Below are 57,671 nucleotides of genomic sequence, written 5' to 3'. Positions count from 1 at the left end.
CGCCGATGTATTCCGGCTCGAATGCCAGCTGGCAGCTCCAATCCGGATGCGGGCCCACCGGCCGCTCATGCACACGGCCCATGCGCAACGGGAACAGCCGGGCGGCGTCCTCACACAGCGTGCGCGCCTGGTCGATGGTGCTGGCGTCGAAGTAGATATGGGCGTGATAGCCCTTGATACGTTGCATGACGGACTCCGGATCCACGATGTGCCGATCCTAGACCGCAATCGAAGGCAGGGCCAGCCCGCTCAACGACTGCGCACTGCTGGCTTGTTCCGCCATCAGCCATTGGACAAAACGCTCAACCAACTGCCCGCGGCGTTTGCGCTGGGGTTGCACCACGTAATAACCGAAACGCGAGGTCACCGTGGGGCTGATCGGTCGGCACAGCCAGTTCTGTTCCAGCAGGTTATCCACCAGGTGGCGCCAGCCGATGGCAACCCCCTGGCCGGCAATCGCAGCCTGAATCAGCAAGGTGTAGTTGTCGAAGCGCAATTGCCCGGGAGTTGGCGCAGCGGTTATACCCAATTCGCGAAACACCCCGCTCCAGTCGAACCATTGGCTGTTGTTTTCCTGGCGCAGGTGCAGCAACGGGTACTCGGGCAAGGATTGCACCGTCATCGGCGCGGCCTGAGCCTTGAGCCACTGCGGGCTGCATACCGGGAACACTTCTTCATTGAACAACCACAGGCTGTCGCCCTGCTTGAAACGGCCATCGCCGAACAGCACCGCCACATCGATATCGCTGCGCAGGCTGGCATGGTTGCGCTCACTGGTAACCAGGCTCACATCCACCTGCGGGTTGGCCTGGTGAAAGCGATGCAGGCGCGGCATCAGCCAATAGGCGGCGAAGGCGAAGTCGGTAGCCACTTGCAGTACTTCGTGCTGGTCCTGTTGGGTGATGGTGCTGAGCCCTTGATTGATGCTTTGCAGGCCGCCCTGTACGTGCTCGAACAACAGCACGCCGGCGTCGGTCAGTTCGATACCGCGATAGATTCGGTCAAACAGGCGGATTGCCAGCTGTTCTTCAAGCCGCTTGATCTGCTGGCTGACCGCCGGCTGGGTGGTGCCAAGCTCCATCGCCGCGGCAGTAAAACTGCGGTGGCGCGCCGCCGCTTCAAAGGCTCGCAGCAGATCGAGAGAGAGGTTACCCAGCGCTTCATACATAAGCTGTCGTTATCCTAGGCATTGCTTGTCATGGGCTTTACCCCGCTTTCCGTGGGCCGCATTCTCATTGGCATAAACACCGACTATGGAATGCCGAGAAACCATGAAGCGCAAGAACATTCTTTTCATCATGGCCGATCAAATGGCCGCGCCCATGCTGCCGTTCTACGGGCCTTCCTCGATCAAGCTGCCCAACCTCAGCCGCCTCGCCGCCCAAGGCGTGGTATTCGAGGCCGCCTATTGCAACAGCCCATTATGCGCACCGTCGCGCTTCACTCTGGTCAGCGGCCAGCTGCCGAGCAAGATCGGCGCCTACGACAACGCAGCCGATTTCCCCGCCGATGTGCCGACCTATGCCCACTACCTGCGTCGCCTCGGCTACCGCACCGCGTTGTCGGGCAAGATGCATTTCTGTGGCCCCGACCAGTTGCACGGCTATGAAGAACGCCTGACCAGCGATATCTACCCCGCGGACTATGGCTGGGCGGTGAATTGGGATGAGCCCGACGTACGCCCCACCTGGTACCACAACATGTCTTCGGTGCTGCAAGCGGGCCCGTGCGTGCGCACCAACCAGCTGGACTTCGACGAGGAGGTGGTGTTCAAGGCGCAGCAATACCTGTTCGACCATATCCGCGAGGACGGCGACCGACCGTTCTGCCTGACCGTATCGATGACCCATCCCCACGACCCTTACACCATTCCCAAGCCGTTCTGGGACCTGTACGACGACGCCGACATCCCTTTGCCTGCAACGCCGGCGCAAGCAGAGCTGGACCCACACTCCCAGCGTCTGCTCAAGGTTTATGACTTGTGGGATAAACCGCTGCCTGTGGATAAGATCCGCGATGCTCGCCGCGCCTACTTCGGTGCGTGCAGTTACATCGACAGCAATGTCGGCAAACTCCTGCAAACTCTGGAAGACACCGGCCTGGCTGACGACACTCTGATCATCTTCTCCGGCGACCACGGTGACATGCTCGGCGAGCGCGGCCTCTGGTACAAAATGCACTGGTTTGAAATGGCCGCCCGCGTGCCGCTGCTGATCAGTGCGCCGGGCCAATTCGCGGCTGGGCGGGTCACTCAGGCCGTGTCCACCGCCGACCTGCTGCCGACCCTGGTGGAGCTGGCCGGCGGCGAGCTGGACCCACACTTGCCGCTGGACGGTCGCTCTCTGGTCCCGCACTTGCAAGGGCAGGGCGGGCATGACGAAGTGTTTGGCGAATACATGGCCGAAGGCACCATCAGCCCATTGATGATGATTCGCCGGGGCGCCTACAAATTTATCTACAGCGAAGACGACCCTTGCCTACTGTTTGATGTGCGCAACGACCCGCACGAGCGGGAGAACCTCAGCCTGTCAGCAGAGCATCGCTCGCTGTTCGAGGCCTTTTTGCATGAGGCGCGGGCCAAATGGGACATCCCGGCGATCCATCAACAAGTGCTTGCCAGCCAGCGTCGCCGCCGCCTGGTGTTTGAGGCACTGACTCAAGGCACGCTCAAGAGCTGGGACCACCAGCCACAGGTGGATGCCAGTCAGCAGTACATGCGCAACCATATCGACCTCGACGACCTGGAGCGCAAGGCACGTTATCCACAACCCTGCCAAAACCAATAAACAGACAGAGGGAAGGCCATGCAAAAGTTGACCGTGGTACTGAGCATATTGGCGCTGGGCAGCGCCAACGTGTACGCAGACGCTCGCTGTGAAACGGTAAAGATGGCCGATCCAGGCTGGAGCGACATTGCCGCCACCAATGCCATCACCGGCTTTTTGCTGACGGGCATGGGCTACAAAGCCAAGGTCGATACCCTGGCGGTGCCGATCACTTTTGGCGGGCTCAAGGACGGTCAGGTGGATGTGTTTCTCGGCAACTGGATGCCGGCGCAACAAGGTTTTTATGACAAGTTCGTGGCCAACGGCGATGTGGTGCAGCTGGCGAAGAACCTCGACGGCACCGAGTTCACCCTCGCAGTGCCGGACTACGTGTGGGACGCCGGGGTACATGACTTTGCCGACCTGAACAAGTTTGCCGACAAGTTCGACAAGAAAATCTACGGCATCGGCTCCGGCGCGCCGGCGAATATCTCGTTGCAGGAGATCATCAAGAAGAATGACTTCAACCTGGGCCAGTGGAAGCTGATTGAATCCAGCGAGCAGGCGATGCTCGCCGAGGTGTCGCGAGCGGTGAAGAAACAGCGCTTCGTCACCTTCCTCGGCTGGACGCCGCACCCGATGAACGTGCAGTTGAAGATGCATTACCTCAAGGGCGGCGAGCAGTATTTTGGCGCCACCGGCAGCGTGTATACCCTGACCCGCAAGGGTTACGCCCAAGCCTGCCCGAATGTGGCCAAACTGCTCACCAACCTGAGTTTCACCCAGGAGATGGAGAACAGCATCATGGCGCAAGTGGCCAACAACAAGGTCAGCAATGCCGAGGCGGCCAAGGCGTGGATCAAGGCGAATCCAGCGGTGCTGGATAAATGGCTGGACGGCGTGAAAACCCTGGATGGCCAGGATGCGTTGCCGGCGGTAAAAGCCCAACTCTAAGATGCGCCTCGATCCAAATGTGGGAGGTGGCTTGCCCCCGATGACGGCCTATCAGCTATGAATGTATTGGCTGAAACACCGCTATCGGGAGCAAGCCCCCTCCCACAGGGAGCCGGTGTGTACTGATACTCTAAGCCAAACCTTCTACCCGAGCCTGCGATGCCCCGGCCCAACCGCCACACACTCTTCCCCTTCCTCAGCTGGCTCCCGCGCCAAACCCGCGCCAGCGTCGGCCGGGATGCCATCGTCGGCCTCAGTGGCGCCGTACTGGCCCTGCCACAGTCGATTGCCTACGCACTGATCGCCGGCCTGCCACCGGAATACGGGCTCTACGCGGCGATCATCCCGGTCTTGATCGCATGCCTGTGGGGCTCATCCTGGCACCTGATCTGCGGCCCCACAGCAGCGATCTCCATCGTGCTTTACGCCAGCATCAGCCCATTGGCCGTGCCAGGCTCCCAGGACTACATCACCCTCATCCTGTTGCTGACCTTCCTCGCCGGGGTGTTCCAGTGGTTGCTCGGCCTGCTGCGCTTTGGCGCGCTGGTGAATTTTGTCTCCCATTCGGTGGTGCTGGGTTTCACCCTGGGCGCAGCGGTGGTGATTGCCCTGGGGCAGTTGCCGAACCTGCTGGGGCTGGATTTGCCGAGCCAGGCCACCGCCCTCAACAGCCTGCTGGCGCTGGTCGACCATGGCGGTGAGTGGGATCGTGCGTCCCTTATCCTGGGGCTTGGCACTTTGCTGGTGGGCGCGCTGCTCAAGTCTCTGGTGCCACGCTGGCCGACGCTGTTGATCGCTTTAGTCTTGGGTAGCCTGGCGGCATGGCTGTGGCCGACGATGTTCGGGCATGTGGCGTTGGTGAGTGCATTTATCGGCCAGTTGCCGCCGTTCAGCCCATTGCCGATGGACCTGGACCTGGTACTGCGCCTGTTGCCCAGCGCGGTGGCGGTGGGGATGCTGGGGTTGGTGACCAGTCTGTCGATTGCGCGTTCGCTGTCGGCTCGCTCGCAACAATTACTCGACGCCAATCAGGAAGTACGCGCCCAGGGTTTATCCAACATCGTTGGCGGATTTTTCTCCGGCTACCTGTCAGCCGGTTCGTTTACCCGCTCGGGCCTGAGTTACGAGGCGGGTGCTTGTTCGCCCCTGGCTGGGGTATTTTCCGCGCTGTGGGTGGCGCTATTTGCGTTGTTCGGCGCGGCGTTGATCGCGCACATTCCCATCCCGAGCATGGCCGCCAGCATCCTGCTGATTTGCTGGGGTTTGGTGGATCATCGAGGGATTCGTGCTTTGTTTCGTGTCAGCCGCGCCGAATTCGTGGTGATGGGCCTGACGTGTGTGGCCACCTTGTTGCTGGAGCTGCAAACGGCGATTTATGCCGGGGTGCTGGCGTCGCTGTTTTTCTACCTCAAGCGCACTTCGCAACCACGGGTTCAGCAATGGCGCGATGGGGACGAGGATGTATTACGCGTGGGTGGCTCGATCTTTTTTGGCGCCAGCCATTACCTGCAAGTACGCCTGCAACGTCTGCAGGGCACGCGGGTGGTGATCGAAGCGCAGCAGATCAATTTTATCGACTACTCCGGGGTGGAGATGCTGCATCAGGAGGCGCGACGGTTGGCGGGGTTGGGGCGTAGCCTGACGTTGCGTGGGGCCAGGCCACAAGTAATCGAAGAGTTAAGAAAACTGGAAGGGGCCAAGAGTTGCCCCCTCCATTTCCAGGATTGAACACGATCAGGCCAATTGCCGGCGTAGTTCGGCTAACACCGGCGCTGAATCAGGGCGCACACCACGCCACAGGAAGAAGGCTTCCGCTGCCTGCTCCACCAGCATCCCCAAACCATCCATCGCCACCACAGCACCGTGTTCCGCAGCCCAGCGGCAGAACGCGGTGGGTTCCTTGGCGTACATCATGTCGTAGCAGAACGTCTTGCCCGGCTCGATCAGGCTGCCGGCAATCGGCGGTACATCGCCTGACAGGCTGGCGGACGTGGCATTGATGATCACGTCCACCGGCTCACGTAGCCAGTCGAAACCACTGGCAGACACCGGGCCCAGGTCGTCGAACAACTCAGCCAGCAGCTCGGCCTTTTCCACGGTACGGTTGGCGATGATCAACGAAGAGGGTTGCTGTGCCAGCAACGGCTCAAGTGCACCGCGCACCGCGCCACCGGCTCCCAACAACAGGATGCGTTTGCCTTGCAGGTTAAGCCCGGCGTTGACCGTCAGGTCGCGCACCAGGCCGGCGCCGTCGGTGTTGTCGCCCAACAACGTATCGTCCGCCAGTTTGCTCAGGGTGTTCACGGCTCCAGCGCGCTGGGCACGTTCAGTCAAGGTATCGGCCAAACGATAGGCGTCCTCCTTGAACGGCACGGTCACGTTGGCGCCACGGCCCTGGCGAAAAAACTCACGGGCGCAGTGGGTGAAATCCTCCAACGGCGCGAGCAACGTGCTGTAGTCCAGTTGTTCGCCGGTCTGCTCGGCGAACATGCGGTGGATCAGCGGCGATTTGCTGTGGCCGATGGGGTTGCCGAACACGACATAACGGTCCATCACACCGCCGCCTTGGGTGCAACGACGCCGAGCCAGTCGCGGTCTTGCAGGAAATAATCGGTGAGGCGCGCCTCTTCGCTACCGGCCTCGGCCTTGCAGTCGTAGCTCCAACGGACCTGGGGCGGCAGCGACATCAGGATCGACTCTGTACGCCCGCCCGACTGCAAACCGAACAGGGTGCCACGGTCATAGACCAGGTTGAATTCGACGTAGCGGCCCCGGCGGAACTCCTGGAACTGACGCTGCTGCTCGGTATACGCCATGGCCTTGCGGCGTTGCACAATCGGCAGGTAGGCATCGATATAGGCATCGCCGATGGCACGGATAAAGGCGAAACAGGTGTCGAAGCCCCATTCGTTCAAGTCATCGAAGAACAGGCCACCGATACCGCGAGGTTCATTGCGATGCTTGATGTGGAAATAGGCGTCGCACCAGGCTTTATAGCGTGCGTACACGTCCGGGCCAAAGGGCGCACAAGCTTGCTCGGCCACACGGTGCCAGTGGACGCAGTCTTCTTCGTTGCCGTAATACGGGGTCAAGTCAAAGCCGCCACCGAACCACCACACCGGTTCTTCGCCTTCTTTTTCAGCGATGAAAAAGCGCACATTGGCGTGGGATGTCGGCACATGCGGGTTATGCGGATGAATCACCAGCGACACGCCCAAGGCTTCAAACCCCCGACCAGCCAGCTCAGGCCGATGGGCACTGGCGGACGGTGGCAAACCGCTGCCAAACACGTGGGAAAAGTTAACGCCGCCTTTTTCGATCACCGAACCGTTCTCGATCACACGGGTGCGACCGCCACCACCGGCAGGCCGGGTCCAGGCGTCTTCGATAAAGCGAGTATCCGTCTCGAAGGTTTCCAGGGCGTTGCAAATGCGATCTTGCAGGTCAAGCAGGTAGGCTTTAACGGCCTCGGTGCGGGTAGTCATGGCATCACCTTGAATCGGGCAAAGCTACGCGAGGCCATTGGGCGTCGGCGGCAAATGGGCGCACAGGATACCACTGCGCCCACATGCCACTGCACTTAGGTGCGCGGCAGTTGACGAAGATCAAGCTCAGGAGTCCGATAGGGGGCTACGCAGATTCGAACCCAAGGAGAAGTGCAGATGGCCAAACGTATCCAGTTCAGCGCCCACGGCGGCCCCGAAGTACTTGAGTATGTGGACTACACGCCAGCGGAGCCTGGCCCACAACAGGTCCGGGTGCGTAACGAGGCCATCGGTCTGAACTTCATCGATACCTATTTTCGCAGTGGCCTCTACGCACCGCCCGCGCTGCCATCGGGCCTGGGCGCTGAAGGCGCTGGTGTCGTCGATGCCGTGGGCAGTGAAGTCACCCAGTTCAAAGTCGGCGACCGTGTGGCCTACGGCAGCGGCCCGCTGGGTGCCTACAGCGAGTTGCATGTGTTGCCCGCCGCCAACCTGGTGCACCTGCCGGATGACATCAGTTTCGAGCAGGCCGCCGGGGCCATGCTCAAGGGCCTGACCGTGCAATACCTGCTGCGCCAGACCTACGAATTGAAAGGCGGCGAAACCATCCTGTTCCACGCTGCTGCCGGTGGCGTGGGCTCCCTGGCCTGCCAATGGGCCAAGGCCCTGGGCGTGAAGCTGATCGGCACCGTGAGTTCGCCGGAAAAGGCCGCCCTGGCCAAATCCCTGGGTGCCTGGGAAACCATCGACTACAGCAAGGAGAATGTCGCACAACGTGTGCTGGAATTGACTGACGGTAAAAAGGTGCCGGTGGTGTACGACGGCGTCGGCAAGGACACCTGGCTGACCTCTCTGGACAGCGTGGCGCCACGGGGTTTGGTCGTAAGCTTTGGCAATGCGTCGGGCGCGGTGGACGGGGTGAACCTGGGCATTCTGTCGGCCAAGGGCTCGCTGTACGTGACCCGCCCGACGCTGGCGACCTACGCCAACAATCCGGCGAACTTGCAGGCGATGGCGGACGATCTGTTTTCGATGATCAAGAGTGGCAAGGTGCGCATTGATATCAAACAGCGCTACCCGCTGGCGGATGCGGCCAAAGCGCAGACGGAGTTGTCGGCGCGACGCACGACTGGCTCAACCATTCTGTTGCCTTGAGTGCGTCATCGCAGGCAAGCCAGCTCCCACATTTGACCGCGGTGACTGATCAAATATGGGAGCCGGGCTTGCCCGCGATGGCCGCGCCTCGGTCTCAGGAGGGGCGCACGACCTCACCTGTCGCCAGGTCCCGAATCAGGCTTGGGTTCTTGCGCCCACCCAGCGCGCCACCCAACACCAAGTCCACTTGCCCGCGGAAATACTGCTCCACGCGAATACGCGTGCGTGCCGCCGGGCGCCCCTGAGGGTTGGCCGACGTGGAGATCAACGGCCCGACCTGGGCGCACAAATCTCTCACCAATGGGTGATCAGTAACCCGCAACGCCACGGTGTCATGCATACCCGTGACCCATTCGGGCAACAAGTCCTGGTGGGGCACCAGCCAGGTATTCGGCCCGGGCCAGGTGCTGGCCATGCGATCGATCCAGGTGTCCGGGAAGTCTTCGAACAGGAAGTCGAATTGACGAATGTTGTCCGCTACCAGAATCAGGCCCTTGTCCACCGAGCGGTTCTTGATCGCCAATAGCCGATCCACCGCTTCTTCATTCCACGGGTCGCAACCCAGGCCCCAGACCGCCTCGGTCGGATAGGCAATCACCGCGCCTGCGCGAATTTCCCGTGCGGCTTGCAGCACACGCCACCTGTTGACCATTATTTAATCTCCGGACTAAAGCTCTGGGCAGTTTACCGATCTTCGTTACAAAACCCAGCGCCAAAAACCGGCAGCCCCTAAACCTGGCAACGCGCCAGCCAGCACCCGCTTTCGCAGATGACCTGGCCTTCCAGCTCCAGCTCCGTAAGAGTCGCCAGCACCTGGGACAACGGCCGACCACTGGCAATCGCCAGGGCTTCACTGGTATGCGGCGCAGCATGCAGCAGTGCCACCAGTGGGTGGGTGATCGGCACCGGCGCAGGGCGCGATAACGCCTGCCAACCGCGCAGCGCCTCAAGGATGTGTTCGATGGTTTCCACCAGCACCGCGCCATCACGGATCAGTTGATGGCAACCCTTGGCACCGGGATGGTGAATGGAGCCCGGGATCGCATACACCTCGCGCCCTTGCTCTGCGGCCAGCCGTGCGGTGATCAGCGAACCGCTGGCCATGCTGGCTTCCACCACCAGAACCCCCAGCGAGAGCCCGCTGATAATCCGATTGCGCCGTGGAAAATTACCGGCCTGGGGCCCCGCGTCCAACGGAAACTCAGAAATCACCGCGCTGCCTTGGGCAATCATCGCGGCAGCGAGCTTGCGGTGGCGCTGTGGATAAAAATTTTCCAGCCCGGTGCCAAGCACCCCGACTGTACGACCGCCCACCTCCAGCGCTGCCTGGTGTGCTGCGCCGTCAATGCCCAGCGCCAAACCACTGGTGATGACAAAACCGGCGCTCGCCAGGCTGCGGGAAAAGGCGGCGGCCGTGTCCATGCCGGGGCGGGAAGCACGCCGGCTACCGACCATGGCCAACTGTGGTTTTTCCAGAATGTCCGGGTCGCCCGCAACGAATAACAGCGGCGGTGCGTCGTCGATCTGAGCGAGCAAGGCCGGGTACTCAGGTTGGTCCCACATCAGCAAATGCTGGGCCGGACGCTCTAACCAGGCCAATGCCGCACTGGCGCCATCACGGATTTGCGGGCTACGCCGAGCATCTGCGCTGATGGCGGGCACCCCGAGGGAACGCCAGGCACTGGCAGGGGCACTGAGGGCCTTGGAGGCGCAGCCGAACGCTTGGATCAATACGTGAAAACGCTTGGGACCCAGTTCTGGCAGCCTGTGCAAGCGTAGTCGGGCTTCCAGCTCTGCCGGAGAAATTTCGCTACTGTTTATCGGATTCATTTGATCATCCTTGACCGGAACAAGCTGTGGATAACTCTGTTGGTAACTTATTTAGCAGGCTATTTATTGCGCTTGTTGACGGGTCTCGAACCGATCCTTTACAGCCAGCGCGCGTGAAGCACTGAGCACCAAGGCGTAACTGAGTTTTTCATAGGTGCGAAACACCAGAAGGGTGCCGGCCGGTTCTTCCGGGAGCTGTGTTGGCGTGCCGGTAAGGACGTCTCGCACCGTGGCACCCGCCTTGATCACCGTCAGTAACTGGCCTTCGATCAATCCATCGCGGCGGCCCTTGTTCAGGGTCACGGCGTCCAGCACACCAATCTGAGTGACGCCCCTGGGGATGTCGATGATGTGCCCTGCGATAAAAGCCGTTGATTTGGCTGACTCCAGGGTGTTCAGCGCGACTGGACGTTGGGCACCAAGCAAGCGGTCACCTGGGCGGATTTCCTGGGTAACCCGCTGCACCACCAGGGTGGTGAGGTCGTCGGCGAGCACAAAGCGTGCGGTGCCGATATCGTCGGCATTGATGCCCAGTAGCTCCTGGGTGCCTGGGTCGGTGTAGACCTTGCCTCGACGAAAGATTCCGTAGCTTGGCTGGGCCGGGTCCAGATGACCGCGAGCATGCACGCGCTCACCATTGGCCCCCAGTACACGACCGCCTTGCGCTGCGACGATATAAGGCGCGTTGTCCAGGTCCTGGGGCGTATCGACAATCCGGTTATGCAGTAAAAAATGCTGGATGGCCTGTTGCGTCGCGTGATCCAGGCGTTCAGCGGGCTTGGGAATCAACGCCATGGTGACGGGGGCCCACAGCAGCAAGACGAGTAGCGATTTCCTCATGGGGTGAATCTCCTTTATTATGTGCGTTCGCGTGAAATGCCTTGGCCCTCGTGGCTTCTGAGCGTTTCACACCGGCCGTGTGGGTCCATCCCACCGCCGATTGGTCTTTACCTCACATGTGCAGCAATTACGCTTATGGCTATTTTGAACATCCTCGAATTTCCCGACTCGCGCCTGCGCACGATCGCCAAGCCGGTGGCCGTAGTGGACGACAAGGTTCGTCAGTTGGTCGATGACATGTTTGAAACAATGTATGAAGCTCCGGGCATCGGCCTCGCCGCTACCCAGGTCAACGTGCATCTGCGTGTCGTGGTCATGGACCTGTCGGAAGATCGCAGCGAACCCCGGGTGTACATCAACCCCGAGTTCGAACCGCTGACCGATGAGATGGGCGAATACCAGGAAGGCTGCCTGTCGGTGCCGGAGTTCTACGAGAACGTCGAACGCCCGTTGCGCGTGAAGATCAAGGCCCTGGACCGTGATGGCAAACCGTTTGAGCTGATTGCCGAAGGTCTGTTGGCAGTGTGCATCCAACATGAATGCGACCACCTTAACGGCAAGCTGTTTGTCGATTACCTGTCCACGCTCAAGCGGGACCGGATCAAGAAGAAGCTGGAAAAAAAGCATCGCCAGCAAGCTTGATGCCCTTCTTCCAAAGGCTTGCTGCGGCAAGCCTTTTTCTTTTGTGACTGTTTTTAACCGAGAACTCCCATGACCGAGCCATTGCGCATTGTTTTTGCCGGCACCCCTGAATTCGCCGCCGAACACCTCAAGGCGCTGCTTGCCAGCCCTTATGACATCGTCGCGGTGTACACCCAGCCGGATCGCCCGGCCGGTCGCGGGCAAAAACTGATGCCGAGCCCGGTCAAGCTATTGGCGCTTGAACACAACATAGCGGTGCTGCAACCGCCGACCCTGCGTAACGCCGAAGCCCAGGCCGAACTGGCCGCGCTGAAACCGGACCTGCTGGTGGTGGTGGCCTACGGTTTGATCCTGCCCCAGGCGGTGCTGGATATCCCGCGCCTGGGTTGCATCAACAGCCATGCTTCGCTGCTGCCTCGCTGGCGTGGTGCGGCGCCGATCCAGCGCGCTGTGGAGGCTGGCGACAGCGAAAGCGGCGTGACCGTGATGCGCATGGAGGCGGGCCTGGACACCGGGCCGATGCTGCTCAAGGTCACCACCCCGATCACCGCGCAAGACACCGGCGGCAGCCTGCACGACCGCCTTGCCGAAATGGGCCCACCTGCCGTGATCCAGGCCATCGCCGGCCTCGCAGCAGGCACCCTGGAAGGCGAGGTACAGGACGACAGCCTGGCCACCTACGCGCACAAATTGAACAAAGACGAAGCGCGCATCGACTGGAGCCGCCCGGCCGTGGAGCTGGAGCGCCTGGTACGTGCCTTCAACCCATGGCCAATCTGCCATAGCACCCTGAACGGCGAAGCCTTGAAGGTGTTGGCCGCGACCCTGGCCAATGGCAAAGGCGCCCCCGGCGAGATTATCGGCGCCAGCAAAGACGGGCTGTTGGTCGCTTGCGGTGAACAGGCGCTGTGCCTGACACGTCTGCAATTGCCCGGCGGCAAAGCGCTGAACTTCAGCGATTTGTTCAATAGCCGCCGTGAGAAATTTGCCTTGGGCACGATCCTCGGGGTGGCCGCTCAATGAACCCACGTCTGGCCGCCGCCAAGGCTCTCGCTGCCGTGCTCAACGGCAAGGCTTCGCTGAACAGTTCATTGCCCACGCAATTGGACAAGGTCGAAGACCGGGATCGCGGTTTCACCCAGGACCTGGCATTTGGCACCGCCCGCTGGCAGCCAAGGTTGTCGGCACTGGCAGCCAAGCTGCTGCAAAAACCGTTCAAGGCGGCAGACGCTGATGTCGAGGCGCTGTTGCTGGTGGGCCTCTATCAATTGCTCTACACCCGCGTACCGGCCCACGCCGCCATCGGTGAAACCGTCGGTTGCGCCGACAAGCTGAAAAAGCCTTGGGCCAAGGCCCTGCTCAATGCCGTACTGCGCCGGGCCCAGCGTGAAAGCGAAGCGCTGCTGGCCGAGTTGGAACATGATCCGGTGGTGCGCACCGCCCACCCGCGCTGGCTGCAAAAATCCCTGAAAGCGTTCTGGCCCGAGCAATGGGAAGCTATCTGCGCGGCCAACAATGCGCACCCGCCGATGATCCTGCGGGTCAACCGTCGCCACCATAGCCGTGATGCGTATCTGCAATTACTGGCCGACGCGGCCATCAACGCCACCCCGTGCGTGTACAGCACCGACGGCATCGTGCTGGAAGCCGCCACCGATGTGCGCAGCCTGCCGGGCTTTGCCGAAGGCTGGATCAGCGTGCAGGACGAGGCCGCGCAATTGGCGGCCGACCTGCTCGATTTGGCCCCCGGCCAGCGCGTACTCGACGCCTGCTGCGCGCCAGGTGGTAAGACCTGTCACATCCTTGAAGTTGAAAAAGACCTGGCCGGTGTAGTGGCTGTGGATCTTGAAGCCAAACGCCTGGTGCGCGTGCGGGAAAACCTTGCACGCCTGGGCCTCAGCGCCGACCTGATCGCCGCCGACGGCCGCAACACCGCGACCTGGTGGGACGGCAAGCCATTCCAGCGCATCCTGCTGGACGCACCTTGCTCTGCCACCGGCGTAATCCGTCGGCACCCGGACATCAAGCTGACCCGCCAGCCCGACGACATCGCCGCCCTCGCGGTGCTGCAAGGCGAATTGCTTGACGCCCTGTGGCCAACCCTGGAAGTCGGCGGCATCCTGCTGTACGCCACCTGCTCCACGCTACCCACCGAAAATACTGAGGTCATCCAAGCCTTCCTCGCCCGCACCAGCGGCGCGCGCGAACTGGACCTCGCTACCAGCGCCGGCATCAAGCAGCCCCACGGCCGCCAACTGCTCGCGCAGGAAGGCGGGCACGATGGCTTCTACTACGCCAAACTGATCAAGATCGCCGCCGCGCGCGGCTGAATGGTTTTAAGGGAGTGACCGGATGAAAATCATCATCCTTGGGGCAGGGCAGGTTGGTGGCACACTGGCCGAACATCTGGCCGGCGAAGCCAACGACATTACCGTGGTCGACACTGATGCCGAGCGCCTGCGTAACCTGGGCGACCGCCTGGATATCCGTACGGTGCAAGGCCGCGCATCGTTTCCGACGGTGCTGCGTCAGGCGGGTGCCGACGATGCCGACATGCTGGTCGCGGTGACCAACAGCGACGAAACCAACATGGTCGCCTGCCAGGTGGCCCATACCTTGTTCCATACCCCGACCAAGATCGCCCGTGTGCGCGAGGCGGCCTACCTGACCCGCGCCGGCTTGTTCGATAACGATGCCATTCCCGTCGACGTACTGATCAGCCCGGAACAGGTAGTGACCCACTACATCAAGCGCCTGATCGAGATTCCGGGCGCCTTGCAGGTGATCGACTTCGCCGAAGGCAAGGCGCAATTGGTGGCGGTGAAGGCTTACTACGGTGGGCCGTTGGTGGGCCAGCAACTGCGCCAGCTGCGCGAACACATGCCAAATGTAGAAACCCGCGTAGCAGCAATTTTCCGTCGTGACCGGCCGATCCTGCCCCAGGGCGATACGGTGATTGAAGCCGACGACGAAGTGTTTTTCATCGCCGCCAAAGCGAATATTCGCGCCGTCATGAGCGAGATGCGCAGGCTCGATGAAAGCTACAAACGCATTGTCATCGCTGGCGGTGGGCAGATTGGCGAACGTCTGGCCGAAGCCATCGAAAGCCGCTACCAGGTGAAGATCATCGAGATGAGTCCGGCGCGTTGCCGGCATTTGTCCGACACCCTCGACAGCACCGTCGTGCTGCAAGGCAGCGCCTCGGACCGCGACCTGCTGATGGAAGAGAACATCGCCGACGCCGACATCTTCCTGGCCCTGACCAACGATGACGAAGCCAACATCATGTCGTCGCTGCTGGCCAAGCGGCTGGGGGCGAAAAAGGTGATGACCATCATCAACAACCCGGCCTACGTCGACCTGATCCAGGGCGGCGATATCGATATCGCCATCAGCCCGCAGCTGGCCACCATCGGCACCTTGCTCGCCCACGTACGCCGTGGCGATATCGTCAGCGTGCACTCATTGCGCCGGGGCGCGGCGGAAGCCATCGAGGCGATCGCCCACGGTGACTCGAAGTCGAGCAAAGTCATCGGCAAGGCCATCCGCGATATTGGCCTGCCGCCGGGCACCACTATTGGCGCAATTATTCGTGATGAAGAAGTGATCATTGCCCACGACGACACGGTGATCGCCACCGGTGATCATGTGATTCTGTTCCTTGTGGATAAGAAACATATCCGCGACGTGGAGAAACTGTTCCACGTGGGCCTGAGCTTTTTCTGATCAAACGGAGTGACCGACATGCTCGAATCCCTGGAAAAAATGCTCGCCAAGGGTGTGGATAATTCGCTGCTGCGCTTCGGCTTGGGCAAGGGTTATATGGACTTGAAGGACAACGCCAAAGCCGCCGAGCATCTGGGCAAGTGTGTCGAGTTCGATCCGAAGTATTCGGCGGCGTGGAAGTTGTTGGGCAAGGCACACCAGGCCCAAGGTGACAGTGCCGCAGCACGACAGGCGTGGGAAAAAGGCATTGAAGCGGCCCAGGCCCACGGCGACAAGCAGGCCGAAAAAGAGATGACCGTGTTCCTGAAGAAACTCGATCGCCAGGCTTGATACAGGACTAAATGTGGGAGGGGGCTTGCTCCCGATGGCAGTGTGTCAGCCAATGCATATTTGACTGAACCACCGCTATCGGGAGCAAGCCCCCTCCCACATTGTTTCTATATCGGTCTTGAGTCAGGTGTGAATCAGTACCACCGCGCCTCACCCGGCGGGCGCTTCTTGAAGCGCTTCATGCTCCACATGTACTGGCTCGGGTAGGCGCCGACATAGCGCTCCACCACTTTGCTCATCGCCGCGCAGGAGGTGGCGGTGTCGGTGCTGTACATGTCTTCCGGCGCCGCTTCCAGGATCACTTTGTAGCCTGAGCCGTCCGGCAGGCGCAACGCGTGCAGGAATACGCCAACAGCCTTGTGGCCCGCGAGCATGTTCGGCACGAATTTGCTGGTGAGGGCCTGGGTGGCGAAAAACGGTACGAAGATGCCGGCGGACTCGGCTGGTTCCGGGTCGGCAGGAATGCCTACCTGGCCGCCTTTGCGCACCTCCTTGATCACGCTGAGAATGCCTTCCTTGGTCGACGCCGCCACGCGGTTGCCCAATTGCACGCGTTGTTTGCGCAGCAGTTCGTCCACCGCCTTGAGCTTGGGCGGGCGATAGAAAATGATCGGTTTGCACTGGCTGCAATAGAAGTGGTTCAGCACTTCCCAGTTGCCCAGGTGACTGGTGATACCCACCACGCCTTTGCCCGAGGCCAGGGCTTGGTGCAGCACTTCCAGGCCCTCGACTTCCCGCACCAGGTCGATGGAACGCTGGGCTGGCCAGATCCACGCGCAGGCGCTTTCGGTGAGAGACTTGCCGATGTCCATCAGGCTGCGGCCCACCAGGCGCTCGCGCTCGGCCGGGTCCATGTCCGGGAAGCACTTGGAGAGGTTGATCCGCACGGTGTCGCGGGAGCGGTTGGGGGTTTTCCACATGATCCAGCCGATGCCCGTGCCGACGGCTTGTACAGCGCGCCAGGGCAGCAGGGCAAACAACCGGAGAGCGCCTACCAGCAAGGCGCCTTTAAACTTTTCCACAGGTCACTCCTGATCGTGTGTGGTGCGCAAAACCGGCATTCTAACCGGCGTTGACCAAGTCCGCGTAACGGTCACAGTCCTGGGTGTGGTCCATGACCATGCCCGAGGCCTGCATGAAGGCGTAGCAGATGGTCGGCCCGACGAAGGTGAAACCGGCTTTTTTCAAGGCGCGGCTCATGGCTTCAGCCTCGGGTGTAATGGCCGGGACGTCGCTGCGATCCTTGAAGTGATTGACCTTGGGTTTGCCGCCGACAAATGACCACAGCAACCCCACCGGGTCTTCCAGCGCCAGCCAGGCCGCCGCGTTGCGCCGTGTAGCATTGAGCTTCAAGCGATTGCGCACGATGCCCGGATCCTGCATCAGCGCCTCGATTTCTTCATCGCTTAACCGCGCCAGGCGCTGCGCATCAAAGCCGAACAAGACCTTTCGATAATGCTCGCGTTTGCGTAAAACAGTGATCCAGGACAGACCCGCCTGGAACCCTTCGAGCAAAAGCAACTCGAACAAACCCTGCGCATCGCGCAGCGGCGTTCCCCACTCTTGATCGTGATAAGCCATGTACAGCGGATCTTCAGAACACCAAAAGCAGCGTGGCATAAGGCTCCAGGGAGTGGTGGCGGGGCCGAATCGGGTATACTCCCGCTCTTTAAATCGCAGCCCAAGTAACAGGTGAATTTCGTGAGCCAGCCTACGCCAGCCGTGCGTACCTTCCAAGACTTGATCCTCGCCCTCCAGCAATACTGGGCCGAGCAAGGTTGTGTGGTACTTCAGCCCTACGATATGGAAGTAGGCGCCGGCACTTTCCACACCGCTACATTCCTGCGGGCCATCGGCCCGGAAACCTGGAACGCCGCTTATGTGCAGCCCAGTCGCCGCCCGACTGACGGCCGCTACGGCGAAAACCCGAACCGTCTGCAGCACTACTACCAGTTCCAGGTGGTATTGAAGCCCAACCCGGACAACTTCCAGGAACTCTACCTGGGCTCGCTCAAGCATGTGGGCCTGGACCCACTGGTGCACGACATCCGTTTCGTCGAAGACAACTGGGAATCGCCAACCCTGGGCGCCTGGGGCCTGGGCTGGGAAGTCTGGCTCAATGGCATGGAAGTGACGCAGTTCACTTACTTCCAGCAAGCGGGCGGCATCGAATGCTACCCGGTCACCGGCGAGATCACCTATGGCCTGGAGCGTCTGGCCATGTACCTGCAAGGCGTGGATTCGGTCTACGACCTGGTATGGGCTGATGGCCCATTCGGCAAGGTGACCTACGGCGATGTGTTCCACCAGAACGAAGTGGAGCAGTCCACCTACAACTTCGAACACGCCAACGTCGACAAGCTGTTCGAACTGTTCGACTTCTATGAAAGCGAAGCCAAGCGGCTGATCGAACTCGACCAGCCGCTGCCGTTGCCAAGCTATGAAATGGTGTTGAAGGCGTCCCATACCTTCAACCTGCTGGACGCCCGCCGTGCCATCTCGGTAACTGCGCGCCAGCAATACATCCTGCGTGTGCGCACGCTGGCACGTTCCGTCGCCCAAGCCTATTTGCTGGCTCGCGCCAAGCTGGGCTTCCCGATGGCAACCCCTGACCTGCGTGATGAAGTGTTGGCTAAGCTGGAGGCTGCACAATGAGTGCTCAAGATTTCCTGGTTGAACTGGGCACCGAAGAGCTGCCACCCAAGGCACTCAATACCCTGGCCGATGCATTCCTGGCCGGTATCGAAAAAGGCCTGCAGACTGCCGGCTTGAAGTTTGAAGCCAAAAAAGTCTACGCCGCGCCGCGCCGCCTGGCTGTGCTGCTGACCGCGCTGGAAACCCAGCAGCCGGACCGCAACATCAACCTGGACGGCCCACCGCGCCAGGCAGCTTTCGATGCCGACGGCAACCCGACACAAGCCGCCCTTGGCTTTGCCAAGAAATGTGGCGTAGAGCTGAGCGAGATCGACCAGAGCGGTCCGAAACTGCGTTTCAGCCAGGTCATCACCGGCAAGCCGACCGCCAGCCTGCTGCCGACCATCGTTGAAGACTCCCTGAACGACCTGCCTATCCCCAAGCGCATGCGCTGGGGTGCGCGCAAGGAAGAGTTCGTACGTCCGACCCAATGGCTGGTAATGCTGCTCGGTGACCAGGTCATTGATTGCACCATCCTCGCCCAGAAGGCTGGTCGTGATTCCCGTGGTCACCGCTTCCATCATCCCGAAAGCGTGCGCATCACTTCGCCGGCCAACTACCTCAACGACCTGCGCGCCGCTTACGTATTGGCCGATGCCAATGAGCGGCGCGAGCTGATCAGCAAGCGCACCGAAGAATTGGCCCGCCTGCAGGAAGGCACCGCCATCGTGCCGCCAAGCCTGCTGGACGAAGTTACCGCTCTGGTGGAATGGCCGGTGCCGCTGGTGTGCTCGTTCGAAGAGCGTTTCCTCGACGTGCCACAAGAAGCCTTGATCACCACCATGCAGGACAACCAGAAGTATTTCTGCCTGCTGGACGCAGAGGGTAAGTTGCTGCCGCGTTTTATCACTGTGGCCAACATCGAGAGCAAGGACCCGCAGCAGATCATCGCCGGTAACGAGAAAGTCGTTCGCCCGCGCCTGACCGATGCCGAGTTCTTCTTCAAGCAAGATAAGAAGCAGAAGCTCGAAGACTTCAACCTGCGCCTGCAAAACGTGGTGTTCCAGGAAAAACTCGGCAGTGTCTACGACAAGGCCGTACGGGTTTCCAAGCTGGCGGCCTACATTGCGCCACGCATCGGCGGCGACGCAGCCTGGGCCGCCCGTGCCGGCTTGCTGTCCAAGTGCGACCTGGCCACCGAGATGGTCGGCGAGTTCCCTGAGATGCAAGGTGTCGCCGGTTACTACTACGCCCTCAACGACGGCGAGCCGGACGATGTCGCCCTGGCCCTGAACGAGCAGTACATGCCACGCGGTGCCGGTGCAGAACTGCCGACCACCCTGACGGGTGCGGCCGTGGCCATCGCCGACAAGCTCGATACGCTGGTGGGTATCTTCGGTATCGGTATGTTGCCCACCGGTAGCAAAGACCCGTATGCCCTGCGCCGTGCGGCATTGGGCGTGCTGCGGATCCTGATCGACAAGAAGCTGGATCTCGACCTGACCCAGGCCGTGGTGTTCGCCGTCGGCCAGTTCGGGGCCAAGGTCAAGCAAGCCGGACTGGCCGAGCAAGTGCTGGAGTTCGTGTTCGACCGCCTGCGTGCGCGTTACGAAGACGAAGGCGTGGACGTTTCCGTCTACCTGTCGGTACGTGCCCTGCAACCGGGTTCGGCACTGGACTTCGACCAGCGCGTACAAGCCGTACAAGCGTTCCGCAAGCTGCCGGAAGCCGATGCCCTGGCGGCCGTGAACAAGCGTGTGTCGAACCTGCTGAGCAAGGCCGACAACCTCGGCAATGCCGACGTTGACCCAAGCCTGTTTGCCGATGCCAAGGAGTTCTCTCTGAACTCGGCCATCGCCAAGGCCGAGAACGCCGTGAAACCGCTGATCGCCGAGCGTAACTACGCTGAAGCGTTGGCGCGCCTGGCGTCTCTGCGTGAACCGGTAGACGCCTTCTTCGAAGCGGTGATGATCAATGCCGACGATGCCGGCGTGCGGAAAAACCGTTACGCCATGCTCGCGCGTCTGCGTGGCCTGTTCATCAATATCGCTGACATTTCCGTATTGGGCTGATCATGTTGAAACTGCTGATTCTCGATCGGGACGGGGTGATCAACTACGACTCCGACGCTTACATCAAGTCGGTACAGGAGTGGATCCCCTTGCCCGGCTCGATCGAGGCCATCGCGCAGTTGAGCAAAGCCGGCTGGACGGTGGCGATCGCCACCAACCAGTCCGGCATCGCCCGCGGTTACTACGACATCGCCACCCTGGACGCCATGCACGCGCGCTTGCGTACGTTGGTAGCCGAACAGGGCGGTGAGGTGGGGCTGGTGGTTTACTGCCCTCACGGGCCGGATGAGGGCTGCGATTGCCGCAAGCCCAAGCCTGGCATGTTGAAAATCATTGCAGAACATTACAAGGTGCCCTTGGCTGGGATATGGTTCGTCGGGGACAGCCTCGGTGACCTGGAGGCGGCCAAAGCCGTCGACTCTCAGCCAGTTTTGGTAAAGACCGGAAAAGGCGAAAAGACCCAGGCGAAAAACCTGCCGGTAGGCACTTTGATTTTTGACGATCTGGCGGCGGTTGCCGCAGAACTTATTAACAACTAGCCGCCCTCGACTTCCTGACCAAGGATTGTTCGGGAGTGCGCTTTTAACAGGCGGGCCGTGTCCCGCAACGGTAAATGCCGCCATGTCGATCTTGCAGGCCATCAGAACCTTTTTCTTTTACCTGCTGCTGGGCACCAGTTCGTTTCTCTGGTGCACCCTGAGCTTTTTTATTGCCCCCTTCCTGCCGTTCAAGGCGCGTTATCGCTTCATCAACGTTTATTGGTGCCGTTGCGCGTTGTGGCTGAGCAAGGTGTTCCTGAACATCCGTTTCGAGGTCAAGGGCGCAGAAAACGTCCCGGACCAACCCTGCGTGATTTTGTCGAACCACCAAAGCACTTGGGAAACCTTCTTTCTTTCCGCGTACTTCTCGCCCCTGAGCCAGGTGCTTAAGCGTGAACTGTTGTACGTTCCGTTCTTTGGCTGGGCCATGGCCATGTTGCGCCCGATCGCCATTGACCGTGACAACCCCAAGGCGGCGCTCAAGCACGTGGCCAAGAAGGGCGACGAGTTGCTCAAGGACGGCGTCTGGGTGCTGATCTTCCCCGAAGGTACGCGTGTGCCCTACGGCACCGTAGGCAAGTTCTCGCGGGGCGGTACCGCATTGGCGGTCAACGCCAACCTGCCGGTGCTGCCCATTGCCCACAATGCCGGCAAGTTCTGGCCGAAGACCGGCTGGGCCAAACGCGCGGGCACCATCACCGTGGTTATAGGCGAGCCGATGTACGCAGAAGGCGAGGGGCCGCGTGCGATTGCTGCACTGAACGACCGCGCAGCAGCGTGGAATGAAGCGCAGCAGCGAGCCATGGGTTCCCTGCCTCCTGAGCCCTTGGTAGTCGAGACCCCGGCGATTTGAGAATCTGTGGATAACCTGTGTACGCTTTGTTGGCGAATTGGCTTTTTTGATTCATAACATGCTGATTTAGCTGCATATTTCTGAAGGTCATAAAATCTCGAAAAACGTGCATAAGTTTTTTCTTCATAAAAAAACCGGTCCTTGTGACCGGTTTTTTATGCACAGCAGAAAAGTCGGTTTTTTAGTCTTCCAACTGCGGCAATAACAGGATGAATGTCGAGCCCTTGCCCAGCTCACTTTCACAAACGATGCGTCCGCCGTGCCGTTCCACCACAGCCTTAACCATCGTCAGCCCCAGTCCAAGACCGTCACTGCCCTGGGCCGAATCGAAACGCCGGTATTGGCTGAACAGTTCCGGTAAATCATCGGGGGCAATCCCCGGCCCCTGATCGCTGATGCGGCATTCCAACCACCCCTGTGCACTGCCGTGTCTTAACCTGACGGTAGTGCCGGATGGGGAGTATTTGATCGCATTCTCCAGCACGTTGAACAACGCACGGGTGAGCAGTGATTGATCGGCATGGATCATGGCTTCATCCGCTTCATCCAGGTCGTGGACCAGGTGGATGCCCTTGAGTTGCGCAATCACCGCCACTTGATCAAAGGCGTCCATCACCAGCATGGCGAACAAGGTAGGCTGGAACTGGTAACCGTCAGCCTCGGCCTTGGCCAATTGCACAAAGGATTCGGTAAGGCTCAAGGCCCGTCTGACCTGTTGCTCGACCTGGGCAAAGACTGGCGATTCGCCGTTATGCACATCCAGCAGGGCGAGGATCGCCGAATGGGGTGCGCGTAGGTCGTGGGAGAGGAAGCGCAGCATGGTCTCGCGATGCTGCTGGGCTTCTCGCTCCTTGCTCAGGTCCGTCAGGCTCAACAGCCATCCGAGGGCGAAGTCACCTTCGGCCGGAAGCAACGGCGCAAGCTCCATCCGCAGACTGCGTTGGTGGATATCGCGGAACTCGACCAATTCCAGTGCTGACAGGGCAGGGCGTACGCCGTTATGCAGCGGGGGATAACCCAAATCGGCGAGTTGTTCGATGAGGTTTGAATTGACCAGGTCGTTACCGAACACATCACGGGCTACACGGTTGGCCAACAGAATATTGCCCTGTGGGTCGGTTATCAGCGTAGCCACCGGCAGGCATTCCAACCCGTCAGCCATAAAGCGCCGCGTATCACGCGTACGACTGACTGCCTGCTCAAGGGCAAAGATCCGCCCCTGCAACACATCACCCTTGCTGGCGGGCGCACGACGACGCTCCGGCAGCACCTTGGGCTCGTTATCCAGCCGCGCCAGTTCCCAACCAAAGTAGGCCAGGATGACGCTCAGGCGCCGCCAGTTCCAGATGAGATAGCTGAGTAACAGCCCGATCAAACATGCGGCGGGAGACCACCAATGCCCAAGGCGCAGCAATGCCCATGAGCCCACGAGCGCCGCGGTCATGCCACCCAGGGTCATCCACAGGGCGTAGCGAGGGCGATACAGCAGAAGGCCCAGCAGCAAGGTCACCAAGGATGTCGCCAACAGGGCAGCAAGCCATCCGGGCAGGTCGACAATGCTGCGTCCCTGCAACAGACCATTGAGGATATCGGCCTGGATCTCCACTCCTGCGGTCGTGCCGACGGTGGAGGAGAGCGGTGTCACAAAACGATCGGCCATTCCATACGCCGTGGCACCTATCAGAATCAGCCGGCCGCGCAGTGTCTCGGGAGGTACCTCGCCGCGTAATACGCTGAGGTAGGACACGCTGGGAAAGTGGTCATCTTCCGAGGTGAAAGGCACGCGGATTTCATGCTCCTGATGCCACTGCTGGCTGCTGGGCTCCTGGGCAAGGCCCGGCATTACCGGTGCTTGCTCACTCAGCGCGAACGCCAGCCATGCCAATTGAGGGAGCGTGCTTCCCGGTGGGCCTTCACGCAGATACACGCTGCGTACGATGCCGTCGCTATCCGCTTCGACGTTGATATGCCCCACGCCCTTGGCGCACTTGAGCAACGGTGACAGCGGCTCTCCTGGCAGGCTGGGACTTACACTGCTATCACCGACGATGGGCAGCAGTACATTGCCAGCATTGCAGACCGCATCAGCCAACCGTCGTCCATCGGCCCCCTTGCTAGGTTCGCTGAAGACTACGTCAAACAGAATGCCTGCCGGCTGGGCGGCGCTAAGGCGTTCAATCAGATCTGCATGCACGCTGCGCGGCCACGGCCATGGGCCGAGTACTTCCAGGCTGGGCGCATCAATGGTGACCAGCAGAATCCGTGGATCCACCGGTAAAGGTGTCAGTCGGCGCAGGCTGTCGTAGAGAGGGTTATTCAGTGCCAGGCCCGGGCTCAAGGACAGGTAAACGGTAAAGGGAAGTAACACCAGCCCGATCAACAACCATTCACGGACCAACCCGTGGAACAACAGCTGTGCCTGGGTGGGTTGGCGTTTCTCGGCTTTACGCCATAGTTTCACAGGGCTACCGCCGAAAGTATGCGAAGGCATTGATGGTCATCGGGTAAAGGTGTCATAGGCCCACTCCCTCTCCATGTGGTGACGTTCAACAGTGTTCTGAAACAAGTGAAGCTTATTTCGGTCTCAGTTGAGGACTTTACCCAGAACCGTGCAACAAACCATACCTCACCTTGTTGCAGGGCAGGGGTATGAGCGAGTCCTTTTCCTCACAGACAGGAGCCGGTATCTTTGCTTTGAGCATCACGGGATCTTATCAGCGTATCGAGAGATACAAGGATCGTAGAATCCGCCCATAATTGTTCAGATTCAGAGGCTGGCTTTGCACAGTCGCCTCTCATTAAAGCAGTCGTATTTTTTGTAGGAAGGACCCCCATGCGAGTCGCAATACTGGATGACGAGCCCGCCGAGTTGCGACGGGTGGAACAGACACTGCGACAGATTCCCAGCACTGCAGAACAGCCATGGTCGCTGCATTTCTTTGAGCGCGGCGAAGACCTGCTGCGCCAACTGCGGCGGGAAACCTTTGACCTGCTGATCCTGGATTGGCAACTGCCGGATATCTCGGGCATTGCCTTGTTGCGCTGGACCCGCGAACACATGGAATCGCCCCCCGCGGTAATCATGCTCACCAGTCGCGATGCCGAAAGCGATATCGTCACCGCACTGAACAGCGGCGCAGATGATTACGTCAGCAAACCCTTTCGCCCCAACGAGCTCAAAGCACGCGTCAGCGCCGTCCTGCGACGTCACGGCCTGCAGAAGTCGGCTACCCAGGAAGTGCAGAGCTTTAATGACCTAACGTTCGACGATGCCGAACTGACCGTCACCCGCGCCGGCAAACCCATTAACCTGACAGAACGGGAATACCGCCTGGCCAGTTGCCTATTTGCCAACCTGGCCCGGCCGCTGTCTCGCGAGTACCTGTATGAGCGGTTTTGGAGCCATGAGGAAATGGTCTCGTCACGGCCTTTGGATACTCATATCTACCGTCTGCGTAACAAGCTCGGGCTGACGGCGGATCGCGGCTGGCAGCTGTTGACGATCTATGGATATGGGTATCGTTTGGAGAGTGTGGCTACTACGGCGCAAAGTTGAAATCTTGATGTTCCACGTGGAGCATTTTAAAACGCTTAACCATCACCCAATAAAAAAGGCCAACGCTAAGCGCTGGCCTTTTTGTTCAAGCAGGTTTACCTGATGTCGATGGGCGGATTAAGTGTCGCCTAGAGCCGCCTGGATTAAGGGGACATTGCTACATACTGGGCAGGAGAAATGTCATGTATGTGCCGTATTTGCTGTCGTTTGCTAAGCCTTAGCCAGGAATAAATGTCGTTTTCCTGAGAGTCGTCTATCAACCGTGAATGTCCACCGGTCTGAAAGGCACACTATGATCTTGGCTCTGATCTTTTCGGGCTGGCGCATCTCCGCAACCACCGTACCCACACTGCCTATCAGCGAAGTCGGAAAGATAGAGTGAATCTGTGGGATAGCAGGTCTCTAAAAATTGCTGACGAATAGGGGGATTGAAGAAAAGCTGAACAGTGTTGTGCAAATCACCTTTCTTCACGGAGACAAAAAAGCCCCTGTAAAGAGGGGCTCGAAAAAGTAGCAGTGTAGATTAGGTCAAATCTACAGTTGGAGCAGTTGGGGCGTACGCCTTGACCGCAGCAATCCCACCGTCACGGGCTTGGGAGCTAGTATAGGTTTCACTCGTACCGATCACCTGGCCGTTACTGGCATTCAACGTGAAATAATACTGAGCATTCGTAGACAGAAGCTTCTTGTAATAGCTGTCGTAAGGCGCATGTGCTTTGACGGATTGGATGCCGTTTTGGCAATTTGCCTTAGTAGTATAAGCCTCGCTTGCTAGGATTTTTTCACCATTTGGAGCCTTAAGCCGGAAATAATACTGTCGGTTTGTACCCAGAAAAATCTCGAATTTCGCGCTCATTTTTTACTCCTTATTTCTCTTTGCGGACGCCTTTGAACGGCGTTTTGTCCGAAGTTTTCACGTCCATAAACTGGCCGGTCTCAGTATCCCGTTTAACCCAATGACCCGATGGGGTTTGAGTTTGAGAGCGATCCCGGACAGCACCATTGCGATGCCCATCACCCGAAGGAGGATTCGTAGCCATAATTATTACCTTTCTGATTAATTTACACTGTTTAACCAGGGGTCAAAACCCTTGGCTCCGTGAAGAAGACTACTCTCAAATTCTGAATGTGTAAACCTGTTTAAGCAGATTCCGCTATGGCGTAGTACATGAACTCGATTCCGCCAGACTCTGCTGCTTCCTCTGCCCTCAAAATATACCCGCTATCTAAAAGCTTTTTCAGCTTGGTGCTGGCATTAGGAACAGATATTTTCAGAAGATCTGCGGCTCTAGCGGTCGTGATAGAGCCGTTGGACAGGACGCAGCCCAATAGGTCGGCGGCGGATGGACTCAACTCGGGCCCAATGACCTCAAAGCTGCGATTCGTCCAGACAGTGAGCGGCTGCTCTTTCGCCTGAGCCGCGTAGCGCCAGTTATCGAGCAAGTCTCGACTTTTGACATCCTTAAGGAAAAAACCGCGCTCGCCTTTGAAAAGCTTGGCGACTGCTACGACACTTTCACGCGGGAAGGATGCATCCGTAGCCTCAATCCCATCCAAAGAGATGCCAAAGATTAACGCGTGAGGATTGGCCTCGACGACGTCCAACAGCATTCTAAAGGTCGCCTTCCCCTGCACATTGCCGAAGGGATGATCGTCGCCAGTTAGGTCTAAAAGCTTGATAATGGGGGTTTTCTGATTCATTTTCTCAGTTTAACCAGAGTCTCTTCACTGTCAATCAGAAACTCTACACAGATGTGTGTTCCCAGGATGGACGGCAAATTCAATCGGTGGTCAGTGATCAGCCGGGTCTTCTCGTAGACCAATATAAGCTCAAAGTTCTGCTGACGTATCGTGACCGTAGCGTCAAATTTAGCCGCCACCTCACCGCTGACTTTTAGACCCAGGCCGCGCGCGTCATCCTCTGAACGAGAGATTCGACCTCGCTTGAAAATCTGCAACAGCAGTTGCGGCCCTAGATCAGGTGCGGAGAGATCCAAGCTTTGAAAAACCTCAGGATGCCGCGTCGCGAGCACCGGCATGAGACTGCCGACGATACCGACGCCGCTATCAGATATAACAGTCTGGACCTTTTTGCTCCTCGGATAGTATTGGAGGGCAGCAAAACCAGGGATCTGCGACTGCGCATGATCCCGTACATTTCCAAAAAGCTCCGAGATAAAAGTGAACGAGGCCTCATAACGCTCACCCGCGAATGTCACTAGGCTTTTTTTGAATCGCTTAGGAATACTTTCATCAGGCACTTGATGATGAATTACGGCCAGCTCTATAACTCCGTCATTGTTGCCTCGATAGGCCTCGGCAGCTGACCGGCTTGGTCGTCTCGGGAGGACCCGGACTTCCGAATTGAGATGATCAAAGAAGCCCAGACGATTCAGGTAGGTCCGCGTCTTTGAGCAATCAGTAAGATCGATAGCAACTGACTTACCAAGGAACGTCAACTGGTTACACAGGGCGAGAACTCGGGCTGCCGCGTCAATCATGAGCTTGCAACCGACGGGCAAAACAAACTCTACCTCAGTGCATTTGAAATCCAGGGGTGACCCAGCCGTAGCCAGGGCTTGCTCAAAGGACTTGCAATCAACCCATGCTTCCTCCATGAGCCGAACTCTGATTTTTTCCGGACTCACTAGTGACCAGAACCGATCTGTGTCCACAGAAAAAATATGAGGATTTCCGTAGAGGATAGGGTTGACCACAGTCTTATGGGACTTGAGTAGTCGAGCGATATTCTTAACCGGCTCAGCTGGGCTTTCTCTCAGAATTCTTTCAATATCCGTAATCATCGATATTTGCTCAACCACATGGTGTCCTTGCCATACAAGCCTTTCTCGCTCGTCAAAGCGGCGGCTCTCTGAGCCATCATGGATATCCGAAGTGTCATCTCAGCGTCAGTCCTGCTTCGGTGGTATCAGCATCGCTTTCTACATCTTCGCCTTCCTCCTGCACATCTCCTTTGTAAGCAGTTTTGCAGGTAGCTTGCTCAATCAGCGCCAGCAGCTGTCGCTGCCTATCCTCCATAAACTCCTCAAAAGCGTCCCCCCTGAGTATCTCAGGATCGATAAAATGAGATTTGAGGTAATTATTTAAGTTTTTCGAACCCACACCAGGTGTTGAGGTGTCGCCCAGGAGCTTGAACAGGTCGATAGGGTTGGTTTGAAATGTTGAACCCGCCATCGGAGCAATCCTTCGCGAACTGATGCAAGAAAGCCAGCATGCCTTTTTGGCTCGTATCCGCATAGCTCTTCTTGAGTACAAAACAGTACTACTTAAGCTCAGCTCCGCCTGACATAGACAAGCAACAATCAATTGCATCCACCGCCCGTATCAAATCCAACCTCAGCGATGGAAGCGTCGCGAACATTACAACGCTGTTACGTTGAGACATTTCCAGAAAGCTTGCCAAGACGGCATCGGAGTGCTGAATAAGACGAGCCAAATGCTCACCTCGCGGGCCGCAAGTCCCTCTCAGCCAGTTTTTGGCAGTCCTCTCGTTCGCATTTGTCCACTTCATTAGTGTCTTAACTGCTTGGTGCGTCGAGCCCAGCTCACCTTGCAAAGCCACCGCCAATCCCGATGCGTAATCTTGCCTAGTCGGAAAAGTTTTGCCCTTTTTAGGAAGCATTTTTCCTCCGTTAATCATCTATGGTTGAAAGACACACCGCTTGCTTGAGTAGCGCCCCGACGGCGCACGTCTAGTGTGGATGCACGCAGGGGCTATTGCGTATGCGCAGTCATAAAAGTGCTCACTCAGAAAGCTCACGCCACGACGCAGGCTCGGCAGCGGCTTACGTCCGGATGTCCACAGAACATCAGCAGTATTCAACTGAAAATCAGCTCGACACAATCAAGCTCTATGCGGCAGCGCACTCCCTCGAAATCGTCAAAATTTACACCGACGCCGGTAAAAGTGGTCTTCGCCTAGAAGGGCGTGATGCTTTGATTCAATTGTTCACCGACGTTGAAAGCGGCCAAGTCAGCTTCTCCACCATTCTCGTCTACGACGTCAGCCGCTGGGGCAGATTTCAAGATCCGGATTTGGCTGCCAGCTTCGAAGTAAGGTGCCGACAGGCCGGTGTCTCGGTTCACTATTGCGCAGAGCAATTTGCTAATGACGGATCCCCTCTCTCGAACGTCGTCAAGAATCTAAAGCGAATGATGGCCGGTGAGTACAGCCGCGAATTATCAGTGAAAGTTTTTGCAGGGCAGGCACGTCTGATTCAAATGGGCTTCAGACAAGGGGGGATGGCAGGCTATGGGCTAAGAAGGCAACTCGTGGATGCAGCCGGAGCCCCCAAAGCTGAACTGGTTTTAGGTCAACACAAAAGCATCCAGACAGATCGTGTCAAACTGATCCCAGGGCCATCGGAGGAGGTCGCGACGGTTCAGTGGATCTATAAGCAATTTGTTGAGGCGGGCTATACCGAAAGGGAGATTGCCGAGCAGCTAAATAATCGCGGACTCCAAAGCGACCTGGCCAGGCCATGGACCAAGGGTGCAGTCCACCAAGTGCTCACGAATGAGAAGTACATAGGAAATAATGTCTGGAATCGCTCATCTTTCAAACTCAAGGATGAGCACGTACGAAACCCTCCGGACCAATGGGTTCGAGCAGATGGTGCATTTCCAGCCCTAGTGGATCCAGTATTGTTCGCCGCTGCCAGGGAGATCATCCAGTCACGCAGCTATCGTATGCCCGATGCCGAGATGCTGGAGAGACTCAAACAGCTCTATGAAAAATCTGGCTATCTGTCGGGTCTGATTATCAATGAGTCTGACGATTGCCCCTCCAGCACGGCGTATCAATATCGATTTGGCAGCCTTCTACGGACTTACTCGCTGATTGGCTACACCCCCTCTCGGGATTACGACTACGTTGCCGCCAATCATCAACTTCGACTGATGCACCCACTAATTCTGGCTCGGACGGTGGAGCACATTCAGCAAGTAGGAGGAAGAGTCGCCATCGATCCCGTAAGCGACCTACTCCAAGTCAACGAAGAGCTGCTGATTTCTCTTGTACTGTGCCGCTGTCAGCGTGGTAGCTCTGGGGCAAGTCGTTGGAAAATTCGCTTCGACCTTGGTCTCTCGCCAGATATCACCGTAGCCGTCCGTATGGAACCGGGAGAAGAGTTAGCCCGCGATTACTACATACTGCCGACAATCGATATTCAACAGCCCAACATCCGTCTGAATGAGTCCAACGCCTCCAACCTGGAAATCTATCGCTACGACAGCCTCGAAGCACTTGCGCAGCTGTCTCGTCGCACTGTTGTGGGAAAAGCCGCATGAACATGCCACAACACCCTCGAAGCCCACATCATGTCGGGGAGGCTGCAATCATCCAAATGATCAGTCTGGATCGTATTCGAGTCCTCAACCCTCGTGCGCGCAATAAGCAGGTGTTTGCCAAGCTGGTCGAAAATATTTCGAGCTTGGGCTTGAAGCGCCCGATTACCGTCACACCCTCCAACGCCCAAGAGCCTAAAGGTTTGTTCGAATTGGTATGCGGGCAAGGGCGATACGAAGCTTTTTGTGCGCTCGGCGAAAGAGAAATCCCCTGTGTCGTCGTCAGTGCCAGTGAGGCAGACCGATTTCTCATCAGTCTTGTAGAAAACCTTGCACGCCGTAAACACACCAACAAGGACTTACTTTACTCCATCCAAATCCTTTCAGAGCGCGGATACACCACCAAACAAATCAGCGTCAAAACCAGCTTGGATCCGACTTATATCAACGCCATTCTTGTGCTCTTGCGCCAAGGAGAGGAACGGCTGATCGCCGCCGTGGAGAAAGGCTGGCTACCACTCAGTATCGCCACCGAAGTCGCCAGATCTAGTGATACCGAGGTGCAAGTGGCGATGGTGAAAGCCTATGAGACAGGTGTATTGAAAGGCGAACAGCTGATCAAGGTCAGACGATTAATCGACAGACGAAGGGCCTTGGGGAAAAATTATGGCCAACGGCGATCAACCGCCGACCAAACGACGACGCCGCAAAAACTCCTGAGGACCTACCAAACCGAGGTCAGGCGCCAGAGAGTCATGATTAAAAAATCCGACATCAATGAGCAACGCCTACTAATCATGGTAACTGCCATGCGGCGACTGCTGGCCGACGATTATTTCTGCACGCTGCTGCGCAGCGAAAAAATTCCGGACATGCCTAAGTCGTTGGCTGATCGTATTCAAGGTGAGGGCTGATCATGGCCAAGGTGAAACAAGGCTTTGAGAGACAGATTATCCCTGTCCACCTCGACCAGATTTTACCGACCCGAACTCTGGATAAGGAGATCGAGCAAAGCAAAAAATACTTAACCATCATGACGTCCATTCGGGAGCTGGGCGTCATTGAGCCGCTCGCGGTGCATCGACAACATAATAACGTGGAGGGTACTTCAACCTTCATGTTGCTGGATGGCCATCTTCGCTTGTACGCGTTAAAAGCACTGGGCGCCAGCGAGGCCCTGTGCCTGCTATCAACCGATGACGAAGGCTTTACCTACAACCGGCAGATCAACCGCTTAACGCCTGTGCAAGAGCACAAGATGATCCTCGCCGCTATTCATAAGGGCATTTCCCCAGCCCTGATTGCCAAGGTACTGGGCATCAACGTGGACCGCATCCATGAGCGCCAGCACTTGCTTGATGGCATTGCCCCTGAAGTAGCGGAAATGCTCAAGGTCAAAATGGTAAGCCAGGACGTTTTTCGTACGCTTAGAAAAATGAAACCCTTCCGCCAAATTGAAGCGGTAGAACTGATGGTTTCCGCCAACTGCTTCACCCAGACCTATGCAGCGATGGTGCTGGCGGCGACGCGCCCAGACATGTTGATTGAGAAAAAAACCAACCTCGCATCCGAGGTCAGCGTTGAGGAAATCGCAAGGATGGAACGCGAGATGGAAAAGCTGTACCACGATTACAAAGTCGTTGAAGAAACGCTGGGGGAAACGATGCTGATTCTTGTGGTTGCGAAGGGCTATATCGTACGACTGCTACGCAATGAAAACATATCGAGCTACTTAAACCGCTGCCATGGCGAACTCTTGGAAGAGCTAAGCGCGATCATAGACGCGGTCAGTTCCGACGCCAGAACGCCCGAACGGGAATGACCATTTAAAAACCGATCTTTTTCAGTAACGCTCAAGTGGTCTGAGTGAAACCGCTGAGAGGGGCCAAATCGAACTGCAATCTTCTAGGCACAGGCCCCCCATCGTCTGCAAAGGCAGGTCGAACAAGGGTGTGCTTTCATCAAGACGGCAACGCACTATCTTCATCCAGAATGGACGCGCCGCTGGGCGTGAGCGGATCCAACCAATCAGCCATACCCCGCGCCCAATTCAGCAACGACCGCTGCTCTGGATTGATATCCTCACCCTGGTGCTCCTCCAGCGCCGCAAGATATTCCCGAAGGCGTACAGCACGCTGCCAACGCAGCGCCTGGTCTTCCAGTTGGGCCAAACGTTCTCGTTCTAGCGCTTGTGCTTGCTGTCGTTGCACAAGGGAGTGCCGGACCGCCTCGCGTTCCGCAGCCTCAATCGCGTACCGCTCTTCGCGCTGAAGAATCTCAACCGCTCGGGTCACCATCAGCACAATCAAGTGATTGAGCTGATCCTCTACCGAGCGGGCGCTGGAATCACTGACTTTTCCACCAAAACCGTCGCTGACAATTACCTGCAATTTTCCCGTGGGCTGAAACTGCCACTTCGGCCAATACCCTGCCTCACCAGCGGCGGCTTCCGCCCGCTCTGTGGCGGTGGGCACATAGTTCAGGCGATGCGTGGGTTCATAAAAACGGACAGTCAACGCCACACCCAAGACTTTCACCTCCATACGCTGCCGCCCCGGTGTCAGGCTATAGCCCCGCATTTCCAGGGATTGCAGCAGGGCATTGGCCACGCTCAAGGTGCGCGACAGCAATGCTGGTGACACGGAAAGATCCAAGGTGCCTGCGGTGGTTTGCGGCAACCCTCGCGCATCAATTCTTGGACGTTGCAGCGAAGCCTGGGCCGCAACCACCACGGGGTGCCAAGCCTGCACAGGCATCACTACGCGGATGCGGTTTTCCTCTCGGGCCTCAAACTCGATCACCGCCGCCAACCGAGGATCGACAGGCGTAGGAGAATCAATAGTCGCCGGGCGAGTGGGGCGTCGCAAAGCACTGGGTGCACCGGTGTAAGCCGTTAAGACAGGGGCAACAGGTACCGATTTACCCGCCGCCCGCTTGGCCCAATACCCTTGGGCGGGACGAGGAATGTTTAGGCGGGTACATAGTTTGGCAAGGCCCACATCCGACAGACCGTAGCGGCGAGCGACAACGGTCAGGGGCTCGGCCCAAACTTCCGCCAGCAGTTGAGCGCGATCATACAGTTGCCCCATGCACTAGATCCCCCCGTGTAGATGAAACCACCACCGATTAAACCGAAGCTCGATTATGCGCACTGCGGTTCGAATCCACTGTTTCGCTCAAGACGCGTACTTGGGGCAGGGGTCGAGCCCTCGGATTGCGCACCAGCGTTCACTGCGCCCCGTTTAAATCAGAGGGTGAACATCACACAGCTGTAAACCAACGTGTTGGCAAACATGCGTTGGCCGCTACCAACGTGCAAATTTTGCACATTGCTCTTTAAACACGGCTTATGACGCGAGGACTTTCATCAACGGCTTCTCCGCCGTACGCTCATCAGCTCCGTTCGGTGCTATGAGCATTCTGTCGTTATAGCGCGCAGACAGGCGTTAAAAAATAGCCAAAAAAAGGAGATCTGTTAAGGCTTGCGATAAGGCTGAGGTTTCCCGAATTGCGCGGCGATTTCATCGCATTTTTTACGTAGCTCCTCATCCACGCGAGCCCGCGCCTCATCATCAAGGGAATGATATTGAGCCTGCCAGGCTGCCAGCGCCTTTCGCTTTCTCACTTGATTTTCGGCCTTTAGAGCAATCAATTGATTGAACGCCTGCCGCTTCAGCCTCTTATCATCATCTTCAGGCAAGTCGGTCATGGCGATCTCTGTGATAGGGGGAACGGCTTAAGATTTGATCGCTCAGCAAAATAGCTGTATCGCGGCCGTCACGATCCGACGGCTATGTAACCCTTCCGGGTGTGGCGAAAAAGCCATTAGCTATTAGCTAACCAAGACTCGCGAAAATCGCATGTTTCATTCTCAGCCCGTCGCCGATATACGAGCCCAGCAGCCGGTTCTCTTAATGCAGGCCGTTCGGTGTGAAATGATAGCCCTTGACCACTGTCTTGAGCAGCTGGGCGAGTGAGGCTCGTCCGCCCTTGCGGTCGAACGTGACAATGACGTAACAGCTACCTGAGCGGGTATGGATTGCCCAAAAATCCGTCCAATCGGTGACCTGCTGAATATCGCTCGTCCGGATCAAATGACCGTCGGCAAACTCCCCTTCCGGCGTGCGTCGGACATGTCGATACGTATTGCCCACACAGCAGCAACTCGCGAAATGAGCATTGATGAGGAACGCGGTGATAGGTCGACCAAAATCAGCCCGCAGGGCCCATGCCAACCGTCGTTGTGCATACTCACTCGGTTTGATCATCCTGAAACCTCCTAACGTTGAATCGCGTGCCTAATTGGCCGCGTTGTCTAGCTGGAAATTTTGCGTAACACTGGACTGTTACGCAAAATAATCACGTTACACAGCGCCCCGCTTTAAGCCTTGAGGCGTGAGAGGTGCCAGCGCAGGATTGACGCCTGATGGCATCAATCCCAGCGTTATCCAACGCGACTTGCTTTCAGTATGACGAGCCAGGTCAGCACGCTGCGAGCATTCAACTGGATGCCTGCTGACGTTTGTTCAATTGCGCAGCGCGCAACAGGTCATCAATACGGACGAGTACACCTCGCTTGACACCACAACCGGCAACACCCACCGGGGCCACCTTTGCGGGCTTCAGCGAAAGCAGCAGATGGTTGGATTTACTACCTGAACGGCTTGCCAGATCAGCCAACACCGCGTAATTGGACATGAAGTCCAAAAGAGCAGACAGCGGGATGCGGTGCTGCGGACGCCCAGCGTGTATCTGGGTAACGGCCCCTAGGACGCCCTGTTTGATCCACTGCAAAATGTTCTCGTGTTTCCATCCACGCAGCCTGACGATGTCAGTCACCAAGAGCATAGGCTCACGCTCCGTGTCGATGACGTTATTAGTGATGTCCTGCAAATCGAAGCGCAAGCCCGCCAAGCCATGAAGTGAGGTAACAATTAAAACGGGACGAATTTCACTGGCAAGGATTCTGTGCAGCACATTGCAAATGCTGTCGGTCGATATCCCACGACGACCGGATATGTCATGCAAACCCACAAGCCTTTCACTCGGGACATCACGCACATCGAGCGAACCGGCGAGTCTCGCAACCAGTGCCAGAACCTCTTCAGCAAAAAACTCTCCGGCGACCAACGGCGGACGCTCGCTCTTGGTCCGCTTACGTAGAGCCCCAGCCTGCATCAATCTCTCAAACACGACTTTAGATACGCCCAACTGTTTACGCGTAGTCGTCGCATCAAAGTATTGCTGTCGATCACGGCGGACTTGCTCAACAACATTACGGTGAATGGAGACGAACCGATTCTGCCCACGGACGGTATGCTTACCCTCGATTTCACCTGTAATAACAGCTGTACGCACGAGTTCTGAGCCCATGCCTATCAGACGGCCAGCCTCCTCAGACGTCAGCCAGCACTTGCCCTGAAGGTGCTGAGGATCAAGGGTGCTAATTCTTAGGTTAAGATGCCCATCGAACCCTTCTGAAAGGTGCTGGACGAGCGCGTTACGAAGGCAGTCGTAAGCCGTATTCAGATAGCGCTGATGCAGCTCCCGATACCAGACGCCAAGACGCTTGGCCAGCCCCGGTCCCTCAGTGCTTTTCAATCGCATTGCCAATGCATTATCGAATCGGTTAGGCCAGTCCATCATCAACTCAATGCCGGAAAGAGTCCGTGCGCCAAGCACATCGATAGTGGGTTTTCCGCTGGGTATTTTTGACTGCGGAGCCAGTGCAGCATCTCCAGGAAAATGTCTGCCGAGAAGGCTGAGCAGGTCAACAATATCGACGGGAGCTAGGCCTCGCTGCCAAGCCAACGGGAGAGAGTGTCTAGCGACGTGGTCAACATCCAGCAAAAGAGCTGAAAGCGCCAACTCGCCTCTACTGGCTGCAATAGCGGGGGCTTGGGCATGTGCGCTGCCGCACCGGCAAATCTCAAGAGAACTGTCCCTACCGATAGGATGATTACACGCACCACAGTGCGAAACGAGCCTAACCTCGTGATGCGGACATGCCGTAATGGCCCCGTGTGTCCAACCGATACGCTCATAGGGGGCTTGGGCAATACAGAGCGGACAGATCTTCACGTTCCGCCCGTGATGTTTTGCTTGTAGCAGAGCTGCAATGCTTTCCTGCTGTACTTGGCGACGCGTCAGTTCGGCGACACCAACGCCAAGCTCCGAAGATAGCCGCGCAAGTTCCGATTCGCTGTACGTCAAACGGCTCTTGAGTCCAATGCACTTCAAAAATGCGCCGACACTGGGGGCGAAGTTGCGCTCACTGACACGTCGCAAGAAACCGCTGAGTGATTCATCCGAGTAGGGCTGAAGGCTTACAAGCAGTGTCATTGCGCAATCGCCTTCGATTTTTTTGGAGCGAGCATCTGCGCCTCAACCAGCATTCTGGCGTATCCCTGTCCGAGAAGACTCTCTACAGGTGGCATGCCCTCGAAAGGATTGAACTCAAGAAAGTTCGTGTTCACTGCCTGGCTGTAAGCTCGGGCCAGGGTCAACTCGTCGATACTCCTATTCTTCGCCAGATTTTCCGCCGCGCTGAAGAGTTTGATGAGCATGCCGACACGCCCCAGCGTTGCACCGTAAACACGTCGGGCATAGTCGATATTCGAGGCATTAGGTATCGTCCAGCCTGAGTCATGAAATGCTTCGCTCAGCGATATCAATGTACGCCGGAACTCAAGCTGGTCCTGCTCACAGTTCCAGTTATAGGGACGAAACTCGATCACGGCCTCGGCGCGATCACGCAGCTGTTCGTTTCGCATGAGGACCTCATTCGCTTTGGGCAAGCCGGTCATGACCAGGGTTAGCTCCATTTCCTCGCACAGCACTTTGAGCCAATCTGCTGCCTCGCGAGCATGAGTACGAGACCCACGCTCTACAAAGTGCTGCATTTCGTCGAGAACGAGAACCCGCGTACCGGCGACCTTCATCAACTCGCAGGCCATGCGTGTCAGCTCTTCCGAACTGGAGCGACCATAGCGTGGGCATTTCAAGCTTTCCAACAACGCAATGGGAAACGAGCGGCGTGTTGGGTTAACCGGCGTTACTACCCGTACGATGGGCACTTTTCTAACGCCATTAACTACATGCTCGGGATAATCGGCTATTACCGTTTTTACGAGTTCGCTTTTGCCGACCCTCGTAGGACCGAAGATTGGCAGAATCAGGGATTCGCCAGCCATACCTCGAATGACAACCGACTCCAGCCGCTCTAGCGCCAAGCTGAAAGTGGCGTGTTCAATGAGTTCGTGCTTTACCAACGTATTCATCTCACTCCTCCGGCTTCAGCTTGGCTTTACTTCGACGCGGAGCCGCCGAAAGCGGCTCCAGTTTTGTTGGAGCAGCCCCCTCCGTGACCGGTGCAGGCTTCTCTTGACGCTGGCTTTCAAGTTTCTTGCCCTCACGAGCCATATATCGAGCGGCTTGATTGCGGTCCCGCATTTTCCCACTCGACACTTTTTCTCGATTTTCCAGTCGGTCCTCTTCCTGTGCAATCTGATAGTCAGTGCTCGACAGTTGAGCATCACTCTTGTAGCTCTTACGCCGGATCGCGCGGGCTTCATCGAAACTGATGTGAGGCATACCTCCCAACCGTTCAAACGCCTGAATCAGCACCGTTACATCGTCAGGGTCTTCGACGAACACAGATCGGCAGTCAAGTGGGTTAAGCCGGACCTTGACTTTGGTCTTCTCGCCACGACGTTGATACAGCCGAGCAAGTTCATCGCTGTTGTAGCCCATGGATTCGAGCGACACGCCTTCCCGACTCAAGGTCACTTCTCGCACGTGATAGCGAATACAGGCATTGCGGAACTCTTCCGGGTCCGGTGGAGGAATGATGATGTGCTGCTGTTTCAACAGTTCCATTGCACGAGCGGGCGAGCAGCCATCGCCAAATCGCCGCTCCAACCTCCGTATCGGCGTCCTCATGTAAACGTCCGAAATCCAGCGGATGATTTGTGCTTCAAGCTCCTGCACAGTCAGCAACTGCTCGGACATAGCCCGCTCAATCCGGTTTTTCTCAAACGTCGACTGTGATTTGGTGCAACCCGGTAGCATGTTGATCAGTCGAGTTTTGACTGTCCCAAAAAAGCGCTCTATGTAGGGTTTGGCTTGCGGCTTTCCGGCCATTGGATAATCGATGGTGGTGTTCAAATACCGAAGCGCGTTTAGAACGAGCCCGCCATGGTGCTCTTGCGCGTTGTCCAAAACGATAGTCTCGATAGCTGCTGGAGCGAGCCAGGGCTGTCGGAGCTGATACCGCTTGGTAAACTCCTCGCCTTTTGGACTGAAGCAGAATTCCAGTGCCGAGAGCACGAAGTCCTGAGAGGGCTTCTCGATGCCGCACTTCAACATCACAATTGCCCCGGTAGCGGCATCAATACCGGCATAGCACGTGGCTTTGCCGATACAGTTTCCTGCTTCATCACGGCAAAAAATATCAAGTGGCGTTGCATCAACTTCGACGCGTTCGTAAGGGCGCTCAACAAATAGTTTTTTCACGGCGACACGCATCTCCTGGTTAAGTGTGGCTTTAGAAACTCTGCCTTTTCCAATAAGCGAATGCTCAAAGGCTCGGATACGTCGACACACACTTCGTCGTGAGATACCGCGAAACTCTACGTTGCGCCTGGCAGCACGCAAGTGGCACTGATGGTTCACAGACTCAGTGACGGCCTTGAGACTGTATTTATCTGACATGAAATAACTGAGCATTATTTCATCGACAATGGTTTCTTCGAAGTCAAAATCATCGGCACTATTCATGGCGCGTTTATTACCGCGACAATGAAAGTTTGGTGCCAGTTGATCTGGGGAGGTGGACAAACTCGAAGTTTTTTGCCAACGCTGCACAGTTCTTTCGGATGGAAAGGGGAGATTATTGTCTGCGCAATAGTCCCTAAGCTTATTAATAGTCTCGCGCAGGGAATAACCCTCTCGGCGCTCCTTTTCAACGTAATCAAGTATTGCTAGACGTTGATCCAACGCAGACCTTTCTGTCTGTGTAAGATGACGAACTGGTTTTGCTCCGGCGGCCTTCTCATACGGTCCATAGCTTCGACGGTATTGCCCCGCAGCGATCCTTTGCTGGAATTCGTCGGGGCTCAGGAAAAACTCTTCCCCGCTCGCACCTTGGAGAATAATCTGGCTAACCGCAGGCCGTATAGCACTCACCCGAAAAACCTGATCTCTTTCAAAAACCACGCTGTCGACTGTAAGCTTTCTGTTCATACGGAAAGCTCCAGCAGTTGAAGGTGTGAGAGATCACCATGAGCACTGTCTACCCGGCTATGGGACGCAAACACAGCGCTGGAGAGATCAGCCTTGAGTGAGCCTGAGAGGAGGCCTGCGAGAATGCCCACTTGGCCTGAAGTCAGCAGCGAAGAAAGATCACTGGTTAGCCAGCTACTTTGCTTCTCAAGCAAAACGCGAAGTTCATTATCCGCTTGATCACGCAAAGGCTGCTGATACTTGGCCCGAAGCAGATGAAGGCTGGCAGCAATACGCATTTGCTCAGGGAACAGCAAGGTTTCGGGGATCAATAGAAAACGGATACCGTGCTGCCAAAGGCCCGACACGATTTCTGCCTGCTTAGGTTCAAAACCAGCAATGAAGCTTGAGTGCTTTGCATCGATCGCCAGCTTACTTCCGTCACCCAAGCGGCAAAGAAAATCAGGCGTGTAAAACCGAGGTTTGATGCCTGGTTTACGGACATAGTGGTCACGAGAGGGAAGAATTAGACAACTTTCAATCTCAATTGAGAAAGGCTGCGATGTCAGTTCTATCACTCGCGGATCAAGATCCAAAAGCGTAGCAACATCACGCTCAAGTGCGCTTTCAACTCGCAAATCGCCGCCAGGACACTTCATCGATTTAACGACAAGTGCGCGGCGACCTCGCTTCACTCTTCGTGCAACGTCTCGGGCTACTTGGGGACTTTCAATGTCACGGATCATGCGTTGGCTCCTGGGCTCAACTCGAAGTTTTATCCGGCACAGGAGAAAGTCAAATAGACTTAAATAAAGCAAAAGTATGAAAAAAATCGAATTATCAAACGCTACTCATAGCGTGACAATTTATTACTACCATTTTTCAAATGGTTAAAAAATCCTCTTCAATGGTGGGATATATATTAAAGGCAATATTAGTTAGCGTTCTACCGACCAATGGTTAGTTTTTTTCATCACTCCCTGCGATCTGGTTTCGACCATCGTCGCAAGACGTGGGGCAATGTAGGCCACAAAAATAAAGTAGTCAATACTTTTTGTGATACGATCAGCTCAGCAACCAAGATGAGCAGCGCCATGACCGAGCACGAAAACCTCCTTCACCACATCGCCTTGAGCATTCCAGCACTGCCCTTTCATGAGGCTTCTCATATCGCTTTGGTAGTTAGAGCTTGGTTGAAGGCTTCTCGTGATCAAGCCCTGGATGTTTCCGCTCGTGTAGATGAGTGGAGGGACGATCCCGATGAGCTGCTGGAAAAGTTCGTTGCCCTTGGGCATACCTGGGGTTTGGATCCGTCTATCACCGTTAGTGCTGAGGATCTCGTTCGCGTGGTTGGCGCTGTTTTGTCATTAGAGGGAACGTTCCTCGGAGATAGCTGGAACGCAGATCCTGCGCAGTGGGCTGTTAATCCAGATTCAACCGAGGTGATTTTGGCATCTTGGGTCGCGGACCTCATGGCTCTCATCACGACGGCTCATAAGCCTAGTGAGGTCTACTTACCCTTCGAGACAGTCGGTCAGCTTGCCTGCCGGGTAGCCAGCAGGGGAGCAATAGTAGCGGTTGAATCAAAAACACCACAGCTGGTACAACTTGGGCTTGTGACGTCCGGCTCTTATGGCCATTCCGTTCACCACACCGATCCTGTGATCGGCCCTTTGTTTAGCTGGGAGTCACAGCTCAAACAATTCCCGGCTGCCACCGCCGTGATTCCACTGCGGGAGACGTACCTAAAGGAAGATCTAGGGCGGGATATCTACCATCGCTTTGATCATTCATCGGCCAAGGGCCCTTTGGCGGCGATTTTCCAGATCATAGCCCAGACGCAAGGGCGAGCAGTGATTCTGGTACCGGATAGCGTACTGTTCAAACCTGGTGCTGAGCACGGCTTGCGCGCCTACTTTATGGCACGGCAATGTCTTGAAGCCATAATAGGTTTACCCGCAAGCGCAGTTCAGGGGCTCAAGGGCTCATGCTCCATCGTGGTGCTGAATACCGCCAAGACCTTCGAGCAAATTCTGTTTGTTAGGGCTACACCTGAATTGCTGATGACCACGGGCACCTCAACTCCCAAAATCCATCAGCTAGGTGTGCTCATCCGCAACCGGGAGGAGGGACGGTTCAGCTCTCTAGTCAATGTGAGCGAACTACTGACTGACGACCTCAATATGGAGGCCAGCCGACATGTCACTGAAAACGTTGCGCCGAATCGTCAGCACCACAACGAATTCACCAGCATCAGCGAACACTTTGATCTGATCAGACCACGCCAACACTCCATGGGGCTCAGCGGCGCTCCCGCCGAAGAGCTTCAAGCTCAGGATATCCCTGCATTCGGCCTGGTCCGACATGCAACGAAGGCAACCGTCCACGATATGGACGGGCCTAATGCATATGACTACTTCCTAAGACCTGGCGATGTTCTCATTTGTATCAAGGGCGCGACGGGAAGGGTCGGCTTTATCAGCAAGACACCACTGCCGGGGGCAGGGGGGTGGGTAGCCGGACAGTCAGTTGCAGTTCTTCGAGCACGAGGTAAGGGTTACCTACCTCAGGCGCTTATGATGTATTTGCGGTCCCCCTTCGGCCAAGCAGGTTTGCGTCGGCTCGTGGTGGGCACTAGCGCACCAACGATACAAGCCAAGGCTCTGAGAAAATTTCAAATACCGGTTCTCACCGCTGTACAAGCGGATATGGCTTTAGAGGCACTGGAGGAGGAGGCTACCATCGAGCGTCAGATAGATGGTCTACGGCAGAAGCAGGCGAACATCAGTTCATTTCTCTGGCCAATTTGACCAACATTGACGTCAAGCGGATGCCTTCCGCTCAGTGGATGCGGTGATCACTCTAAGAGCGGTCCGGCCTCTAAGTACCTACTCAAAAAATTGACCAGTCACGCGCGGGCCTTCCGAGAGGTATTTTTCTACATTGATGTCCGTAGCAATATCGCTACGGTCTCGGTGTAAAAAGCATGCAAACTCACTTCCTCAGCATTACCCATAACATGACTCAACGTACACCAAGTAAGCCATCCACTGGCGGTTCTAAAAGCGGTGCAGGTAAAAAAGGATCGAATCCGTTCCCCGGTGGAAACTGGCCGAGCAAGGTTCACGGCGTAAAATCCGGCGGCAATCGTGGGCAAGGCTCCAAGGCCTGACTCCTTCACGGACTCTTTATCGCAAGGACGCGAACCTACCCCCACCATTCTCTAACGCCTAGATTTTCCGCCATGACCTGCTCTTGCTCCTCGCAACCACCCTATCCACGACTCGGTGAATGCTACCGGTTACTCGCGAGGGCATTGGATACGAAGTCCGGAAACCGTGATGTCGACCGCCTGGCCAGAGAAGGAGACTTTGACTGGCAACTTATTCCTCAACTTCGCCAGGAGTTCATCAGCGACCCGCTGGCACATCGGGTCAATAAGGAGTTTTCTGACTTTATGGTGGCAGTAGTGGATGCATTTCATGTGCAGTACGTCCACGTGGTCAAGAGCCTACAACTGGACGCGCTGACTAGCCATAGGATATGAAGTTTCTCCTGCGCAGGTAAGGCGAAATATAGTGCCGAAGCTCTTTGTCTTTACTGCCATGCTTTACCGAACGATGATGGCAATCACATCGGTGGCATGCAGCGTTACCCCAGGGATGGTTTTCCTTCGATTATTCAAAGGTGCAAATGTCCCTAGGCGTCTTTCGCTCACTCGCTAACCTACGTTTGTCCAGCATTTATGCGCTTGGGCCAGTTCACGAAGAGAGAGCAGATGTCCATTATCAAGAAGGTTTATCAAACCCTGCTGCCCAAGGGAGCGTCCCTTCAGGACATCGTCGTACTGGCTCAGGCCTGGAAAAAATCGCACGGCTTTATTCGGCGACACAACTCGTACGCTGACGTTCTGGAACTTGACAGCTCCACTATCAACCTTGAGTGCCAACTCAAAGCATGGGGCAAGGCCGTAGGTGAGCCTGGTTTTCAGACTGAAGACCTCAAGTTGGTACCTGCTCCCAAAAATGGGAAGTGGGATTTTCATGAGCATGTAGGTTTTCCACAGGCTGCGTTTCTGGATATCCCGATTAACGAAATAGACTCACTCTTTCACCAATGGTGTCCCAGCTCTGAGCAGGTTGGAGGGGCGCAGCCAGAGCTGCAAAAGCTGAGGCCTTTGGCGCACCTTTCCATTCGAGATCAATCATTGGCAACAGCCGTGATGATGTGTCTTGCGGAGGCCATTGAGACCGCACAGGGCGATCCGGAGGAGACGGATGTGCTGAAGGCAAGGGAACGTGGGCTGGTCAGCTATGGTAACCGGCTTCACTGTCGCTGGTCCGAGACTGGTGGTACGCAAGCTAGGGCTCATTTCTCATGGGGCAATAGCCAAACGTACCGCAAGTACTTTCAAGACTATCGCGCCTTTCTATCCCGTCCTCGCCAAATCTGCGCAGAGTTCTCCCCTCGACTATCCAAAGGGCGTGAATTGTTTGTCGTTTCACTAGATTTGAAGTCTTTTTATGATCGTGTGGATATCAAAGCACTCTTAGCCGAGCTAAAGCATCTGGAGGCCGAGTATCAGCAGCGCTTCCATCTTCAGGCTGAGGTTGGAGCAGACGACGATTTTTGGAATAAATCTGCCCGGATCATGGCCTGGCGTTGGCGGGCAGCGGACAAAATCCATGCGGGGTTATTCAACGAAGCTGAAGGTCAGGAGCTTGAACTAGGATTACCCCAGGGGCTCGTTGCATCGGGATTTCTAGCCAATGCCTACCTTGTCCGTTTCGACAGGTCAGTTGACCAGGCTGCGAAAGAAGCCCACGACCTTGGTAGTGAGATCAAGGTGCTCGATTATTGTCGGTACGTTGACGATATGCGGATCGTCGTTGAAGCCCCCAGTCGCTGTGCGGCACTCTTGGAGCAGGTCCAGAAGTTCGTTCTGGACCTGCTCGATGCCCACTGCAAGCTACTCGGGACTACTAAGCTAATTGGCCTATCCGAAGGAAAGTGCTCAGTCACCCCTTATCGATCCATGTCCGCACAGAATAACGTTTCAACGCTGATGGGGGTGCTGGGGGCGGAGCTTAGCGGAACGTTTGATCTTGACTCCTTAGCACAGGCTGCCGGGGGGCTTGAAGGCTTGCTTTGGATTACGGAGCAGCTTGAGGGGGCAGATAAGCCTCCAGCCTCGCAATTAAAGTTGGCAACAATTGCGGCACCTGCCACTGATGTTCGAGACGATACAGTCAAGCGTTTCGTGGCAACACGGCTTGCCGACCTGATGAGGCAGCGTCTCGCGATGACCGACATCAGCGCGCCGGATAATACTGGCGAGTCTCTTGGTGAGCGCGTAACAAGTGGAATGGCGCTAGCGCATGAGTTCGAATCGACCGCTCGCAAACTTATCAAATGCTGGGCTGAGAACCCGGCGCTAGTTTTGTTGCTTCGGTGTGGATTGGACTTGTTTCCGCACCCTCGGTTGCTTGATCCGGTTTTGGAAGCCCTAGACGCCAAACTCTTTAACGTGCCGATCAAATGGCTGAGACCGAAGCAAGATCGTGAAATTCGGGCGGCCGAGTATGTGGCCGCCGATCTCCTGCGAGCTGGTGTAAGTGAAACGGGCTTTCGGGATATGGAGGAGTACCCTAGCGCAGTCGATATCGAGGGGTATCGGCAAGAGTTAGGAGTTTTTGCTAGAAAAATAGTCATCGAAAGAAATGATTCACCCTGGTACTTGTTGCAGCAGGCCTTTCTTTACCTGGCATCAATTGGTGACTGTGGCGTACCAATCAAGTCTATTTTAGAGCCATCGCTGGAGCCGACTTATCTCAAGCTTCGGAGTGCCATGGTGTTCGAGCCCGTGTCAGCTAGGGGGCTGCTGGAAATACTTCCATCAGCTTTGGTCACCCAGCAGATGCATCCCAACTCAAGTCGTTTCGGGGTATGGCTGTCAGAGGGTCTCCGGGCTACTAGCGATGAGAACTTACTCCAAGCAATCGTAAGTACTGTTGCCCTTGAAAGGCCTGATCTCTTAATTGAGGCAATCGGTAAGCGCGGTGGCCGCCCGCCAAAATGGAGGGAATTTGTTCCACCTTCTCTTGTAGAGATCAGTCGAGTCAATTTCAGCAAATATAAAGCAGGGAGTGCTTTGGAAACTCGTCAGTTGCTACGAGTAATGCAAGATCCATTCAATATTTTTGGGCAGGAGAATGGACTTCTTATGCTGGCAAAGGCTCTTCTAAGTGAGCTTGGTATTGAGACGCAGCTCTCTGCCGGATTGAGTCCTGTAGATATTAGTTTGACGTGCTCCAATTGGTCAGAAATTCAGTCGCTGCCTGATGAAATTGGATTTTTAAAAGTCAATCTCACAGGAGAGCAAGAGCAGGCCAATCCTTTGTATGCGCGGCCTGAATGGGTCAGTGATGAGGGGGCCTGGCTATACGGACTAGGACGAGTCCTAAGGTCTGCTTTGACTGGTGAGTTTGATTTCACAAGTCGTCGATTTCTGTTGACGGAGGATGTCGGGCGTTATAGGGGAATTCGGAGTAGTTGGTACAAGCGGCGTTTTGGCATGCTTAATTCGAGTAGCGGTTTGACTGATGAGCCAGCCCCAATTTCTCCTTGGTTGTCAGGTTTCCTTTCCACTTTGCTCCAGTGGCCAGGCATTGAGTTCAAGGCCAACGACGCGGCCCCGGTCAGCACAGTACGCACCCCAGGTGAATTGCTGGCTCTCTTGGAAAAGCGTATTGCTATACAGCGTGCGTTGTATGGTGGGCGGAGTAACACACCCATCTATGTCATTCCGACTAGTGACAATGCACCGCTTGTAGATCGCCCCCTCAGAGTTGCCATTGTTCAAACCCTTCGCCCGAAGATGGATGACTTCGATACTAAAGACCCTACGCATTGGACACCGGGGATGTTGGCGGAACATCGCCGCCATCTGGCTCAGGTCTGTCGGCTGGCACACGCGAAACTACGAGCTTGGGCTTCGGCCAAAGCCCTGCCTGAGGGGGCGGGAGATATTCCCGCCGTGGATGTAATCCTCTTTCCTGAGTTGGCAGTGCATCCTGAACATGTGTTCTTCCTGCGCCGGCTTTCTGACAAGCTCCAGGCCAATATCTTTGCAGGGTTGACCTTCATGCATTCTGATAAATGTGGAGGGCCGATCAATCAAGGGCTTTGGTTAATACGTACTGATGCGCCAGACCATGGCCGAAGTATTCAGTATGTGTGGCAGGGAAAGCTCCACCCGATGAAGCTCGAACGGGAGATGGGAATCACTGGGTATAGACCTCATGTGACTCTGGTGGAGCTGCCGATTGGTACGACTTCACCAACGCGCCTTGCCGCAGCCATTTGCTATGACGCTACTGATCTTGATTTAGTAGCGGACCTTAGGGATCGCTCAGACGTATTTCTGGTTGCTGCCCTGAATCAGGATGTGCAGACCTTTGACAACATGGTTGCAGCGTTGCATTTCCATATGTACCAACCTGTGGTGCTTGCCAATTCCGGAGAGTTTGGGGGCTCCACTGCCCAGGTACCACTTCCTAAGCATGATCGTCTGGTTGCGCATATTCACGGCAATAACCAGGTCGCCGTGAGTGTGTTCGAACTTGACCCCGCTCCCTTCAAGTCGACTAAGCCTGCTAGGGCACCCAAGCAGCTCAAGGCAGCGCCCGCTGGTTACAAGGGAAGGCCATAACTTCGTGGGGGATGTATATGGTCACTTCCACGCATGGTGTGTTCTAGTCAATTTGACTCTAAAAGTGAACGCTTTGAGCGTTAGCGCCTTACATGAATAAGCGATACGGATAGGTGCTGCCAGGCAGGTCTGGGACATTCGCAATTGTCCTTGCAAGCGCTTGAGAGTAGCTGATGGTCACTGGCATCGGGTCGTAGAGAGCGTCGTTGTTCCAGTCCATCTTTGTCAGAGCAAGAACTTCAGCTGCTATGAGTTCGAGAGGCCCCGTTCCTTCGTGTCTAGTAAGGGCCAAAGGGCGCGGTATGCTCTTGCCCCCTTGGTAATAGTTACCTGATGCAGATACCCCTGCTGCATTGCCGGCCGCCCAGAGTAAAGCTGAAGTGCCGGAGCGCATTACCATAGTGCCTCTTGGGACAGGGTACTTTGCGGCTTGGCTAGGTGGGTTGTTTTTGCCTGAGTCGATGAGCCATACACCACGCCAGTGTGAACGGCTACTTACTTCAATAAATTCGACCTCTTTGACTGAGGCTAGAGCATCCATGGCACCCTGTATTTCTTGAGGCTTAAAGGCGGTTGTTTTGTGAATCACCAGCCTGCGTGGAAGTACAGTATTTCTTTGTTGATAGAGCGCCAGGCTGCGGGAAATGACAGAACGCATATCGTTGCGAGTTAAAAACGGGTTGCGGCGCGCTTCAATGATATCCGTTACAGGGTCTACCGCTTGGAATGCAACGAACTCCATTCCACCGCCATCCATGTCGAAAACTTGTGAGCAGCAAGTGACGAAGCCGGTTTTTTCAGAATTACCTTTGATTGCATAAGCTAAGCCGATATATGCAGTGTCTGCCGGCACAACTGCGCTAGGTGCTAATTTCCACGGAATTCCCCCTGCTTTAACGTATAGGGCTATTGATAATCTCCAAGCAATCGAGGCTTTGAAGGAAAACTTGAACGATCGATCATTAACTACTTGTGTTGGTATTGAATAGCGTGCGCCGATTGCTTTAAGACTATCGTGAGCATCGAATCCAGTATCTCTGAAAGCATGAGACCACTTGTCTGGTAGGTGAATTAGGACAACATCAAACAACTCCCTCATTAATGAGAGTCGAGTTAGTGCCTCGGAGATGGCTTGAAAAAGAACTTGTGGCGGGGTTAGAGATTGTGTCTGGTCAAGTAAGTTATCAGGCCATCTAATATGTGTTTCTGCTGGTGCGGATACCAGTTCTGCATGAAAGAGACGCTCGAAGCCGGGGAAAGCCGGGACGTATTCTTTTCTGTCTGCGGGGCTGTGGGGGACTTTCAAAAGTTTCATGAGGTCACCCCGTTGTATCCAACCTGCATTTGGCCCAACGGTGGCTACTCGAATTTTTGGTGTGTACCGAGTGAACGCTTCTTTTGTAAATGGCCCATGATTTACCAGTCCACGCAGAGGGTGAACATCTGTAGCTCTAACATCATTTGGGGAGAATGTGAGTAGTGGCTCATCTAACAACGTAAACGGGGAAATCTTGGCCTTGTTAGCTTGGCTCATCACTGCGTCCTTTCGAAATAGGCATGGTGGTGAGATGGGCTGCTCCAAGCCGTGGTAGGGGATAGCTTGAAGTGGGCATCGACCCCTTCGGCAGAGGGTACACCCAGAGCCGTAAGGCTGATTTCTGGGTCCGCCACGAGGAGTTTTGCCCAGGCATCAATGATTGCTGCCCAATTACCATTGTATTTACGTGCCCATCTTTCGCGTCTCCAGTCGCCTGCGGGATCTCCACGGTACGGCTGATGAATATTTGCCCCGTCAGTCGATTGGGCCGTTTTTTTGTCGTGCGGTACATCTACAAAAGTAAAGGGGTCGAACCCCAACCACCACATGTCGTTGAAACGATCTAGCCGGACATTAATCCCTTCGGCATAAGGAAGCTTCAAGATGGGCACATTGCCGGTTAATGGGGCATCGTACGCCTTCTTTAATGCGCTCAATACATGAGCCCTTTGAGCTATATTTTCAGAAGGCTCATTTGGTCGGTCCGAGGCGACAAGTAGGGCGTGGCCGGTATTCCGCAAGCGTTGAGTCAACGGGCGTTTTCGCGAAAGTGTGCGGACCAAAGCGTCGTACAGTAAGCCTAATGCCCAGCTGTCTCTTTCAGGTCTAAGGGTGATGGTTCCGCTGAGCTTTGGACCCAAGGGTTCTAACGCTTGCAATAATTTCTGGTCGTTGCCAAACGCAGCGACCTCTCGTCCGTTACAAGCTACGACTGCCCTGACGTTAGCCTCTTTCAGCAGTGTTCTAATTGATGCCGTTGTGGAGGGGGTTTCTAGTTCAATTTTTCGTGCGCATAAAGGTAGCTGTTCAACCAACAGTGCAGAAAATCTCAACACCGGATATTTTCGAGCCGGTGTGGTTGGTGGGTTTACAGGCGCTAGAGCGGCCGGCTTTTGAGCCTCCATCACATGCTTTAGCATCTCTGCGGGGAGATCCACAAAGTCGCGTATTACATCCGCCGCCAACTCATCAAAGGTTGGCACTTTCACTACACTAGTCGGTACGCCCGCTGCCGTCGCTTTGTCTAGCAACTGCTTAACCGCTGGCAGCATGTTGTCTGGTGTCCCATTGATCCAATATAGACCGCTAGGAAATCGATCCGGACTTTTCAGCGCTTCTTCAAGTGCTTCCATTACGGAGAAATCCCTTCCGCTATAACCCACAACAACGAGCCCGAATCGCTCACATGCGGATGTCAAAACTCGGCGCATCTTTGAGTCTTGAACTTCTAGTTCGCTTCCGGTGTTTTTTATTTTAAGCGACTGATAATCACCGTGAATTTTAACGAGCAGAGGCCAGTCAGATTCACCCATTGCTCGTATTGCGCGGTCTGCACTATCGATTGCTGCGACGGTCAGAAGGCTCCGACTTTCGGTGGGTAGTAACTGAACCGCTGAGTTTGATGCTTGCTCGATCAAGGGATCGAAATTAGTGGTGAAGATGCAGGGTATTCTTCCCGCGCTCAGCAAAGCACCGAACACACGGTGTCCAAACGATGGATTACCTAAGGCGATTTTATCGGCGATGTATTGGCGCCGCTGTGCCTCAAGGGGGAAAATCGCCTCGAAGGCAGCCGCATACTCAAGAGGGTCATTTGGGGGCGGTAGAATATCGCGTTGTCTGAAAAACTCATCAACGCGAGCCGTCCAGATGCGATCCGAGGCATCGACTTCACGTCGTGAAAGCTGGTTTTCCTGACAGAAGATTCGCGTCTTAAAGTCGCGAATCATCATGTATCCAGTCGGGATGTTGGCTGATGCGGAACACCCAGCGCCAAGCAACCAAGCAAAATTTCTAGGACGAAGGCCAAACTCAGTCGCGAACTGAGCACCAGTAAGTGTCCGTACTTTCGAGGTCACTGATTAACACCTCCCTGATTTTTACTCAGTATGGATGTTGATAGCTATGTTTTCCATCAAACGCATTGCAGTTTTAGGTCGAGTTTCCTTATTAGCCCCCTCCACTCGAACATGAATATCTAGAAAATAAAAAAGGCTGCCATTTGGCAGCCCTTTTTTGTGCGCCCGTTACACATTAAGTGAGAAACTTTCGCGGTTCAGCGATTTTGGGCGGGGATTGGCAGCGCTTGCGGTATTTCTAGCCACCAGTTCATACACGGTTCCGCAAGAAATAAAGAAATTACCTTCGTCAGCACCAGCCTCCTAAATCAGCGGGGATCTCGTTCCCCACTGCTTGGTTAGGAAGTAAGCCCAGTCTCTGAGCTGGGACTCTGAACAACGACAGTAACTTGCCCACTTGCGACACTTAATGTGCCCATCGACACCTGATCAGAAATCCAGGTTAGACACCGCCAAGGCGTTGCTCTCGATGAAGTCACGACGAGGCTCGACCGCATCACCCATCAGGGTGTTGAAGATCTGGTCTGCGCCAATGGCGTCTTCGATAGTCACACGCAACATACGACGCTGAGCCGGGTCCATGGTGGTTTCCCACAGCTGGTCCGGGTTCATCTCGCCAAGACCTTTGTATCGCTGGATGGTATGGCGCTTGGTGCTTTCAGCCATCAGCCAGTCCAGGGCTTCCTTGAACTCTTTGACCGCTTTCTTGCGCTCGCCACGCTGAATGTAGGCACCATCGTCCAGCAGGGTGCTCAGTTGCGCGCCGAGGGTGACGACCGTTTTGTAATCGTTGCTGCCGAAGAAGTCGCGGTTGAAGGTGACGTAGTTCGACAAACCGTGGGAGATCAGTTCGACCTCCGGCAGCCACACGTTACGTTCGCGGTCTTCGCGCAGGCTGGCTTTGTACACCAGGCCAGACTTCTCGACGGTACGCAGACGCACTTCGTACTGGGCCAGCCAATCCTGCATGGCGGCGTGATCGCCCAACTGCTCCAGGCTCACGGCCGGCAGGTAGATGAAGTGCTCGGTCAGCTCCTGAGGATACAGGCGCGACAAACGCTTGAGCGTCTTCATGACCATACGGAAGTCGTTGACCAGACGCTCCAGCGCCTCGCCGGAGATGCCCGGGGCTTCGTCGTTCAGGTGCAGGCTGGCATCTTCCAGGGCCGACTGCGTCATGTACTCTTCCATGGCGTCGTCGTCTTTGATGTATTGCTCTTGCTTGCCTTTTTTCACCTTGTACAACGGCGGCTGGGCAATGTAGATGTAGCCACGCTCGATCAGCTCTGGCAGCTGACGGAAGAAGAACGTCAGCAGCAGGGTACGAATGTGCGAACCGTCGACGTCAGCATCGGTCATGATGATGATGTTGTGGTAACGCAGCTTATCGATGTTGTACTCATCACGGCCAATACCGCAGCCGAGTGCAGTGATCAAGGTGCCGACTTCCTGAGAGGAAATCATCTTGTCGAAGCGCGCCTTCTCAACGTTGAGGATCTTGCCCTTCAACGGCAGGATGGCCTGGGTGCGACGGTTACGACCCTGCTTGGCGGAACCGCCAGCAGAGTCACCTTCCACCAGGTACAGTTCGGAGAGGGCAGGGTCCTTCTCCTGGCAGTCAGCCAGTTTGCCAGGCAAGCCGGCGATATCCAGCGCGCCTTTACGACGGGTCATCTCACGGGCTTTACGCGCGGCTTCACGGGCGCGGGCGGCATCGATCATCTTGCCGACAACCAGCTTGGCCTCGTTGGGGTTTTCCAACAGGAAGTCGGAGAAGTACTTGCCCATTTCCTGTTCAACCGCGGTCTTCACTTCGGAAGACACCAGCTTGTCTTTGGTCTGAGAGCTGAACTTCGGATCCGGAACCTTGACCGAGATAATCGCCGTCAGGCCTTCACGGGCATCGTCACCGGTGGTGGCGACTTTATGCTTCTTCGCCAAACCTTCCGCTTCAATGTAGGTGTTCAGGTTACGCGTCAACGCAGAACGGAAACCCACCAAGTGAGTACCGCCATCGCGCTGGGGAATGTTGTTGGTGAAGCACAACAGGTTCTCGTTGAAGCTGTCGTTCCACTGCAGGGCGATTTCCACGCCGATGCCGTCTTCACGTTGGATATTGAAGTGGAACACCTGGTTGACCGCAGTCTTGTTAGTGTTCAGGTATTCAACAAAAGCACGCAGGCCGCCTTCGTACTTGAACAACTCTTCCTTGCCGCTGCGCTCATCCTTGAGGACGATGCCGACACCGGAGTTGAGGAAGGACAGTTCACGAATCCGCTTGGCCAGGATGTCCCAGCTGAAGTGGATGTTCTTGAAGGTCTCAGCCGACGGCTTGAAGTGGATCTGGGTACCGGTGGTTTCACTGTCACCAACGATTTTCATCGGTTCCTGTGGCACACCGTGGACGTAAGTTTGTTCCCAGATCTTGCCGCTACGGCGAACGGTGAGAATCAACTCTTCGGACAGAGCGTTCACTACCGACACACCTACACCGTGCAAACCGCCGGATACTTTATAGGAGTTGTCGTCGAACTTACCGCCGGCGTGGAGCACGGTCATGATGACCTCTGCCGCCGAAACGCCTTCTTCTTTGTGCACGTCTACCGGGATGCCGCGACCGTTGTCACGCACGGTAATGGACTCATCCGGGTGGATGATAATGCTGATGTCGTCGCAGTGACCGGCCAGAGCTTCGTCGATGGAGTTATCGACCACCTCGAACACCATGTGGTGCAGACCGCTACCATCATCGGTGTCGCCAATGTACATACCGGGACGTTTGCGTACGGCATCCAAACCTTTCAGCACTTTAATGCTGGTCGAGTCGTACGTGTTTTCTTCGCTCATGCCTTCACTCCCGATGGTCGTGGGTCTGGGTGATACGGCCTTGTTCCACGTGGAACAAAGCGACTGGCGTTTCCGTCTGCCAGCCTTCCCTCAATAATTCGTGGTCTACACAGGTAATGAATACCTGGCAGCGTAAGTCTTCCAACAAGCGGCATAGCGAACGGCGGTGCTGTTCGTCGAGCTCCGACGGCAAGTCATCCACCAGATAAATACACTGACCGCGCCTGGCCTGGCTAACCAAGTGCCCTTGCGCAATACGCAGCGCACACACCACCAACTTCTGCTGGCCGCGGGACAAAATATCCGCAGCATTATGTGCACCTAATCTAAGGCGCAAATCAGCGCGTTGGGGGCCGGCCTGGGTGTGTCCGATTTGCTGATCCCGCTGCAGGGACGTCGCAAGCACAGCACTGAGCTCACGGTCTTTGTCCCAACCTCGGTAGTAACTCAGCGTCAGCCCCTCGAGATCCAGCAACTCGCTCAAGGTCTGCTCAAAGACTGGTTTCAAGGCTTTGATATAGGCACGACGGTATTCATCTAATTCGTCGCTGGCCAGGCACAGCTCTCGGTCCCAGGCTGCTTGCGAAGCGGCGTCAAGTGTACCATGCCGCAGCCATGAGTTCCGCTGCCGCAGGGCCTTCTGCAGGCGCTGCCAAGTGGCCATGAAGCGGGGTTCCACGTGGAACACACCCCAGTCCAGAAATTGGCGGCGGATTTTCGGTGCACCTTCCAACAGACGGAAGCTGTCGGGGTTGATCAACTGCAACGGCAGAATTTCTGCAAGTTGTGCGGCACTGCGCGCATTTTGCCCGTCGATACGAATCTGAAATTCCCCGCCGCGATCGCGGGATATCCCCAGTGCGCTTTGACCACCTTCCGCCAACTCGACTTGGCCAAACACTGTACACGCCAACTGTTCGTACTGAATCACCGGCAACAGGCGGGCACTGCGAAAGGACCGAGCCAGCCCCAGCAAGTGGATAGCTTCCAGCACACTGGTTTTGCCACTGCCGTTGGCGCCATGGAGGATATTGATGCGGGGGGAAGGGGAGAAGGTCACCGGGTGCAGATTGCGCACCGCGGTGACAGAGACGCGACTAAGGGACATCTAGCTTCTGCTGAGCATGATTACAGGCGCATCGGCATGACAACATAAGCCGAGTCGTCGTTATCGGATTCTTGCACCAGGGCGCTGCTGTTGGAGTCCGACAGGATCAGGCGAACCTGTTCGGTAGTCATGACGCCCAACACGTCCAACAGGTAGCTCACGTTAAAGCCGATTTCCAGAGAGCCGCCGTTGTAGTCGACGCCCACTTCTTCTTCTGCCTCTTCCTGCTCCGGGTTGTTGGCCTGGATTTTCAATTGGCCGTTGGCCAATTGCAGGCGAATACCACGGTACTTTTCGTTCGACAGAATCGCAGTACGACTGAACGCTTCACGCAAGGCCTGGCGATCGCCAATCACCAGCTTGTCGCCACCTTTAGGCAACACACGCTCGTAATCCGGGAACTTGCCGTCAACCAATTTGGAGGTGAAGGTGAACTCACCAGTGGTCGCGCGGATATGGTGCTGACCCAACACGATGCTGACATTGCCGTCCGGCTCGGTGAGCAAGCGCGCCAACTCAAGGATACCTTTGCGGGGGACGATCACCTGGTGACGATCAGGCTGGCCGATATCGGCACGCATCGAGCACATCGCCAGACGGTGACCGTCAGTGGCAACCGCACGAATGATGCCTTCGGATACTTCCAGCAACATGCCGTTAAGGTAGTAGCGCACGTCCTGCTGGGCCATGGCGAAGCTGGTGCGCTCGATCAAGCGGCGCAGCTTGCTTTGCTCCAGGCTGCACGTCAGCGAGCCTGGCCCTTCTTCCACGGTAGGGAAGTCATTGGCCGGCAAGGTCGACAGAGTGAACCGGCTACGGCCAGCCTTGACCACCAATTTTTGCTCATCGACCTTGATGTCAATCAGCGCATCGTTGGGCAGGCTTTTGCAGATGTCCATCAGCTTGCGCGCCGGCACAGTGATTTCGCCGGGTTCGGCGGGCTCTTCAAGCTGCACACGACCAACCAGCTCGACTTCCAGGTCGGTACCGGTCAAGGACAACTGCTGGCCTTCGACCACCAGTAATACGTTGGAAAGCACCGGCAAGGTCTGTCGGCGCTCGACGACGCCTGCGACCAGTTGCAGGGGTTTCAACAGGGCTTCGCGTTGAATGGTGAAATGCATGGTCTAGTCCCTTGCCTTAATAAGCTGCGCTGGTGTCATCACGTAGTCAGTGTACGCAGCAGGTTCTTGTAGTCCTCGCGAATATCCGCGTCGGATTCCTTAAGTTCGTTGATTTTGCGGCAGGCGTGCAAGACCGTGGTGTGGTCGCGACCGCCAAACACATCGCCGATTTCCGGCAGGCTGTGGTTGGTCAGCTCCTTGGAGAGAGCCATGGCCACCTGACGCGGGCGTGCAACCGAGCGCGAACGGCGCTTGGAAAGCAGGTCGGAAATCTTGATCTTGTAGTACTCGGCCACGGTGCGCTGGATGTTATCCACACTCACCAACTTGTCCTGCAGGGCCAACAAGTCTTTCAGGGATTCGCGAATCAACTCGATGGTGATATCACGGCCCATGAAGTGCGAGTGAGCGATGACCCGCTTGAGCGCGCCCTCCAGCTCACGCACGTTGGAGCGAATGCGTTGGGCAATAAAGAAGGCAGCGTCGTGAGGCAGATCAACCTTTGCCTGATCGGCCTTCTTCATCAGGATCGCGACCCGGGTTTCCAGCTCCGGCGGTTCTACCGCAACGGTCAGGCCCCAGCCGAAACGCGACTTCAGGCGCTCTTCCAAGCCTTCAATTTCTTTCGGGTAACGGTCACTGGTCAAGATGACCTGCTGGCCACCTTCGAGCAAGGCGTTGAAGGTGTGGAAAAACTCTTCCTGGGAACGTTCCTTGCGAGCAAAGAACTGAATGTCATCGATCAGCAAAGCATCAACGGAGCGGTAGAAACGCTTGAACTCGTTGATCGCATTGAGCTGCAAGGCCTTGACCATGTCAGCCACGAAGCGCTCCGAATGCAGGTACACAACCTTGGCGTTCGGGTTCTTCTTTAATAGGTGGTTACCCACGGCGTGCATCAAGTGCGTCTTACCCAAGCCAACGCCGCCATAAAGGAAGAGCGGGTTGTAACCGTGCTTGGGGTTATCGGCGACTTGCCAGGCAGCTGCACGGGCCAGCTGGTTGGACTTGCCCTCGACGAAGTTCTCGAAGGTGAAGGTGCGGTTCAGATAACTGGTGTGCTTGAGCCCACCCTCAACCTGCACAGTGCGCTGTTCGGCACGAACGGGAGCCTGCTGGGAGCTGGCGCCTGCCATCGGATCGAAGCTGTCGCGAGACGGTTCTTCATGCTCCGGCGCATTTTTTTGCGCAGAGGATTTGGACGGCGTTGCAGCAGGCGCAGCAGAAGCAGCAACCGGTGCCGCTGCCGCCTGAGCTTGCGATGCCGCTGCAGCCAAAGGCGCGTTCGGCGCAGCACGGGGTGCCGAGCTACGTTTGCTGCCTATTAATAAGGAGAGCACGGGCGCGAGGCCATTGCCATGTTCGTCGAGCAATTCGAGAACGCGGCTCAGGTACTTCTCATTGACCCAGTCGAGAACAAAACGATTGGGTGCGTAGACACGCAACTCGTCGCCTTCGGCTTCGACCTGTAGCGGACGGATCCAGGTGTTGAATTGCTGGGCAGGCAGCTCATCGCGCAAAAGCTCCACGCACTGCTGCCAAAGTTCCACTGACACGGATATCCCCTAAGTTGAA

The 57,671-nt window shown here is 56.3% G+C and carries 47 protein-coding genes (1 of these 47 running past the window's edge); 19 read left to right on the top strand and 28 right to left on the bottom strand.

Annotated features, from left to right (window positions below):
* Together PSEBG33_RS26550 and PSEBG33_RS26555 are read right to left on the bottom strand one after the other, a co-directional pair.
* Nucleotides 1-187, bottom strand: the 5' portion of a protein-coding gene (locus PSEBG33_RS26550) for a DOPA 4,5-dioxygenase family protein (RefSeq protein WP_005783397.1). 140 nt of this gene lie to the left of the window's left edge; only the first 187 of its 327 coding nucleotides appear in the window; it begins with the start codon at nt 185-187; its stop codon lies beyond the left edge, outside the window.
* A 30-nt stretch (nt 188-217) separates the two neighbouring features.
* On the bottom strand, nt 218-1,168 hold the full coding sequence (locus PSEBG33_RS26555; RefSeq protein WP_005783396.1) for a choline sulfate utilization transcriptional regulator: 951 nt from the start codon (nt 1,166-1,168) through the stop codon (nt 218-220).
* 103 nt (nt 1,169-1,271) lie between these two features.
* Here PSEBG33_RS26555 and betC point away from each other — a divergent pair, with 103 nt between their 5' ends.
* The 3 genes from betC to PSEBG33_RS26570 all read left to right on the top strand — a co-directional run bounded on the left by betC (nt 1,272) and on the right by PSEBG33_RS26570 (nt 5,447).
* Nucleotides 1,272-2,786, top strand: a complete 1,515-nt coding sequence (betC, locus tag PSEBG33_RS26560) for a choline-sulfatase (protein ID WP_005783394.1) — start codon at nt 1,272-1,274, stop codon at nt 2,784-2,786.
* 18 nt (nt 2,787-2,804) lie between these two features.
* Nucleotides 2,805-3,719, top strand: a complete 915-nt coding sequence (gene choX, locus PSEBG33_RS26565) for a choline ABC transporter substrate-binding protein (protein WP_005783393.1) — start codon at nt 2,805-2,807, stop codon at nt 3,717-3,719.
* A 159-nt stretch (nt 3,720-3,878) separates the two neighbouring features.
* Complete coding sequence (locus PSEBG33_RS26570; RefSeq protein ID WP_005783392.1) at nt 3,879-5,447, top strand: SulP family inorganic anion transporter; 1,569 nt, start codon at nt 3,879-3,881, stop codon at nt 5,445-5,447.
* 6 nt (nt 5,448-5,453) lie between these two features.
* Here PSEBG33_RS26570 and aroE read toward each other — a convergent pair whose 3' ends face one another.
* Together aroE and hemF are read right to left on the bottom strand one after the other, a co-directional pair.
* Nucleotides 5,454-6,272, bottom strand: coding sequence for a shikimate dehydrogenase (gene aroE / locus PSEBG33_RS26575; RefSeq protein WP_005783390.1), 819 nt, complete (start codon nt 6,270-6,272; stop codon nt 5,454-5,456).
* Nucleotides 6,272-7,204 carry an oxygen-dependent coproporphyrinogen oxidase gene (hemF, locus tag PSEBG33_RS26580; RefSeq protein WP_005783388.1) on the bottom strand — a complete coding sequence of 311 codons (933 nt, stop codon included), beginning with the start codon at nt 7,202-7,204 and terminating at the stop codon, nt 6,272-6,274. The genes aroE and hemF overlap by 1 nt, the downstream gene beginning before the upstream one ends.
* Nucleotides 7,205-7,381: 177 nt before the next feature.
* Between hemF and PSEBG33_RS26585 the strand changes: the two genes are divergently transcribed.
* On the top strand, nt 7,382-8,359 hold the full coding sequence (locus PSEBG33_RS26585; protein WP_005783387.1) for a quinone oxidoreductase family protein: 978 nt from the start codon (nt 7,382-7,384) through the stop codon (nt 8,357-8,359).
* A gap of 94 nt (nt 8,360-8,453) precedes the next feature.
* On the opposite strand, the gene PSEBG33_RS26590 is transcribed toward PSEBG33_RS26585, so the two are convergent.
* The 3 genes from PSEBG33_RS26590 to PSEBG33_RS26600 form a co-directional block, all read right to left on the bottom strand.
* On the bottom strand, nt 8,454-9,011 hold the full coding sequence (locus tag PSEBG33_RS26590) for an L-threonylcarbamoyladenylate synthase (RefSeq protein ID WP_005783386.1): 558 nt from the start codon (nt 9,009-9,011) through the stop codon (nt 8,454-8,456).
* Between the two features lie 77 nt (nt 9,012-9,088).
* Nucleotides 9,089-10,189, bottom strand: coding sequence for a DNA-processing protein DprA (dprA, locus tag PSEBG33_RS26595; RefSeq protein ID WP_005783385.1), 1,101 nt, complete (start codon nt 10,187-10,189; stop codon nt 9,089-9,091).
* 63 nt (nt 10,190-10,252) lie between these two features.
* The gene (locus PSEBG33_RS26600) at nt 10,253-11,029 is read right to left on the bottom strand and encodes a hypothetical protein (RefSeq protein ID WP_005783384.1); all 777 of its coding nucleotides are present in this window, start codon (nt 11,027-11,029) and stop codon (nt 10,253-10,255) included.
* Between the two features lie 135 nt (nt 11,030-11,164).
* Here PSEBG33_RS26600 and def point away from each other — a divergent pair, with 135 nt between their 5' ends.
* The 5 genes from def to PSEBG33_RS26625 all read left to right on the top strand — a co-directional run bounded on the left by def (nt 11,165) and on the right by PSEBG33_RS26625 (nt 15,727).
* The gene (gene def, locus PSEBG33_RS26605; protein ID WP_005783383.1) at nt 11,165-11,671 is read left to right on the top strand and encodes a peptide deformylase; all 507 of its coding nucleotides are present in this window, start codon (nt 11,165-11,167) and stop codon (nt 11,669-11,671) included.
* A 69-nt stretch (nt 11,672-11,740) separates the two neighbouring features.
* Nucleotides 11,741-12,694: a methionyl-tRNA formyltransferase gene (fmt, locus tag PSEBG33_RS26610; RefSeq protein WP_005783382.1), complete on the top strand. Its 954-nt coding sequence runs from the start codon at nt 11,741-11,743 to the stop codon at nt 12,692-12,694.
* Nucleotides 12,691-14,001: a 16S rRNA (cytosine(967)-C(5))-methyltransferase RsmB gene (gene rsmB, locus PSEBG33_RS26615; protein WP_005783381.1), complete on the top strand. Its 1,311-nt coding sequence runs from the start codon at nt 12,691-12,693 to the stop codon at nt 13,999-14,001. The genes fmt and rsmB overlap by 4 nt, the downstream gene beginning before the upstream one ends.
* A 22-nt stretch (nt 14,002-14,023) precedes the next feature.
* Nucleotides 14,024-15,397, top strand: coding sequence for a Trk system potassium transporter TrkA (gene trkA, locus PSEBG33_RS26620; protein ID WP_005783380.1), 1,374 nt, complete (start codon nt 14,024-14,026; stop codon nt 15,395-15,397).
* Between the two features lie 18 nt (nt 15,398-15,415).
* Nucleotides 15,416-15,727 (top strand): tetratricopeptide repeat protein, encoded by a 312-nt coding sequence (locus PSEBG33_RS26625; protein ID WP_005783379.1) that lies wholly within the window; start codon nt 15,416-15,418, stop codon nt 15,725-15,727.
* A gap of 134 nt (nt 15,728-15,861) precedes the next feature.
* Here PSEBG33_RS26625 and PSEBG33_RS26630 read toward each other — a convergent pair whose 3' ends face one another.
* Nucleotides 15,862-16,749 carry a lysophospholipid acyltransferase gene (locus PSEBG33_RS26630; RefSeq protein ID WP_005783378.1) on the bottom strand — a complete coding sequence of 296 codons (888 nt, stop codon included), beginning with the start codon at nt 16,747-16,749 and terminating at the stop codon, nt 15,862-15,864.
* A gap of 40 nt (nt 16,750-16,789) precedes the next feature.
* Nucleotides 16,790-17,347 (bottom strand): DNA-3-methyladenine glycosylase I, encoded by a 558-nt coding sequence (locus PSEBG33_RS26635; protein WP_005783377.1) that lies wholly within the window; start codon nt 17,345-17,347, stop codon nt 16,790-16,792.
* Between the two features lie 81 nt (nt 17,348-17,428).
* Here PSEBG33_RS26635 and glyQ point away from each other — a divergent pair, with 81 nt between their 5' ends.
* From glyQ to PSEBG33_RS26655, 4 genes are all read left to right on the top strand, one after another.
* Nucleotides 17,429-18,382 (top strand): glycine--tRNA ligase subunit alpha, encoded by a 954-nt coding sequence (gene glyQ, locus PSEBG33_RS26640; RefSeq protein ID WP_003187265.1) that lies wholly within the window; start codon nt 17,429-17,431, stop codon nt 18,380-18,382.
* The gene (glyS, locus tag PSEBG33_RS26645) at nt 18,379-20,433 is read left to right on the top strand and encodes a glycine--tRNA ligase subunit beta (RefSeq protein WP_005783376.1); all 2,055 of its coding nucleotides are present in this window, start codon (nt 18,379-18,381) and stop codon (nt 20,431-20,433) included. Before glyQ ends, glyS begins: the two co-directional genes overlap by 4 nt.
* The gene (gene gmhB / locus PSEBG33_RS26650; RefSeq protein ID WP_186559191.1) at nt 20,433-20,972 is read left to right on the top strand and encodes a D-glycero-beta-D-manno-heptose 1,7-bisphosphate 7-phosphatase; all 540 of its coding nucleotides are present in this window, start codon (nt 20,433-20,435) and stop codon (nt 20,970-20,972) included. Before glyS ends, gmhB begins: the two co-directional genes overlap by 1 nt.
* An 82-nt stretch (nt 20,973-21,054) precedes the next feature.
* The gene (locus tag PSEBG33_RS26655; protein WP_005783374.1) at nt 21,055-21,825 is read left to right on the top strand and encodes a lysophospholipid acyltransferase family protein; all 771 of its coding nucleotides are present in this window, start codon (nt 21,055-21,057) and stop codon (nt 21,823-21,825) included.
* A gap of 181 nt (nt 21,826-22,006) precedes the next feature.
* On the opposite strand, the gene PSEBG33_RS26660 is transcribed toward PSEBG33_RS26655, so the two are convergent.
* Nucleotides 22,007-24,286 (bottom strand): CHASE2 domain-containing protein, encoded by a 2,280-nt coding sequence (locus tag PSEBG33_RS26660; protein ID WP_005783373.1) that lies wholly within the window; start codon nt 24,284-24,286, stop codon nt 22,007-22,009.
* Nucleotides 24,287-24,658: 372 nt separating this feature from the next.
* On the opposite strand from PSEBG33_RS26660, the gene PSEBG33_RS26665 reads away from it, so the two are divergent.
* Complete coding sequence (locus PSEBG33_RS26665) at nt 24,659-25,381, top strand: response regulator transcription factor (RefSeq protein WP_005783372.1); 723 nt, start codon at nt 24,659-24,661, stop codon at nt 25,379-25,381.
* Between the two features lie 523 nt (nt 25,382-25,904).
* Here the strand turns inward: PSEBG33_RS26665 and PSEBG33_RS26785 are convergent.
* From PSEBG33_RS26785 to PSEBG33_RS30010, 5 genes are all read right to left on the bottom strand, one after another.
* Nucleotides 25,905-26,237, bottom strand: a complete 333-nt coding sequence (locus PSEBG33_RS26785) for a YegP family protein (protein ID WP_032803198.1) — start codon at nt 26,235-26,237, stop codon at nt 25,905-25,907.
* A 284-nt stretch (nt 26,238-26,521) separates the two neighbouring features.
* Nucleotides 26,522-27,082 carry a MarR family transcriptional regulator gene (locus PSEBG33_RS26670; protein ID WP_005783371.1) on the bottom strand — a complete coding sequence of 187 codons (561 nt, stop codon included), beginning with the start codon at nt 27,080-27,082 and terminating at the stop codon, nt 26,522-26,524.
* Nucleotides 27,079-28,203 (bottom strand): hypothetical protein, encoded by a 1,125-nt coding sequence (locus PSEBG33_RS26675; protein ID WP_005783369.1) that lies wholly within the window; start codon nt 28,201-28,203, stop codon nt 27,079-27,081. Before PSEBG33_RS26675 ends, PSEBG33_RS26670 begins: the two co-directional genes overlap by 4 nt.
* A 76-nt stretch (nt 28,204-28,279) precedes the next feature.
* A complete protein-coding gene (locus tag PSEBG33_RS26680) occupies nt 28,280-28,576 on the bottom strand; it encodes a hypothetical protein (RefSeq protein ID WP_032803196.1) in 297 nt (98 codons plus the stop codon).
* A gap of 88 nt (nt 28,577-28,664) precedes the next feature.
* Entirely contained in the window at nt 28,665-29,024 is a 360-nt protein-coding gene (locus tag PSEBG33_RS30010) for a hypothetical protein (RefSeq protein ID WP_032803195.1), read from the bottom strand.
* Between the two features lie 101 nt (nt 29,025-29,125).
* On the opposite strand from PSEBG33_RS30010, the gene PSEBG33_RS26690 reads away from it, so the two are divergent.
* Genes PSEBG33_RS26690 through PSEBG33_RS26700 form a run of 3 tightly spaced genes read left to right on the top strand, consistent with a single transcriptional unit; the run spans nt 29,126 to nt 32,510 of the window.
* Nucleotides 29,126-30,691, top strand: a complete 1,566-nt coding sequence (locus PSEBG33_RS26690; RefSeq protein ID WP_005783366.1) for a recombinase family protein — start codon at nt 29,126-29,128, stop codon at nt 30,689-30,691.
* On the top strand, nt 30,688-31,602 hold the full coding sequence (locus PSEBG33_RS26695; protein ID WP_005783365.1) for a ParB/RepB/Spo0J family partition protein: 915 nt from the start codon (nt 30,688-30,690) through the stop codon (nt 31,600-31,602). Before PSEBG33_RS26690 ends, PSEBG33_RS26695 begins: the two co-directional genes overlap by 4 nt.
* Before the next feature lie 2 nt (nt 31,603-31,604).
* The gene (locus PSEBG33_RS26700) at nt 31,605-32,510 is read left to right on the top strand and encodes a ParB/RepB/Spo0J family partition protein (RefSeq protein WP_005783364.1); all 906 of its coding nucleotides are present in this window, start codon (nt 31,605-31,607) and stop codon (nt 32,508-32,510) included.
* 139 nt (nt 32,511-32,649) lie between these two features.
* On the opposite strand, the gene PSEBG33_RS28280 is transcribed toward PSEBG33_RS26700, so the two are convergent.
* From PSEBG33_RS28280 to PSEBG33_RS26735, 7 genes are all read right to left on the bottom strand, one after another.
* A complete protein-coding gene (locus PSEBG33_RS28280) occupies nt 32,650-33,777 on the bottom strand; it encodes a hypothetical protein (RefSeq protein ID WP_005783362.1) in 1,128 nt (375 codons plus the stop codon).
* Nucleotides 33,778-34,163: 386 nt separating this feature from the next.
* The gene (locus tag PSEBG33_RS26710; RefSeq protein ID WP_005783360.1) at nt 34,164-34,397 is read right to left on the bottom strand and encodes a hypothetical protein; all 234 of its coding nucleotides are present in this window, start codon (nt 34,395-34,397) and stop codon (nt 34,164-34,166) included.
* A 202-nt stretch (nt 34,398-34,599) separates the two neighbouring features.
* On the bottom strand, nt 34,600-34,956 hold the full coding sequence (locus tag PSEBG33_RS26715; protein WP_005783359.1) for a hypothetical protein: 357 nt from the start codon (nt 34,954-34,956) through the stop codon (nt 34,600-34,602).
* Between the two features lie 232 nt (nt 34,957-35,188).
* Nucleotides 35,189-37,030, bottom strand: coding sequence for a TniQ family protein (locus tag PSEBG33_RS26720; RefSeq protein WP_005783358.1), 1,842 nt, complete (start codon nt 37,028-37,030; stop codon nt 35,189-35,191).
* Nucleotides 37,027-37,968 carry a TniB family NTP-binding protein gene (locus PSEBG33_RS26725; protein WP_005783357.1) on the bottom strand — a complete coding sequence of 314 codons (942 nt, stop codon included), beginning with the start codon at nt 37,966-37,968 and terminating at the stop codon, nt 37,027-37,029. Before PSEBG33_RS26725 ends, PSEBG33_RS26720 begins: the two co-directional genes overlap by 4 nt.
* A 1-nt stretch (nt 37,969) precedes the next feature.
* Nucleotides 37,970-39,931 (bottom strand): Mu transposase C-terminal domain-containing protein, encoded by a 1,962-nt coding sequence (locus tag PSEBG33_RS26730; RefSeq protein ID WP_005783356.1) that lies wholly within the window; start codon nt 39,929-39,931, stop codon nt 37,970-37,972.
* The gene (locus tag PSEBG33_RS26735) at nt 39,928-40,656 is read right to left on the bottom strand and encodes a hypothetical protein (protein WP_005783355.1); all 729 of its coding nucleotides are present in this window, start codon (nt 40,654-40,656) and stop codon (nt 39,928-39,930) included. The genes PSEBG33_RS26730 and PSEBG33_RS26735 overlap by 4 nt, the downstream gene beginning before the upstream one ends.
* A 336-nt stretch (nt 40,657-40,992) precedes the next feature.
* Between PSEBG33_RS26735 and PSEBG33_RS26740 the strand changes: the two genes are divergently transcribed.
* Together PSEBG33_RS26740 and PSEBG33_RS26745 are read left to right on the top strand one after the other, a co-directional pair.
* Nucleotides 40,993-42,720, top strand: coding sequence for an N-6 DNA methylase (locus PSEBG33_RS26740; RefSeq protein WP_032803193.1), 1,728 nt, complete (start codon nt 40,993-40,995; stop codon nt 42,718-42,720).
* Nucleotides 42,721-43,688: 968 nt separating this feature from the next.
* Nucleotides 43,689-47,621 carry a reverse transcriptase domain-containing protein gene (locus PSEBG33_RS26745; RefSeq protein WP_005783350.1) on the top strand — a complete coding sequence of 1,311 codons (3,933 nt, stop codon included), beginning with the start codon at nt 43,689-43,691 and terminating at the stop codon, nt 47,619-47,621.
* Between the two features lie 88 nt (nt 47,622-47,709).
* Here the strand turns inward: PSEBG33_RS26745 and PSEBG33_RS26750 are convergent, their stop codons facing one another.
* The 6 genes from PSEBG33_RS26750 to dnaA form a co-directional block, all read right to left on the bottom strand.
* The gene (locus tag PSEBG33_RS26750; protein ID WP_005783349.1) at nt 47,710-49,155 is read right to left on the bottom strand and encodes an argonaute/piwi family protein; all 1,446 of its coding nucleotides are present in this window, start codon (nt 49,153-49,155) and stop codon (nt 47,710-47,712) included.
* Complete coding sequence (locus tag PSEBG33_RS26755; protein ID WP_032803191.1) at nt 49,155-50,888, bottom strand: SIR2 family protein; 1,734 nt, start codon at nt 50,886-50,888, stop codon at nt 49,155-49,157. Before PSEBG33_RS26755 ends, PSEBG33_RS26750 begins: the two co-directional genes overlap by 1 nt.
* Before the next feature lie 558 nt (nt 50,889-51,446).
* Nucleotides 51,447-53,864 carry a DNA topoisomerase (ATP-hydrolyzing) subunit B gene (gene gyrB, locus PSEBG33_RS26760; protein ID WP_005783347.1) on the bottom strand — a complete coding sequence of 806 codons (2,418 nt, stop codon included), beginning with the start codon at nt 53,862-53,864 and terminating at the stop codon, nt 51,447-51,449.
* Nucleotides 53,865-53,868: 4 nt separating this feature from the next.
* The gene (gene recF, locus PSEBG33_RS26765) at nt 53,869-54,972 is read right to left on the bottom strand and encodes a DNA replication/repair protein RecF (RefSeq protein WP_005783346.1); all 1,104 of its coding nucleotides are present in this window, start codon (nt 54,970-54,972) and stop codon (nt 53,869-53,871) included.
* A gap of 20 nt (nt 54,973-54,992) precedes the next feature.
* The gene (dnaN, locus tag PSEBG33_RS26770; RefSeq protein ID WP_005783345.1) at nt 54,993-56,096 is read right to left on the bottom strand and encodes a DNA polymerase III subunit beta; all 1,104 of its coding nucleotides are present in this window, start codon (nt 56,094-56,096) and stop codon (nt 54,993-54,995) included.
* A gap of 38 nt (nt 56,097-56,134) precedes the next feature.
* Nucleotides 56,135-57,652 (bottom strand): chromosomal replication initiator protein DnaA, encoded by a 1,518-nt coding sequence (gene dnaA, locus PSEBG33_RS26775; protein ID WP_005783344.1) that lies wholly within the window; start codon nt 57,650-57,652, stop codon nt 56,135-56,137.
* Between the last annotated feature and the right edge of the window lie 19 nt (nt 57,653-57,671).

This window comes from Pseudomonas synxantha BG33R (assembly GCF_000263715.2).
GTDB lineage: Bacteria > Pseudomonadota > Gammaproteobacteria > Pseudomonadales > Pseudomonadaceae > Aquipseudomonas > Aquipseudomonas synxantha_A.
This window is presented reverse-complemented; position numbering and strand designations above follow the sequence as displayed.

Excerpts from the sequence above, each read along its gene's own strand:
- PSEBG33_RS26585 (WP_005783387.1), top strand. The coding sequence starts at position 7,382 with ATGGCCAAACGTATCCAGTTCAGCGCCCACGGCGGCCCCGAAGTACTT.
- PSEBG33_RS26750 (WP_005783349.1), bottom strand. The coding sequence starts at position 49,155 with ATGAGCCAAGCTAACAAGGCCAAGATTTCCCCGTTTACGTTGTTAGAT.
- PSEBG33_RS26755 (WP_032803191.1), bottom strand. The coding sequence starts at position 50,888 with ATGATTCGCGACTTTAAGACGCGAATCTTCTGTCAGGAAAACCAGCTT.
- PSEBG33_RS26715 (WP_005783359.1), bottom strand. The coding sequence starts at position 34,956 with ATGATCAAACCGAGTGAGTATGCACAACGACGGTTGGCATGGGCCCTG.
- PSEBG33_RS26740 (WP_032803193.1), top strand. The coding sequence starts at position 40,993 with ATGAGCAGCGCCATGACCGAGCACGAAAACCTCCTTCACCACATCGCC.
- recF (WP_005783346.1), bottom strand. The coding sequence starts at position 54,972 with ATGTCCCTTAGTCGCGTCTCTGTCACCGCGGTGCGCAATCTGCACCCG.
- PSEBG33_RS26710 (WP_005783360.1), bottom strand. The coding sequence starts at position 34,397 with ATGACCGACTTGCCTGAAGATGATGATAAGAGGCTGAAGCGGCAGGCG.
- PSEBG33_RS26695 (WP_005783365.1), top strand. The coding sequence starts at position 30,688 with ATGAACATGCCACAACACCCTCGAAGCCCACATCATGTCGGGGAGGCT.
- PSEBG33_RS26745 (WP_005783350.1), top strand. The coding sequence starts at position 43,689 with ATGTCCATTATCAAGAAGGTTTATCAAACCCTGCTGCCCAAGGGAGCG.
- PSEBG33_RS26665 (WP_005783372.1), top strand. The coding sequence starts at position 24,659 with ATGCGAGTCGCAATACTGGATGACGAGCCCGCCGAGTTGCGACGGGTG.
- PSEBG33_RS26600 (WP_005783384.1), bottom strand. The coding sequence starts at position 11,029 with ATGAGGAAATCGCTACTCGTCTTGCTGCTGTGGGCCCCCGTCACCATG.
- PSEBG33_RS26720 (WP_005783358.1), bottom strand. The coding sequence starts at position 37,030 with ATGACACTGCTTGTAAGCCTTCAGCCCTACTCGGATGAATCACTCAGC.
- PSEBG33_RS26655 (WP_005783374.1), top strand. The coding sequence starts at position 21,055 with ATGTCGATCTTGCAGGCCATCAGAACCTTTTTCTTTTACCTGCTGCTG.
- PSEBG33_RS26590 (WP_005783386.1), bottom strand. The coding sequence starts at position 9,011 with ATGGTCAACAGGTGGCGTGTGCTGCAAGCCGCACGGGAAATTCGCGCA.
- PSEBG33_RS26785 (WP_032803198.1), bottom strand. The coding sequence starts at position 26,237 with ATGAGCGCGAAATTCGAGATTTTTCTGGGTACAAACCGACAGTATTAT.
- PSEBG33_RS28280 (WP_005783362.1), bottom strand. The coding sequence starts at position 33,777 with ATGGGGCAACTGTATGATCGCGCTCAACTGCTGGCGGAAGTTTGGGCC.
- betC (WP_005783394.1), top strand. The coding sequence starts at position 1,272 with ATGAAGCGCAAGAACATTCTTTTCATCATGGCCGATCAAATGGCCGCG.
- PSEBG33_RS26670 (WP_005783371.1), bottom strand. The coding sequence starts at position 27,082 with ATGAATCAGAAAACCCCCATTATCAAGCTTTTAGACCTAACTGGCGAC.
- PSEBG33_RS26690 (WP_005783366.1), top strand. The coding sequence starts at position 29,126 with ATGCGCAGTCATAAAAGTGCTCACTCAGAAAGCTCACGCCACGACGCA.
- fmt (WP_005783382.1), top strand. The coding sequence starts at position 11,741 with ATGACCGAGCCATTGCGCATTGTTTTTGCCGGCACCCCTGAATTCGCC.
- PSEBG33_RS26680 (WP_032803196.1), bottom strand. The coding sequence starts at position 28,576 with ATGGCGGGTTCAACATTTCAAACCAACCCTATCGACCTGTTCAAGCTC.
- PSEBG33_RS26725 (WP_005783357.1), bottom strand. The coding sequence starts at position 37,968 with ATGAATACGTTGGTAAAGCACGAACTCATTGAACACGCCACTTTCAGC.
- def (WP_005783383.1), top strand. The coding sequence starts at position 11,165 with ATGGCTATTTTGAACATCCTCGAATTTCCCGACTCGCGCCTGCGCACG.
- rsmB (WP_005783381.1), top strand. The coding sequence starts at position 12,691 with ATGAACCCACGTCTGGCCGCCGCCAAGGCTCTCGCTGCCGTGCTCAAC.
- PSEBG33_RS30010 (WP_032803195.1), bottom strand. The coding sequence starts at position 29,024 with ATGCTTCCTAAAAAGGGCAAAACTTTTCCGACTAGGCAAGATTACGCA.
- trkA (WP_005783380.1), top strand. The coding sequence starts at position 14,024 with ATGAAAATCATCATCCTTGGGGCAGGGCAGGTTGGTGGCACACTGGCC.
- glyS (WP_005783376.1), top strand. The coding sequence starts at position 18,379 with ATGAGTGCTCAAGATTTCCTGGTTGAACTGGGCACCGAAGAGCTGCCA.
- gyrB (WP_005783347.1), bottom strand. The coding sequence starts at position 53,864 with ATGAGCGAAGAAAACACGTACGACTCGACCAGCATTAAAGTGCTGAAA.
- PSEBG33_RS26635 (WP_005783377.1), bottom strand. The coding sequence starts at position 17,347 with ATGCCACGCTGCTTTTGGTGTTCTGAAGATCCGCTGTACATGGCTTAT.
- PSEBG33_RS26730 (WP_005783356.1), bottom strand. The coding sequence starts at position 39,931 with ATGAACAGAAAGCTTACAGTCGACAGCGTGGTTTTTGAAAGAGATCAG.
- PSEBG33_RS26735 (WP_005783355.1), bottom strand. The coding sequence starts at position 40,656 with ATGATCCGTGACATTGAAAGTCCCCAAGTAGCCCGAGACGTTGCACGA.
- PSEBG33_RS26570 (WP_005783392.1), top strand. The coding sequence starts at position 3,879 with ATGCCCCGGCCCAACCGCCACACACTCTTCCCCTTCCTCAGCTGGCTC.
- choX (WP_005783393.1), top strand. The coding sequence starts at position 2,805 with ATGCAAAAGTTGACCGTGGTACTGAGCATATTGGCGCTGGGCAGCGCC.
- aroE (WP_005783390.1), bottom strand. The coding sequence starts at position 6,272 with ATGGACCGTTATGTCGTGTTCGGCAACCCCATCGGCCACAGCAAATCG.
- PSEBG33_RS26555 (WP_005783396.1), bottom strand. The coding sequence starts at position 1,168 with ATGTATGAAGCGCTGGGTAACCTCTCTCTCGATCTGCTGCGAGCCTTT.
- PSEBG33_RS26625 (WP_005783379.1), top strand. The coding sequence starts at position 15,416 with ATGCTCGAATCCCTGGAAAAAATGCTCGCCAAGGGTGTGGATAATTCG.
- PSEBG33_RS26700 (WP_005783364.1), top strand. The coding sequence starts at position 31,605 with ATGGCCAAGGTGAAACAAGGCTTTGAGAGACAGATTATCCCTGTCCAC.
- dprA (WP_005783385.1), bottom strand. The coding sequence starts at position 10,189 with ATGAATCCGATAAACAGTAGCGAAATTTCTCCGGCAGAGCTGGAAGCC.
- hemF (WP_005783388.1), bottom strand. The coding sequence starts at position 7,204 with ATGACTACCCGCACCGAGGCCGTTAAAGCCTACCTGCTTGACCTGCAA.
- dnaN (WP_005783345.1), bottom strand. The coding sequence starts at position 56,096 with ATGCATTTCACCATTCAACGCGAAGCCCTGTTGAAACCCCTGCAACTG.